At 47.0% G+C, this 57671-nt stretch carries 55 protein-coding genes (2 of these 55 only partly in view); 14 read left to right on the forward strand and 41 right to left on the reverse strand.

Annotated features, from left to right (window positions below):
- The 3 genes from J2Z18_RS02315 to J2Z18_RS02325 form a co-directional block, all read right to left on the reverse strand.
- Window positions 1-626, reverse strand: partial view of an MBL fold metallo-hydrolase gene (locus tag J2Z18_RS02315; RefSeq protein ID WP_210094139.1) — the 5' portion only. The gene continues 193 nt to the left of window position 1, outside the view; the window shows 626 of its 819 coding nt (coding positions 1-626); the start codon lies at window positions 624-626; the stop codon falls past the left edge of the window.
- 40 nt (window positions 627-666) lie between these two features.
- Window positions 667-1818: a GntR family transcriptional regulator gene (locus J2Z18_RS02320; RefSeq protein ID WP_007129118.1), complete on the reverse strand. Its 1152-nt coding sequence runs from the start codon at window positions 1816-1818 to the stop codon at window positions 667-669.
- A gap of 304 nt (window positions 1819-2122) precedes the next feature.
- Complete coding sequence (locus J2Z18_RS02325; RefSeq protein ID WP_007129119.1) at window positions 2123-3058, reverse strand: LysR family transcriptional regulator; 936 nt, start codon at window positions 3056-3058, stop codon at window positions 2123-2125.
- Window positions 3059-3184: 126 nt separating this feature from the next.
- On the opposite strand from J2Z18_RS02325, the gene J2Z18_RS02330 reads away from it, so the two are divergent.
- From J2Z18_RS02330 to J2Z18_RS02340, 3 genes are read left to right on the forward strand one after another with little or no spacing between them, the layout of a single operon-like run.
- Complete coding sequence (locus J2Z18_RS02330) at window positions 3185-3892, forward strand: DJ-1/PfpI family protein (protein WP_007129120.1); 708 nt, start codon at window positions 3185-3187, stop codon at window positions 3890-3892.
- Window positions 3893-3897: 5 nt separating this feature from the next.
- Window positions 3898-4797, forward strand: a complete 900-nt coding sequence (locus J2Z18_RS02335; protein WP_007129121.1) for a pyridoxamine 5'-phosphate oxidase family protein — start codon at window positions 3898-3900, stop codon at window positions 4795-4797.
- 2 nt (window positions 4798-4799) lie between these two features.
- Window positions 4800-5165: a hypothetical protein gene (locus J2Z18_RS02340; protein WP_007129122.1), complete on the forward strand. Its 366-nt coding sequence runs from the start codon at window positions 4800-4802 to the stop codon at window positions 5163-5165.
- Between the two features lie 127 nt (window positions 5166-5292).
- Here the strand turns inward: J2Z18_RS02340 and J2Z18_RS02345 are convergent, their stop codons facing one another.
- From J2Z18_RS02345 to J2Z18_RS02395, 11 genes are all read right to left on the reverse strand, one after another.
- On the reverse strand, window positions 5293-5838 hold the full coding sequence (locus J2Z18_RS02345; protein ID WP_210094140.1) for a 50S ribosomal protein L25: 546 nt from the start codon (window positions 5836-5838) through the stop codon (window positions 5293-5295).
- A gap of 294 nt (window positions 5839-6132) precedes the next feature.
- The gene (locus tag J2Z18_RS02350) at window positions 6133-7608 is read right to left on the reverse strand and encodes a serine hydrolase domain-containing protein (RefSeq protein WP_210094141.1); all 1476 of its coding nucleotides are present in this window, start codon (window positions 7606-7608) and stop codon (window positions 6133-6135) included.
- Window positions 7609-7658: 50 nt separating this feature from the next.
- Window positions 7659-8765: a HAMP domain-containing sensor histidine kinase gene (locus J2Z18_RS02355; protein ID WP_210094142.1), complete on the reverse strand. Its 1107-nt coding sequence runs from the start codon at window positions 8763-8765 to the stop codon at window positions 7659-7661.
- The gene (locus tag J2Z18_RS02360; RefSeq protein ID WP_007129126.1) at window positions 8753-9424 is read right to left on the reverse strand and encodes a response regulator transcription factor; all 672 of its coding nucleotides are present in this window, start codon (window positions 9422-9424) and stop codon (window positions 8753-8755) included. The genes J2Z18_RS02355 and J2Z18_RS02360 overlap by 13 nt, the downstream gene beginning before the upstream one ends.
- Window positions 9425-9576: 152 nt before the next feature.
- On the reverse strand, window positions 9577-10017 hold the full coding sequence (locus tag J2Z18_RS02365; RefSeq protein WP_007129127.1) for an SRPBCC family protein: 441 nt from the start codon (window positions 10015-10017) through the stop codon (window positions 9577-9579).
- Between the two features lie 524 nt (window positions 10018-10541).
- Window positions 10542-11120 (reverse strand): TMEM175 family protein, encoded by a 579-nt coding sequence (locus J2Z18_RS02370; RefSeq protein ID WP_007129128.1) that lies wholly within the window; start codon window positions 11118-11120, stop codon window positions 10542-10544.
- An 89-nt stretch (window positions 11121-11209) separates the two neighbouring features.
- On the reverse strand, window positions 11210-12883 hold the full coding sequence (locus tag J2Z18_RS02375) for a DUF6138 family protein (RefSeq protein WP_210094143.1): 1674 nt from the start codon (window positions 12881-12883) through the stop codon (window positions 11210-11212).
- A gap of 337 nt (window positions 12884-13220) precedes the next feature.
- Window positions 13221-13856, reverse strand: a complete 636-nt coding sequence (locus tag J2Z18_RS02380; RefSeq protein ID WP_007129130.1) for a hypothetical protein — start codon at window positions 13854-13856, stop codon at window positions 13221-13223.
- A 1-nt stretch (window position 13857) separates the two neighbouring features.
- The gene (locus J2Z18_RS02385) at window positions 13858-14937 is read right to left on the reverse strand and encodes an ankyrin repeat domain-containing protein (protein WP_210094144.1); all 1080 of its coding nucleotides are present in this window, start codon (window positions 14935-14937) and stop codon (window positions 13858-13860) included.
- A gap of 221 nt (window positions 14938-15158) precedes the next feature.
- Entirely contained in the window at window positions 15159-16034 is an 876-nt protein-coding gene (locus J2Z18_RS02390) for a DUF4261 domain-containing protein (protein ID WP_040738332.1), read from the reverse strand.
- Window positions 16035-16246: 212 nt separating this feature from the next.
- Entirely contained in the window at window positions 16247-16699 is a 453-nt protein-coding gene (locus J2Z18_RS02395) for a MerR family transcriptional regulator (RefSeq protein WP_210094145.1), read from the reverse strand.
- Between the two features lie 175 nt (window positions 16700-16874).
- Here J2Z18_RS02395 and J2Z18_RS02400 point away from each other — a divergent pair, with 175 nt between their 5' ends.
- Window positions 16875-17726, forward strand: a complete 852-nt coding sequence (locus tag J2Z18_RS02400) for an aldo/keto reductase (protein WP_210094146.1) — start codon at window positions 16875-16877, stop codon at window positions 17724-17726.
- Window positions 17727-17836: 110 nt separating this feature from the next.
- On the opposite strand, the gene ybiA is transcribed toward J2Z18_RS02400, so the two are convergent.
- Genes ybiA through pnuC form a run of 4 tightly spaced genes read right to left on the reverse strand, consistent with a single transcriptional unit; the run spans window position 17837 to window position 21033 of the window.
- A complete protein-coding gene (ybiA, locus tag J2Z18_RS02405) occupies window positions 17837-18388 on the reverse strand; it encodes a riboflavin biosynthesis intermediates N-glycosidase (RefSeq protein WP_210094147.1) in 552 nt (183 codons plus the stop codon).
- 3 nt (window positions 18389-18391) lie between these two features.
- Window positions 18392-19276 carry an NUDIX hydrolase gene (locus tag J2Z18_RS02410; RefSeq protein WP_210094148.1) on the reverse strand — a complete coding sequence of 295 codons (885 nt, stop codon included), beginning with the start codon at window positions 19274-19276 and terminating at the stop codon, window positions 18392-18394.
- A gap of 54 nt (window positions 19277-19330) precedes the next feature.
- Window positions 19331-20365, reverse strand: a complete 1035-nt coding sequence (locus J2Z18_RS02415) for an AAA family ATPase (protein WP_210094149.1) — start codon at window positions 20363-20365, stop codon at window positions 19331-19333.
- A complete protein-coding gene (pnuC, locus tag J2Z18_RS02420) occupies window positions 20362-21033 on the reverse strand; it encodes a nicotinamide riboside transporter PnuC (RefSeq protein WP_245255834.1) in 672 nt (223 codons plus the stop codon). Before pnuC ends, J2Z18_RS02415 begins: the two co-directional genes overlap by 4 nt.
- A 298-nt stretch (window positions 21034-21331) precedes the next feature.
- Between pnuC and J2Z18_RS02425 the strand changes: the two genes are divergently transcribed.
- Window positions 21332-22450, forward strand: a complete 1119-nt coding sequence (locus tag J2Z18_RS02425; protein WP_312889539.1) for a PRK06851 family protein — start codon at window positions 21332-21334, stop codon at window positions 22448-22450.
- Window positions 22451-22471: 21 nt separating this feature from the next.
- On the opposite strand, the gene J2Z18_RS02430 is transcribed toward J2Z18_RS02425, so the two are convergent.
- Entirely contained in the window at window positions 22472-22876 is a 405-nt protein-coding gene (locus J2Z18_RS02430; protein ID WP_210094152.1) for a VOC family protein, read from the reverse strand.
- A 356-nt stretch (window positions 22877-23232) separates the two neighbouring features.
- On the opposite strand from J2Z18_RS02430, the gene J2Z18_RS02435 reads away from it, so the two are divergent.
- From J2Z18_RS02435 to J2Z18_RS02445, 3 genes are all read left to right on the forward strand, one after another.
- On the forward strand, window positions 23233-24408 hold the full coding sequence (locus tag J2Z18_RS02435) for a sensor histidine kinase (RefSeq protein WP_210094153.1): 1176 nt from the start codon (window positions 23233-23235) through the stop codon (window positions 24406-24408).
- A complete protein-coding gene (locus J2Z18_RS02440) occupies window positions 24395-25042 on the forward strand; it encodes a response regulator transcription factor (protein ID WP_210094154.1) in 648 nt (215 codons plus the stop codon). The genes J2Z18_RS02435 and J2Z18_RS02440 overlap by 14 nt, the downstream gene beginning before the upstream one ends.
- Before the next feature lie 147 nt (window positions 25043-25189).
- Window positions 25190-26089 carry a CPBP family intramembrane glutamic endopeptidase gene (locus tag J2Z18_RS02445; protein WP_210094155.1) on the forward strand — a complete coding sequence of 300 codons (900 nt, stop codon included), beginning with the start codon at window positions 25190-25192 and terminating at the stop codon, window positions 26087-26089.
- Between the two features lie 192 nt (window positions 26090-26281).
- Here the strand turns inward: J2Z18_RS02445 and J2Z18_RS02450 are convergent, their stop codons facing one another.
- From J2Z18_RS02450 to J2Z18_RS02480, 7 genes are all read right to left on the reverse strand, one after another.
- Window positions 26282-32356, reverse strand: coding sequence for a CehA/McbA family metallohydrolase (locus J2Z18_RS02450; protein ID WP_007129144.1), 6075 nt, complete (start codon window positions 32354-32356; stop codon window positions 26282-26284).
- Window positions 32357-32472: 116 nt separating this feature from the next.
- Entirely contained in the window at window positions 32473-33579 is a 1107-nt protein-coding gene (locus J2Z18_RS02455; RefSeq protein ID WP_007129145.1) for an SGNH/GDSL hydrolase family protein, read from the reverse strand.
- Between the two features lie 46 nt (window positions 33580-33625).
- Complete coding sequence (locus tag J2Z18_RS02460; RefSeq protein ID WP_007129146.1) at window positions 33626-34390, reverse strand: Cof-type HAD-IIB family hydrolase; 765 nt, start codon at window positions 34388-34390, stop codon at window positions 33626-33628.
- Entirely contained in the window at window positions 34387-35223 is an 837-nt protein-coding gene (locus J2Z18_RS02465; RefSeq protein WP_007129147.1) for a carbohydrate ABC transporter permease, read from the reverse strand. Before J2Z18_RS02465 ends, J2Z18_RS02460 begins: the two co-directional genes overlap by 4 nt.
- Window positions 35224-35252: 29 nt before the next feature.
- The gene (locus J2Z18_RS02470) at window positions 35253-36203 is read right to left on the reverse strand and encodes a carbohydrate ABC transporter permease (RefSeq protein ID WP_007129148.1); all 951 of its coding nucleotides are present in this window, start codon (window positions 36201-36203) and stop codon (window positions 35253-35255) included.
- A gap of 155 nt (window positions 36204-36358) precedes the next feature.
- Window positions 36359-37831 (reverse strand): ABC transporter substrate-binding protein, encoded by a 1473-nt coding sequence (locus tag J2Z18_RS02475; protein WP_007129149.1) that lies wholly within the window; start codon window positions 37829-37831, stop codon window positions 36359-36361.
- Window positions 37832-38025: 194 nt separating this feature from the next.
- Window positions 38026-38610: a YdcF family protein gene (locus J2Z18_RS02480; protein WP_007129150.1), complete on the reverse strand. Its 585-nt coding sequence runs from the start codon at window positions 38608-38610 to the stop codon at window positions 38026-38028.
- Window positions 38611-38921: 311 nt separating this feature from the next.
- Between J2Z18_RS02480 and J2Z18_RS02485 the strand changes: the two genes are divergently transcribed.
- The 3 genes from J2Z18_RS02485 (at window position 38922) to J2Z18_RS02495 (ending at window position 41816) form a co-directional block, all read left to right on the forward strand.
- Window positions 38922-40106 carry an ROK family transcriptional regulator gene (locus J2Z18_RS02485; protein WP_244152676.1) on the forward strand — a complete coding sequence of 395 codons (1185 nt, stop codon included), beginning with the start codon at window positions 38922-38924 and terminating at the stop codon, window positions 40104-40106.
- Between the two features lie 399 nt (window positions 40107-40505).
- Window positions 40506-40904 carry a nuclear transport factor 2 family protein gene (locus tag J2Z18_RS02490; protein WP_007129152.1) on the forward strand — a complete coding sequence of 133 codons (399 nt, stop codon included), beginning with the start codon at window positions 40506-40508 and terminating at the stop codon, window positions 40902-40904.
- A 36-nt stretch (window positions 40905-40940) separates the two neighbouring features.
- The gene (locus J2Z18_RS02495; protein ID WP_007129153.1) at window positions 40941-41816 is read left to right on the forward strand and encodes an NmrA family NAD(P)-binding protein; all 876 of its coding nucleotides are present in this window, start codon (window positions 40941-40943) and stop codon (window positions 41814-41816) included.
- Window positions 41817-42005: 189 nt separating this feature from the next.
- On the opposite strand, the gene splB is transcribed toward J2Z18_RS02495, so the two are convergent.
- Both splB and J2Z18_RS02505 read right to left on the reverse strand, forming a co-directional pair.
- On the reverse strand, window positions 42006-43034 hold the full coding sequence (gene splB, locus J2Z18_RS02500) for a spore photoproduct lyase (RefSeq protein ID WP_007129154.1): 1029 nt from the start codon (window positions 43032-43034) through the stop codon (window positions 42006-42008).
- Window positions 43027-43275 carry a transcriptional regulator SplA domain-containing protein gene (locus tag J2Z18_RS02505; protein ID WP_007129155.1) on the reverse strand — a complete coding sequence of 83 codons (249 nt, stop codon included), beginning with the start codon at window positions 43273-43275 and terminating at the stop codon, window positions 43027-43029. Before J2Z18_RS02505 ends, splB begins: the two co-directional genes overlap by 8 nt.
- A 354-nt stretch (window positions 43276-43629) precedes the next feature.
- Here J2Z18_RS02505 and J2Z18_RS02510 point away from each other — a divergent pair, with 354 nt between their 5' ends.
- On the forward strand, window positions 43630-44004 hold the full coding sequence (locus J2Z18_RS02510) for a MerR family transcriptional regulator (protein ID WP_007129156.1): 375 nt from the start codon (window positions 43630-43632) through the stop codon (window positions 44002-44004).
- Window positions 44001-44762, forward strand: coding sequence for an SDR family oxidoreductase (locus J2Z18_RS02515; RefSeq protein WP_007129157.1), 762 nt, complete (start codon window positions 44001-44003; stop codon window positions 44760-44762). Before J2Z18_RS02510 ends, J2Z18_RS02515 begins: the two co-directional genes overlap by 4 nt.
- A gap of 185 nt (window positions 44763-44947) precedes the next feature.
- Here J2Z18_RS02515 and J2Z18_RS02520 read toward each other — a convergent pair whose 3' ends face one another.
- The 10 genes from J2Z18_RS02520 to J2Z18_RS02565 form a co-directional block, all read right to left on the reverse strand.
- Window positions 44948-45859 carry a sensor histidine kinase gene (locus J2Z18_RS02520; RefSeq protein WP_007129158.1) on the reverse strand — a complete coding sequence of 304 codons (912 nt, stop codon included), beginning with the start codon at window positions 45857-45859 and terminating at the stop codon, window positions 44948-44950.
- A 23-nt stretch (window positions 45860-45882) separates the two neighbouring features.
- Window positions 45883-46647: a DUF2705 family protein gene (locus tag J2Z18_RS02525; RefSeq protein WP_007129159.1), complete on the reverse strand. Its 765-nt coding sequence runs from the start codon at window positions 46645-46647 to the stop codon at window positions 45883-45885.
- A complete protein-coding gene (locus tag J2Z18_RS02530; protein ID WP_007129160.1) occupies window positions 46640-47563 on the reverse strand; it encodes an ABC transporter ATP-binding protein in 924 nt (307 codons plus the stop codon). Before J2Z18_RS02530 ends, J2Z18_RS02525 begins: the two co-directional genes overlap by 8 nt.
- Window positions 47563-49011: a serine hydrolase domain-containing protein gene (locus J2Z18_RS02535; protein ID WP_007129161.1), complete on the reverse strand. Its 1449-nt coding sequence runs from the start codon at window positions 49009-49011 to the stop codon at window positions 47563-47565. Before J2Z18_RS02535 ends, J2Z18_RS02530 begins: the two co-directional genes overlap by 1 nt.
- A gap of 88 nt (window positions 49012-49099) precedes the next feature.
- The gene (locus J2Z18_RS02540) at window positions 49100-49795 is read right to left on the reverse strand and encodes a response regulator transcription factor (RefSeq protein WP_040738336.1); all 696 of its coding nucleotides are present in this window, start codon (window positions 49793-49795) and stop codon (window positions 49100-49102) included.
- 286 nt (window positions 49796-50081) lie between these two features.
- The gene (locus tag J2Z18_RS02545; RefSeq protein ID WP_210094156.1) at window positions 50082-51155 is read right to left on the reverse strand and encodes a hypothetical protein; all 1074 of its coding nucleotides are present in this window, start codon (window positions 51153-51155) and stop codon (window positions 50082-50084) included.
- Between the two features lie 76 nt (window positions 51156-51231).
- Window positions 51232-52305, reverse strand: coding sequence for a hypothetical protein (locus tag J2Z18_RS02550; RefSeq protein ID WP_210094157.1), 1074 nt, complete (start codon window positions 52303-52305; stop codon window positions 51232-51234).
- 199 nt (window positions 52306-52504) lie between these two features.
- Window positions 52505-53566, reverse strand: a complete 1062-nt coding sequence (locus J2Z18_RS02555) for a hypothetical protein (RefSeq protein WP_210094158.1) — start codon at window positions 53564-53566, stop codon at window positions 52505-52507.
- A complete protein-coding gene (locus tag J2Z18_RS02560) occupies window positions 53550-54128 on the reverse strand; it encodes an RNA polymerase sigma factor (RefSeq protein WP_210094159.1) in 579 nt (192 codons plus the stop codon). The genes J2Z18_RS02555 and J2Z18_RS02560 overlap by 17 nt, the downstream gene beginning before the upstream one ends.
- Before the next feature lie 275 nt (window positions 54129-54403).
- Complete coding sequence (locus J2Z18_RS02565; protein ID WP_210094160.1) at window positions 54404-55165, reverse strand: SDR family oxidoreductase; 762 nt, start codon at window positions 55163-55165, stop codon at window positions 54404-54406.
- A 72-nt stretch (window positions 55166-55237) separates the two neighbouring features.
- On the opposite strand from J2Z18_RS02565, the gene J2Z18_RS30980 reads away from it, so the two are divergent.
- Window positions 55238-55555, forward strand: a complete 318-nt coding sequence (locus J2Z18_RS30980; protein ID WP_373872063.1) for an FtsK/SpoIIIE domain-containing protein — start codon at window positions 55238-55240, stop codon at window positions 55553-55555.
- Between the two features lie 690 nt (window positions 55556-56245).
- Here the strand turns inward: J2Z18_RS30980 and J2Z18_RS02575 are convergent.
- The 3 genes from J2Z18_RS02575 to J2Z18_RS30315 all read right to left on the reverse strand — a co-directional run.
- Window positions 56246-56479, reverse strand: coding sequence for a hypothetical protein (locus J2Z18_RS02575; protein WP_007129169.1), 234 nt, complete (start codon window positions 56477-56479; stop codon window positions 56246-56248).
- Between the two features lie 58 nt (window positions 56480-56537).
- On the reverse strand, window positions 56538-57233 hold the full coding sequence (locus J2Z18_RS02580; RefSeq protein WP_138919320.1) for a hypothetical protein: 696 nt from the start codon (window positions 57231-57233) through the stop codon (window positions 56538-56540).
- A 393-nt stretch (window positions 57234-57626) separates the two neighbouring features.
- Window positions 57627-57671 carry the 3' end of a WCX domain-containing protein gene (locus J2Z18_RS30315; protein WP_007129172.1) on the reverse strand. Its footprint extends 267 nt past the window's final position, so only the last 45 of its 312 coding nucleotides appear in the window; the start codon falls outside the window, past its right edge; it ends in the stop codon at window positions 57627-57629.

The raw sequence follows: 57671 nt of genomic DNA on the forward strand, positions 1-57671 counted from the left end.
CGGTCGCGGGAATTTCCCGTATATCCGTGCGTGCAGTCGAGGATGGCGCAATCCAGATTTTTGCCCTTTAACCACGCCCACGTCGCATCCGGAAACCACCCTGAATCATGTCCGTACAGCAGTGCTTTTCCATCCTTCTCAATCACGTACAGCAGGCAGGTTTCCATGCGGTCATGATCCGCCAACAACGGCGTTACCCGCGCATCGCCCATCATGAACGTCTCAAACGGACGCACCAGATGGAACGCATACCTTTGTCCTTCAAAACGGCCGATCGCGGCACGCGTATGATGCATCACGGTACCATTGCCATAAATGTGCATCGGATGCTGAAGGCCGTGCGCAATTCCTTCCCTCCGGCATTCCAGATCAGCGGCATTATAATGGTCCGAATGGGAATGGGTGACGAGCAGATGCTCGATGGCCCCAAGGTCAATGTTGTCCCGCAGCGCCTGCATATAGGAATCCGGGGAATAGTCAAACTTGATGACATCGTCAATGATGGCGGAAGTTCGCGTGCGGATATTTTTGCCGCCTAGCTCCCGCGCTTTGGCACAATACTCGCAGTGGCAAAATGCATTGGGAAAGCCCTCTGCGGCTGCGGTTCCTAGAAAGTGTATTTTCAAAAGTCATTTCTCCTTACCATGCAAACTGTAGCGATCCATGTTACGTCCTGGTCAGAACGGATTTTCGTTCTACAATCGATGTTTGAATTTTAATGGTGATAGGATTTTCATTGTTGCTGCCAACGCGCTTCATCAGCAAATCAACGGCCGATCGGGCAAGCCTCTCGGTATCTTGTCGAACCGTCGTCAGCGGAATCGGAATATAGGCCGCCAACTGGATATCGGAGAACCCGACGATGGACAGCTTGTCAGGGACCGGGATATCCATATGGAGTGCGGTATATATCGTCGAAATGGCCACGTGGTCATCACCGCACATGATGGCGGTCATGTGGGGGTTGTCCTGAATGAACCGCTCCTGTTCCGGATCTCGCTCATGGATGCGGCTGGTATTGCAAGCCACGCTCCTGAAGTGAATGTTCTGGTATTTTACCGGGATTTTATGGTCGAGCAGCGCCTGGATATACCCTTGGTACCGCTCCTCCCTGCTTGTGATATGATCGATCGCGTTCGACGTATAGCCGATTTCCCGGTGCCCCTTCCCGATCAAATACTTGGTCATTTGGTAGGAGCCCATATAGTGGTCGTGATAGACGCAGTCGATCTCCACTTCATGGAAAATGCGGTCGATGATGACAAGCGGCAGCTTTTGCAGCTTTAACCGTAAAACCTGGTCGCTGCAGGTCTTCCTCCCCTGAGGGAATAAAATAATGCCGGTGATTCCTCCTTCGGCCAGCCTTTCCAGGCAAAGCTCCTCATCGTCGCAATCCTTCGTCATTTTCAAAATGAGGTCGCAGCCGTGCTTTCGCACTTCGGCCTCGGCGGCGGCGATGATTCGGGCAGTATAATCGGACAGGTGAGGCATGATGAGCGCGATCTGCCCGCTCCGCTTCTCGACCGCCGGAGCCGCCTCGGGATCCTGGGGAGGGAACCCTCCTTGCGTGATGCGTCCGTCTTGCGGTTCGGCAAGGAACGTTCCTCTTCGGGGCAAGCGGTACACCAGACCCTGCTCGGCCAGCTTTTGCAGCGCTAGCTTGCTCGTCATTCGGCTGACGCCAAACAGCTTGGCAAGCTCGCCCTCCGAAGGAACCGGATCATGCGGCCGCAGCCTGCGGCTTTGAATAATCTCGATGACCTGATCGGCCACCCGGTGATAGAGTTGGTTCTGTTTGGTCAAACGGATATCTTTCATCACATTATCCCTCTAATCGTTGAGTCGACTCGAATCCGCAAGGGATCTAATTTGAACATAAAGAATGTCACTGACATATTCAATGATATATATGTAAATGTCTTGTAAAATCTATGTTAAATCCGGATTTTATGCTCCAAAATCAGGAATTGTATATCAGTGATATCCCCTCTTTACGAGCAACCGATTATTTGGGACATACGGCATTGCGACTCCAAAAGAAAAAACCGACCCCAATTTCAGGTCGGTTCATCCTCTATTTTCATACTTTATCAACATAAATAAATATATTCCCGAGGTAAAATCATACTGGATCCCGATCGGACAATTCCAAGGTTTTATTAGGGGGGCTGGTAATGTACTCCAGCAGCTTCTCTCGAAATACTTTGGCAGGTGTGCCGAGCACCCTGTCCCTATGCCAGATCAGTCCGTGGTTCATCCGGACCGGCTTAGGCAGCGGAATACTGACAACCGTTCCTGTGGCGAGCTCCTTCTCCATGGTGATCTCCGGCACAAACGCAATGCCGAGTCCGCATGCGACCATAGAGCGGATCATCTCTGTGCTTGGAAACTCTGCTTGTGGTGCGGAAGCGGGCAGTCCCAGCTCCGCCAATATGCGCAGACCATCGTTGTGGTAGACACAGCGACTGCCAAAGCCGATTACCTGAACACCGGTTAATCCGCTCCAATCTTCGGAGCGGATCCGGCTGGCGAGTTCATTCGAACAAACGAGCACTAAATTTTCTTCGACGAGTGGCTCGAACAGAATGTCTTCCCGCTCGGGGTCTTTCGGTACGATACCGAAATCAATCTCATGGGAGGCGACCTGGTCGACAATATCTCCTTGGAATCCGGTCTCGAGCAGAAGCGTCACTTCCGGATATTCGGCGAAAAACGGATTCAAGAATCCGCTTAGCCGCGTAACGCAGAACGATTCGAGCGCCCGCACACGGACAGGCCCTCGCGGTCGTTCCAGACTCCCTAAATCCTCCTCCAGCATTTGCCCAAGCTGTACAAATTGCCTGGCATAAACGGCCAGCTTCTCTCCGGCGTCCGTCGGTTTTACGCCCCGGGAAAGCCGGTGAAACAGTTTATTCCCACAGATTTGCTCCAGCATTTGAATCTGTGAGGTGACAGTCGACTGCACGTACCCCAGCTTATCAGCCGCACGGCTGAAGCTTCCCTCTCCCACTACGGTTAGGAATGTGACCAGAAACCGCCCTTCCAGCTTCTCCAGCACGCTTTGTCCTCCTTGTGATATCGAATTATCCGATATTACGCATCGTTTATTTTCGTTTTTCGAATATGTAATACGATGATAGCATAGGAGTTAGTTCCGGAACAATGAAAATGTAGGAGGGTTACGATGGAGATGGAGAAGGAGAAGGAGAAGGAAAAGGAAAAGAACATCATCCCGGGCTTCCGCCTTGGCATATACGTGTTCAAGGATGCGGAAATCGTGGACTATGCCGCCCCGTACGGGGTATTCTCTGTGGCCCGCAGACTGGCTCCCGAGCTTGAGGCATTCCTCGTTGCAGACGCAATGCATCCTATTCAGACGCAAGCTGGTCTTACCGTACTGCCCAACTATAGTTTCCACGACGAGCCTGACATGGATGCGTTCCTGATTCCAGGGGGCTTCGGTACCCGACAGGAAATGCATAACGGCCGACTGCACAGGTACATCCGTTCTTTGCCGGAATCATGCCTGCTGACGAGCGTATGCACCGGTTCCTGGGTGTACGGTCAGATGGGACTGCTCGATGGCATCGCCGCGACGAGCCGGAAGGAAGCTGACCGATTGGAGGCATCAACGCTCGGCAAAGTGCCGATCGACCGACTCGCGGAAATCGCCCCGGCGTGCAAGATCAGCCGCGCCCGGGTCGTGGACAGCGGTCGGATGATCACCGCCGGCGGCATCGCTTCCGGCATGGAACTCGGGTTTCACCTGCTGCGCCGGGCGGGCTATGACGAAACCTTTATTTCGGAGGTAGCGCGAATTATGGAATATCACCAGGCGTATGACGGATACCGGGACGATATCGAACCGGGCCGCGCGGCAATCAGAGGTTAAGCAGCATGTCCAGCGACAATGTGTACCATTCCGGTGAACTGGCCGTACAAAGATTAGCAGGCGCCGAGGCGATCGCAGAGCAGAACGGAAGAATGATCAAGAGCAGATTTCCTAAGGGAGCGGCGGTTTTTTTATCGAAGCAGACGCTGATCATTGCTTCTTCCATTGACAAGAACGGGAATGTCTGGTGTTCGATGTTAACCGGCAACCCGGGATTTATCGAGCTGTTAGACGAAGTCACCATGGTGATCGACGCCGTTCCCGTGGAAGGAGATCCCCTGATTCATCACTTAGGGGGTAATCCGAATCTTGGATTGCTAGCGATCGATCTCTACAAGAAATCGAGATTAAGAATGAACGGCCAGGCTATGGTTGACAGTGAACATCGACTAGTTGTCAATATCGAACAAGTTTACGGCAACTGTCCGAAATACATTCAAAGAAGAACCGCGTTGTTCGAAGCCGATTCCCGAAGAGTTCCAAAATTAGCTGAGCGCAGTTCGGAGCTCAATGCCGTGCAATCGGCGCAGATTCAGAATGCGGACACTTTTTTCATCGGCAGTATCGGCCCGGAAGGGAATGCCGACGCTTCGCATCGGGGAGGGCCGCCGGGTTTTGTAAAGACGCTTGACGAACGCACGCTTCTTTTTCCCGATTATTACGGCAATTCCATGTTCAATACGTTAGGCAACATCTACTGCAACCCGAGTACCGGTTTATTATTGGTCGATTTCGATAACGGGCATTACTTGCAACTGACGGGGCGCTCGGAAATCATATGGGAAGATAACGAAATATCCCGCTTTCCAGGTGCGGAGCGGTTGGTACGGTTCGAGATCGACGAAGTACTTTATATCGAACAAGGTACAAATCGAGTTTGGGTAATCGAAAACAAGGAGGAATAACGATGGTAGCGGATAAGTTTCTGATTGTGATCCAAGCGAACCAACAGGATGTCGGCAAGGCGGTTCATGGACTTTTATACGGGCAAGAGCTTTACGAAGCAGGCTGCGAGGTTGAAATCGTATTTGACGGGTTAGGGACGCAGTGGCCCGATGAGTTCGGCAAGCCGGAGCATCCATTTCACGCTTTGTTCAAGCAAGTGATGAAATCCGGAATCATTAAAGGAGGTTGTCAAGCTTGCTCGGGATTTTTCGAGGTGGCGGAGCAAATCGAGAACGCTGGCATCCCGTTGATCGGTAACGAGGGTTCGGGTGGGCATATTCCTTTCGGTCAATATGTAAAAGACGGTTTCTTGCCGATCGTTCTCTAACAAAGACAAAGCCAGGAAGATGCTTCCTGGCTTTGCGTATTTAGCATTTTGATACTCGCCCAGCAACAATATATTACCTTTGGAATCCACGCTCTGCGTGGTTTTCTCAATTATAAGACATTAAGCTTTAAGGCTTCGATACGGATACGAGAAGCTCGTTATCCCCAGAGATGACCGTCACTTCAGGCGGTAGGGTCAGGTCTTTCACGAAGAGTGTATCTCCGACTTCCATCGCACTGATGTCCAGTTCAACTGTGGTTGGCAGGTCTTTCGGGAGAGCCTCTACTTCAACATAAGGGTCCTGGATTTGCACAACGCCGCCTGACTTGGTTCCGATCGGAGTCCCTACGAATTTCACCCCGAGCTTCGTACGAATGATTTCGCCCGTCTGGACGAGCTGAAAGTCAACATGAATAAGGGCGCCGGTTATCGGGTTCCGCTGAAGATCCTCCAGCAGCACCGTCATGGATCGGTCACCTTCCATCTGAAGCTCAATAAAGCCAGATGCCCCTCTCTTTAACCATTTTTCGAATTGTTTCATGGATATATGAATGATTTCGTTAGCGGCGTTTTTACCGAACACAACCCCTGGCAAACGCCCCTTCTGACGTAAATTACGAAGTCCCGAAGAATTTAATCGCGGACGTTTTTCTGTATGAATGCATGCAGCCATGCTCTACCTCTCCTTTACATGAGTGATCTTAGCGCTGTAAATAGCAGCCGTCGAACCTCCCCTGAGCGGGGATCAATAGAGAAACATAGCATCCAGACCTCCATCCTATCCGATCGATCGCAATACATTAAATGTAAAAAACCCGCAAATACAGACGAAGGCACCCCACTCCGAAGAGTGGAATGCCTATGGGTTTCATCTACCATATCATAGTTTGATGGATATTGGTATAGGGGTTAATTTTGTAGCAAATGTTTGCCGGTAAAGTCACCTTCGCTGGCTCAGAATCGCCTCCTAAGGTGAGGTGGTTATTCCCTTCAACTTCTTTACCTGGTAATACAATCTGAGTCGGCAGACCATAACCGTTATATTCACAAGCGATAATACAACCAGCCATATGATCAGCGATGACATGGCGGTCCATAGTCCATACCAAGGCAATACTCGCCCGGCTCCAATAAATGTAGCTAACGGCGACAGAAATAAGAGAATCAAGACTGGGAGCAGTCCTCCTGCTAATGAAACCATCATTTTCCCGGCTGTCATGGCCTTTTTGCTTCGATGGATACGATAGAGCCTATATATCCCCCAAGCAATCGTCGCAAGCACCAGGAGAATCATAACCGTCTCCATGTTTTTGCTGTTGACAATCGGCGATTCGGCCTTTTCTCCCTTCATAATCTTTGCGATTCCGTCAACAAAAGCCGAATAATCGACAAAGGCGTTTAAACCGGAGTCAAACATCATCGCAATGCCCAGCCGCTGATCCAAATCGATCGTCTCTTCCGCCTTATACGTCCATAAAATTCCGCTATGGGAAATCCTCCGGCCCCCTTGCTCATCCTCATCCGCAAGCCACCCCATTCCATACGGTCCCTTCTGTCCGACCGTGTGGTACTGCTCCATCAGCTCTGGCGTAAGAAGCCTGCCATTATATTGGGCGAGCATCCACTTGGCCATATCATCGGCAGTCGAAATCATACCGGCGGGTCCGTCAACGAACCAAGAGGGTTCAGACTGGCTTACAGGATGGCCAAGCAATATATAATGTCCCCGCGGAATGGCGGAGTTCTCATTGATCTGCCGTGTGTTGCTGACATTAAAGGTATCTCTCATTCCCAGAGGCTTAAAGATATGATCCTCCAAGTAATCGGAGAAGTTCTGTCCGCTCATTGTTTCGACCAATAAAGCCAAATATTGATAGTTCGGATTGTGATAGCTATAGGTTGCCCCAGGATCATTCGCTAGCTGAACCGCGTTCAACGACTCGTTAACCTGCTGCAGCGATTGATATGGGGACGAACGGGTCATGTCGGGATTCACCTTGTCATTAAGTCCGCTTGTCTGGTTGAGCAAATCCCGAACGGTAATATCGCGAACGCGCTCGTCCTTAGGTGCGAGGTCGGGAAAATAAGAAACGTACGGCGCATCAAGCTCGATTAATCCTTTGTCCGCCAGCTGAAGGACAGCCAGTGCCGTAAAAGATTTGCTTAACGAAGCAATAGGAAACGGGGTGCCGCCGTTTATATCACGGCCCTCTGAAATAGCGCCGTACCCTTGCGTATAGAACACCTCATCGTTATGAACGATGGCAAGGGCCGCACCCTGAATATGATTGGCGCTCATTGTTTTTTTAACGTATTCATCGATCTCCTGTTGGACTTCTGTTTTGCTTCGAGCTTCAACGGCGGAAGCGGGTCTGGCCAGGATGCCCATCAATAGCAGGAAACAACTCAAGACTAGCCACATTTTCTTCTCTACGGTTCTCATACCAGCACTCCTTATTTCATGTTAAGGAAATGCTAATCGATCTTTTTCAACTATTTATCAACTCCGTACCAAAAACTTGCCGTTACGCTCCCACCGCCATGGAGGCCGTTGGCTACCTGCAGACTCCCCTCATGCTTTTCGCAAAGAACTTTGCAAATGTAAAGCCCCAGTCCGTGATGTTCATTCGCATCCCATACCTCTCCGCGATAAAAAGGAAGCACGGCCTTGCGGAGCGTCACCTCGGAAAAACCTGCGCCGTCATCCGCGACGGTTATAGAAAAGTGGTCCTTGCCGACGTTATAATGAACGCTTACGTGACTAGAGGCATAACGCGCTGCATTTACGATCAAATTCTCAAAAACCTGCATCGTCAAATGGACATCGACCGTTATTTCGTTCGCTTCCTCGGCAATGGATGAACCGAAAGTCTTACCATTCCGTCCGGTAATTTGGCGTGCGCTGTCATTCAGCAAGGAGATGAGCTCATCCGTTTCAATCCTGCGGCTCTGTACCGGCATATCCTCCAGCTTCTGAATGGAATTCATCGCCTCCGTGAAGCTTTCAAGACGGACGATATGCGCCTGCATCGTTTGAATCGTGTCCAATAGTTTCTCCTCGGATATCTTGCGCTCCGGCAAGTAAGCGGTCAGAAACTCAGAGTATCCTTTTAGAACGGACAGAGGTGTTCTCAGATCATGGGCAAAAATAGCGTTAAGTTGTCTTCGCTCTTCGGCCGATCGCCAAAGCGTTTGGTGGTTCTTCTCCAACTGACCGCGCATGTTCTCAAATACACGGCATAATTCCCCCATCTCATCCCGGCTGTCGTAAGAAATATGAAACCCCAAATCGTTCGCCGAAATTTTCTCCGATGCCTGCATCAAGATTTCAAGCGGTTGTTTCAGTTTCCACCGATAAAACAAGCTGCCCATCAGGACGATGCCGACGGCAACCGTTAACAGGACAACCGCAACGAGGGAAGGCAGCAACCAGTCGTTCACGGAAGAATAGCCGGCAAACCGCAACCGTATGCTTTCCGCCCATCTAAACTCCAATGTGATGACGACTAGAACGGCGATGAGCGTAAGGCAGCATAATAGGATGAACGATTGCAGCAAGGTGAACCGCTTCAGGCTCAGCCAGTTTATCATTTTCGCCATTTGTAACCCACTCCCCATACCGTTTCAATCCTGTCGGCGCAGCCATGCTCTTTCAATTTGACACGAATTCGCCGGATATGCTCCGCTATTACGGCGCTGTCGCCTTCGCCGTCCAGTCCCCACACTTTTTCAAAAATACGCTCTTTGTCGAACACCATTCCGGGATGCATGGACAATAGCTCTATAATATCGAATTCTTTTTTGGCCAAGGGAATTCGTACATCGTGGATGTAAAGCGCGCGAGCCGAATAATCAATGGCCAAATCTTCGCTAAATCGTACGGACGTTTTCGTTTGGCTTCGCATCTCCCTGCGCAAATGTGCCTCTACCCTGGCACCCAGCTCATGAATACTGAACGGCTTGGCTATATAGTCATCCCCTCCGGCCTGAAATCCCGATATTTTATCCGCATCCTCGTCGCGGGCGGTTAGAAACAGAATCGGACAGGACACAAAATGCCGGATTCTCCTGCATAATTCCAGACCGTCAAGCTCCGGCATATTGATATCCAGCAGCACAAGATCCGGTTGATTCTCTAGTTGCCGCAGCGCTTCGCTGCCATCCTTCGCCGTCATCACAAAATACCCGTTTATTTCAAAGTAATCCGTGAGCAGTTTGCGAAGATCGGCTTCATCATCTACGATCAGTATCTTTTTCATCCTGCCCTCCCCGCCCCCCTATCCATTTCTCTGGATCCAGCATAACAAAAATCGCCGTCCGAGTCCCGACAGGGACCGTGAACGGCGACAATTCTAAAGTCATCACTTAAGCTGCAGTCTTCTCGGGTATACGTATATCTCAATCTAAAAAGCTAGTCGGCCATTTCCGCCAGCACCTTGCCCAACCGATCAAGCTGCTGTTCATTAGCTTCTATGCAGATGGGCTTCGCTTTTTCAAACTCCTCTTTCTTCTTGAAATTTTGACGGAAGGTGACCCTGGTTCGGCTATCCAAGTCTTCGAAGGTACCCGTCACCCGAAATTCGTGAACGTTCAGATGATCAATCACGACCCGCTCCGCCGGGACAAGCTCAACAAAGACATTATGGTTAGGATAATCCACGCCATCCGGTCCGTGCATAGTGAACTTCCACGTACCTCCCGGCCGTATATCGCACTCGTGAAACGTATTCTTGAAGCCTCTCGGTCCCCACCACTTTGCTAATAAATCAGGGGTTGTCCATGCCCGAAACACAAGCTCCTGCGGGACATCGTACTCGCGCGAAGCAATAAGCTCATTTTCTCCTATAATCATGTTCCTACCTCCTCTTCTATTTCCTTGCCCAATGTCTCTTCATGAACCATCTCCACTCTTTTGCGCTAGCTGAATACCGGTAACTCTAATGTAAATCATTACGTTGCGTAAGGTTCAAGTGCAATCGTGACAGCAAATTGTTAGTTATTTATAACTAACACCCACTTCAAAAAAAATATGCTCAGCTTGATGCATGAATATTGCCGACATGTTCCTCCTTACTGTGTAATAAGGTTCGTCACTGTGTAATAAGGTTCGTCTTACAAAACCCATGAAGACCAGTAAAGCAATGAACCCGGAAACCGCGCATGATGCAAATAGAGCAGGGTAGCCGAACTGTTGGGATCCTCCTTTCGTTAGTTATAGATAACTAACATTTTTCATTATCAATACCTTGGGGAACTGACTGTCAATCGTATATGCGTGCTATTAGAAATGAATGGAGTATGTAGTCACCACATACCCCATTCATTCCCACCATATTAAACCCTCAACCCAGGCATGCATGAAACGAAGAACCATTCTTAGCGGCTTCTCAGGACATGCTCGATTCGCTTATCCGGCATGAACCAAACCACGGCAACAAGTACGAAAAAGAACCCGGATATCCAGACACTCACGTAAGCGGTCAAGGCCGCAGTCAAGTAGAGTAACGGTGATAGTTTCCCCTTCCAGTCCTTCCCCATCGCTGCAACGAATGAGGAATCACCGGAATGCTGGTTCATGATCATGCGCTGAAGCAGCCAATACGAGAACGCCGCCAGGAGCAGAATAATACCGTACAGCGCCGTTGGAGTAGGTGCAAAATGGCTTTCCCCCATCCACGCCGTCGTGAACGGCACAAGGGATAGCCAAAAGAGGAGCAGCAAGTTGAGCCACATCAATCTCCCGTTCATGGTTCGAACCATATGCAGCAGATGATGATGATTGTTCCAGTAGATGCCGATATATACGAAACTGAAGATATAGCTAACAACTTTCGGGCCAAGTGCGATTAGCGCATGCCAGTCATGGCCTTCCGGCACTTTGAATTCCAGCACCATGATCGTAATGATAATGGCCAGAACCCCATCGCTGAATGCTTCCATCCGATTTGCTTTCAATGCGTCTCACCTATTCCCCTCGCTTCAAGTAATGACCCTTAACCTTCTCCTCACCATTTGCTTATTAAGATCGTCGCTTCACCGAGCCATCAGTCTATGCCCGCCGCTTTTAGCAGACAAAGCAGCAGCTCCTTGCGCGGTCCCTGCGCCTTGCGAGCCAATGCAGTCAGCTTCTCCGGCTTGCCCCAGATCGGATACAGTACCCGCTCGGCCTCGTCGTCCGACAGCGTCTCTATTTGCTGCACGAACAACGTCAGCTTGTCTTCGTTCTCCAGCTCCGGCTGAATCTTCAGCTTCAACGAATCGTGGGAGCGCAGCAGACTGGAGATCAAGGTCGGCGTCGAGCGTTCCGTAATGCCATAGGTTTCGGCGAAAACGGCTGTAAACTTGTCATGCATCAGCTGATGCTCATCATCTACAAGGTCCATATAAGCTTCAACAAGCGGAAAATACCGCTCAGAGGAAAGCCCCAGCCCAAACACGGCATAGCTGCCCGGCATGACGCTTTTTTCATCCTCCGCATCTTCATACCACTCGAATTCTACCATCGCCTCGCGAGCGTACTCCTCTAATAACGGATGCAGCTCGGAATAAGCCAGAGCATTCGCAAAAAAACGGTGCGTATCCGATTTGGCCAGCCCCTTGATGGGCAAATACTCTCTCACGCTGGATTTTAGCTTGATTTTGTAGCTTTTCGGGAAGTCCTTTCGGAGCAGCGAGAGAATAAACGATATCGCCCGCTCATACGCCCCGGCTTCTTCCTTGCGAATAACGATGGTGAAAAGGGAAAAAACATCGTTCGCCTTGCATTCGACCAACTCATGGCGCATATTGACTTCGTCGTGCGAGAAGCTATCGCTGCCCTGTTTCAGCATACGTGAGGCTTTGCCGCTGCCAAGCTGCTCCGCCAGCTCCAGAAAAGTCTGCCCTCTAGACTTGCTATAGTTCGGCTCATACCGAATAATCATTACAGCGCCGTACAACAGAAGGTCAATAGGCTGGTTCGGCTCATCCTTATTCTCAAGAACGGCATCCGGCTTGATCACATACTCATTGGCCCTGTATTCGGAACGGGTAACGTCATAGTAGCGTGGCAGGAATATATCCTCGGCCCAGCTGGTCAAGGCCATAATAATATCTCTTCGATGCTCCGCAAGCGCCTCAACCCGGCCTTTATTCAATTCTTGGATCCGGTCAAATAAAGCGATTGTCTTTGCGGCCTCCGGTTCAGGGAACAAATGCGGATCCAGCAGATGACGCGCCGAAAAGAAGGTTTCCAGCGGCTTTGTCGGATAAGTGCCCTTCTCGAGTTTCTTCTCGATATAGGAATGAATTCGCTCCAGAAGCTGCTGCTTTTTCGCTTCATATTCGGTTTCCAGCACCGTTAATTCGACAAGCCCGTCTGCTGTCGCGAAGGTTCCTTGAAAGGTAAACCGGTAATCGATCAGCGGCGACGTTTCCACCTTGTTCAGCCTCTCCCGTACGATATTCACGAGCAGTGGCTGAACCTCATGCAATATCTGCTCTCGTGTAAAGGGCGAAACTCTCATCGACTTATTGCCTGCCGCGCTCCCCAAAGGTTTCAAGCTGTCAACGCTTGTCCTCCCCGGCCGATAATCCAGCATGACAGAGTTAAAGATGCCTACTTGCAGCGTGGTGCGCAAGACCACTTCCTCTGCGTTCTTTCGATTCTCCTGCTCGTCAAACCATGTATGAATGGCCGTTTCCATCTCTTCCAGCGCTTCCTTCTGCAGCTCGTTCATTGTGTTCCACCTTTCCGCTTGTCCCATCTTTTCTCAACATTATCATACTATGAAAATAAAAAACTTACGGCCGCTCCATCCGATATATTGCACTTTCTTCAGTCCTTCCGGGCTCATTCACTCGCTAACGAGACTCAGGAATGACTGCAGTTACTGATGATTCGACTAATTCATCAAGAAATCGGATAACAAAAAGACCGTCCTCCGCATGCAACGCATGTCAGTGGTCGGTTCTTTTGACAAGATTGCCATTTTGCTTACCATCGGGGTTTTATCCGTACTTCGTTTCCAGCAATCCTCCAGGATCCGATCCATTGCTTTGCGACCCCTCCACAAATCATGAGAATTGCCAAAAACCTGCTATTGGATGTTGTATCCCCTCCGCCCCAATCTTCGCAAAAATATACAGAGATCCAAAACCAAAAGGATAACTGTAGTCGTCTCGAAGAAGCATATCGGGGTAACCATCTTCATCTACCTGAAATAAAAAAGAGTATGACTCCTCCTTCAGCTTCGTGAAATAGTAGTCGTTATTTTGGATAAGTCTCGGATTCCCGCCTAGCTTGATCAAAAAAGACTGATCCATGGATTTCTCGTCATTGCTTATATCCCCGGCGGAAATTGCATGTTTTAAGAGACCTGGATTCGTGAACGTCTCTTTAACGCTTTCCTTTGAAATTGGATGCTCGACCACCTTTATCGAGCACTTCGGATAAACATTATTGTCCAAATATTCCTCATAGTCCTCTGGGATGAAGATCGAAATCATGCTCTCCGGTTTAAAGGGATGGACGAGGCACATGTAAAAATAATATTTTTGATTACCTTCGTGGATAAGGTCTGCTTGATCATCAAAGAAGTCCGGTGCATTCCCGCCGATCCAGCCTGTACCCTGTTCGTTCGATAGACTTGGTTCCGCATAATAAAGAATACAGTCTGTTTTCTCAACTAAATAATTTGTGTGGTTCTCCATTTTACGCCTCTCCCTCAAGAAACTTCATGAGGTGCATTTCAGGCGACGCGAGGAACTCTGTAAAGCTGCATAAATCCGCATAAGTCTGATGTTCCTCGTCGTAGCAGCCGATCAGCCCTTTTTTCTTCGGATTCCAAACGAGCTGCAGATCGGAGTAATTGTCGATATCGGCTGATAGACGCAGCAGCTTTTGCTTGCCAACTTTCATCTCAATCGTATCGGTCAATGTGAAAAAGTCGATATGCCTGATTTCATACTCGTTTTGCGCGAGCTCAAGGCGCAGCTTGTCTCCCGTAAGGAAGCTGACCAGTTCATCCGTTAGCTTATATTTCTTTAACTCATATTTTTTGTTTTCCATATCATGCATCTCATCCGGCTCCAGCGATTTCAAATAATCGGCCAAGACGGTATTCTTATTACTGACTGCAATCGTATAAGGCCGCTCGCCGTTCTTTTCCGCTAACGTAACGTCCGCGCCGTGTTCAATCAAAAACTTGACCATGGCCATATTCCCAATCCGCGTCGCAACGGTTAACGGAGTCGCTTGATAAGGATAGACCATATCTGGTTTATTATAGTTGATGTCTACCCCTTGATCGAGCAGATACTTGAGTGTCTTCATGTCATGGTCCGAGGCGGCTTGACGCATTACGTCACCGCCATGCAGCTTGATATCTAATCCGAGCTCATGAATAAGCGGAATGTTTTTTTTGTTGCCATTGTAGGCCTCTGAATAGGCGCCTGACCCGATTTTATTGAGCTTGTCCATCTCGGCGCCTTGCGCTGCAATATAGCGGACGATGTCCTCCCTGCAATAGCGAACAGCCCGCAAAAAAGCCGGATTATGATGGACGTTCAGGTTGACGCCGTGCTCGACCAGCAGCTTTACAACATCCATTCTCTGCGTTACAAGCGCCAGATCCAACGGACTTAGCTTGGTGCGCTTGCTGAGTACGATGCCATCTTCAATATCCCAGCCTGCGGCAATTGCAGCTTCTAACGCGGGAATATTCCCTTGGTATATATGCATCGCAATTTCAGGCAGCTCCTCGAACCTCCCGATATCTTTTAGAACGATCATCCAATACCACTCCTATCTGTCCGTTAACTTAACCTAGCCAAGGCGGTTGCCATGTCCGGGAAATAAAAGTATTAAAAAAGCCAGCGGAAACGTACCGCCAGCTCATTTTCGTGCCGTATCACACTGCAGGCATGTTTAGTATAAAATTGATACTCAGCCGGCTCGATCGGGGCCCCTCCCGCGACTCCAGGCGCGAGGCCTCGGTCATACGTCAGCCTAATTTATTCTCGTTCTCCTGCCGCATATTCGCCTGGACAGACGTCCATCACTTCTCTGGCAGGCTGGATCAGCGACATTTCGAACCTGCAAGGCCAATGCACCTCCGGTGCCATCTCCCCGTTCAGCAAGCCGGCGATCGTCTCGCCGTCGTTCACCGGCACGTCCGCTTCAAACAAATAGGCTGCAACACTGAATGCATGCCGTGACACGTCGTTTGGATCCAAGGTATGAAAGTGATACTGGACATCCGGAAGTCCAAGCGCAAAGAGGCCGAGCGAATCGACCAAGCTGTCTTCGGTGCCATGAATGGTAAAATAGCGGATATTCATGCCGAACTGCAAGAACCTCGCGGCTCCTTCGTACGGATTATCCGCAATTTCGGACGGATGCAGCAGCTTCCCGCTCGATGGAATCCAGATCGCTTTGCAGGTCGGGAACAGGCTTACGGCAGCCTCCAGCCAATCCGCCAACAAGGCGCTGCGCGATTTATAGTCCAGCCCCGCCGCCATGAAGTCGCTGATCAGCAGCTTATAACGGCACTGTTCCAGAACGTCCTCCCCATCCGGCATTGTCCAAAACTGGGTGCGCTCCATGTCGGTAATCGACTCTGGTTGAAAAGGCGTAACGTCTGCCATCATTACCTGAGCCGGCATTTCCCCATCCCGGTAGGCTACTTTATACGCCTCTACGGCAAACGACGACAACGCGTCGGATCCCGACACGATATCCGTTTTTCCGCATTGGGTTTCTATCGCAATCCGGATGGCCTCGGCATTCGGCCGTTCCGCTTCCTCCTCAAACAGCAGGTACATTTGAAACAACCGCTGAAACTCGCTTTTTTCGTCTAAATTTTGCTGAAGCACGCGTTCGCTCTCCATTTTTCCCCTACCACTCCGTTCGTATGTCGTTCCCCTCTACTATAGAGATTGCCACACGGTTCCGGCAAGTCCGCCCAGGAAAATGATTCCAAAGTCGGATTTATGGGGCGCTCAGCCTTTCCTGAATCGGAACGCCCATCTCCGCCTTATGCCTATCAAAGCAGCTTATATCGGACATAAATTTTTCTCCGTCACTTGTTGTACGGTTCAGTTTAACGGGGATAACGAACAGAGGGCGAGTAAAACACGTCACTATGCATGTGCAGAATTCTGTCCCAGTTCCCGGGATTGGTCGTGTCTGGAGAGCGGTTCTCTAGAATGGCCTGATACAGGGTTGTTTTTTCCTCCAAATGGGCAACATGCCGTTTGGCTTCCTCGAGCTTAGCGAGCGCCGCTTCTTTATGCTCCATCATGAGTGTGTAGCGTTGCGGAATGGTTGAATCCCCTTCGAGACATAAATCGACGTACTTTTTAATGACTTCAATCGGCATCCCGGATTGCTTGAGGCATTTGACGCCAAACAGCCAGTTGATCGATTCTTCGTCGAACATCCGGATATTATTCTCATTGCGCTGTACGCTTGGCACCAGGCCTTTATCCGTGTAAAAGCGCACGGCATGCTCGGTGAGTCCCGTTATCTGGGCAGCTTCTTTGACCGTATGCATTGTGAAATCCTCCTGAAAAATAATTTGAAAGACGGCTTGACTTCGTGTAACACGAAGGCTCTAAGCTAATTGTAATGCAAATCGGCTGTAAGCGAAATCTTCGCTCGGCGGTACCGATTCCCCTGGGACTCGCGGCCGTTTGCCGTAATACATTTGAACAATAGGAGGAATTACAATGCAAACCGTAACGTTGAACAACGGAGTAAACATGCCGATCGTCGGCTTCGGGGTCTATCAAGTTCCCGATGCGGAAGAATGCGAGAACGCAGTATATGAAGCACTAATGACCGGTTACCGCCTCATCGACACCGCCGCCGGTTATCTGAACGAGGAGGCAGTCGGACGAGCAATTAAGCGCAGCGGCATACCGCGTGAGGAACTGTTCATCACGACCAAGCTTTGGGTCCAGGATGCCGGCTACGAGAGTGCCAAGCTGGCATTTGCCAAATCCCTGAAGAAGCTGCAGCTCGACTACCTCGATCTGTACCTGATTCACCAGCCGTTCGGCGATTACTACGGCGCTTGGCGCGCAATGGAGGAATTGTATCGCGAGGGCAAAATCAAGGCGATCGGGGTCAGCAACTTCCTGCCTGACCGTCTGATGGACCTTATCGTACACAATGAGGTCGTCCCCGCCGTCAACCAGATCGAAACGCATCCGTTCTACCAGCAGACAGAGGTCACCGCTTTTTTGAAAGAGCAGGGAGTTCAACATCAGTCGTGGGCGCCGTTCGCCGAAGGACGAGGCAACATGTTCGGCAACGAAGTGCTGACCTCGATCGCTGAAAAACACAACAAGTCCGTCGCCCAGATCGTGCTGCGCTGGCTTGTTCAGCGTGAAGTCGTTGTCATTCCAAAATCGGTGCGCAGAGAGCGGATCGCCGAAAACTTCGACATTTTCGATTTTGAGTTAAGCGCGGACGATATGACACAAATCTCTACCCTCGATACGCGTGAAAGTCTCTTCTTATCATACCGCGATCCGGAAGTCGCCAAGATGATGGGCAACTGGAGAGTCGACCTGTAAACCTCGGTCGAAACACAATCCCATAGAGAGAGCTATCGACGAAAAATGAAAAGAGGATCGATTTTAATACAGCACCTACGATCCTCTAATTCCGTTATCCGACCAAAAAACTAGCTCTGCAGCAGCTCGTCCCGCGCTTCGGTCAGCGCGAATCCCAGCAGGTTTTGGCCCCGCCATTTCACGGGGTTCTCCGCATTTGGATTGGACTGGCTCATACCGATCCCCCAAATGCGGTCCTGCGGGCTGGCTTCGACGAGGATGCGGTTCTTCGTCGACTTGAGATAATCGCCAAGCTCCGGATTCTGCGAAAACTTGGCCAAGCTGGCTCGTTTGACGATGCCGTAGCATTCCTGGTCCCAGGTATCCTTGTCGAAGTTTCGGACCGCGCGCCCATAAGCCTTCATTTCCTTGGGATGCTTAGCTGTAAGGATCGACTCCAGCATTTCATGGTCGCCGAACAGCCTTGCCTTCTCAGCCATCATAAACTGCTCGGCACACGAATACTCCGTCCCCTCTACCGTGAACGGGCACATCCACCACTGGCTGAAGCAGCTTTTGTCGATGCTCCCGTCCTTAGGCGGCGTATGGCCCCAAAAGAATACAAACTTGAACGTTTTCCCTTTGTTATAAGCTTTTTTTAACTCATCGAGATTGTAAATCATCAGTTATTCCTCCAGTTTTCTTCGATACAAGCGGGATGGCCGATGTCCCGCATTTTCGGTGTAATGATCGGTCTCCGCCACGAGATCGGCCACCTTGCGCCGGAAGGCCGCCTTCAATAGCTCTTTATCCAAAATGACCTCATAAACCTGCTGCAGCTCCGTCAAGGTAAAAAGCTCTGGCATCAAGTGCAGCGCAATATCGGTATAGTTCACTTTTCCCCGAAGTCGCTCGATCGCGCATGCTATAATCTTCGCGTGGTCAAAGGCCAATCCATCATTCGATACGATCTTGTAATCCGTGCTGGTCGATGTCGTCTTCACGGTCAACGTCCTCGCCACGACCGCCGAAAGCTCCTCCTCACCGCTTAGCTTGAGTTCATACTCCAGCGTCTTGACGTATCCGTCCTCCATCATCTCTTTCTGCTCCCGCAGCAGCCGATAGGATACCTTGAACCAAGCAGCGTCGGCCGCATCGTCTCCCGCCTGAAGCTCCAATTTATCGCTGTTGATCAAAGCCATATAGCTGCAGCTCATCACCCAGGTTCGGGGATCTCGCCCGATGTCACTGAACGTATACAACTGCTCCAAATAAACGTCGTCCACGCCGGTCTCCTCGCGCAGTTCCCTTGCCGCGGCCTGTTCAGTCGTCTCGCCCGGCTGGACAAAGCCGCCAGGCAGCGCCCATTTACCCAGGAAAGGGTGACCTCCCCGGCGGATGAGCAGGATGCGGAGCTCCTTTTCGGGTAGCTTCCGATAGCTGTCAGCCGCCTCATCCGTAACCGTGAAGATCACCATATCGGCTGCCACCGAAGGCCGCTCGTAATTCTCTGCCCGGTACTTCTCCAAAAATTCGCGTTCCGTTAGTCCGTCCCGATCCAACAAATCCAATGGGGGCGCCTCCTTGTTTTTTCATTCTAAGCTAGTTGTGGTTATGTGTTCATTTTACTCCCTGCCTGCATCTAATTCTAAACGTTTTAGCTCCCCGAAATAGTTCCGATAGGGCTCGAACCTCGCCAGCACCTCGTCTACCTTGCGCATGCGCTCCTCCAGGCTCCCCCGCAGCGTAATGTAGGGGATGCGCCGCTCCTTCAAATCCGCGATGATCTGTTTATGAAAAACATGCCGCTTCTGATCCCCGCTTCGATCCCACGTATCGTCGTAAGGAATATCGTCGTCGCACAAGAAGAACAGATCGTAGCGCTGCGCGTTCTCCAGGGCAATCCGCGTTAATCGCTCCGGCGCCCGGCCGTGGTAATCCATGGCGAACATATACGTCGTAATCGCATTGGTATCGACGAACAGAAATCGGTTCGCCGCAAGCAAAGCTTCCTCTTCACGCTCGATATGGCCCACAGCGATTTCATCGAACGCCTCCAGGCTGATTCTGCGGTCCACCTGATGCTCGGTCCAATAATCGCGCCCGTATTCGCTAGCATAGGTCGTGTGATACCGCCGCGCCAGCGCTTCGGTGATCGTCGACTTCCCCGTCGACATCGCCCCAACGAATACCACCTTCGTGATTAAGTCCCGGTACACGATATCACTTATGAACTCCCTGTATTTATACGGATCGGAACGGATCATCGTTGCAGAGATCGGAACCTGCTCGCGGGCTTCATCAACCCGCCGGTCAACCGAGCCCAAAGCGAGGCTCATATGCCTGCCGTAAAACTCGCTCGAATAAAAATGCGTGACCTGCTCCCCGTTCAGTAAACGGAGGATATACTGTTCCTCCCGAATCTCATGCTCTCGGTCATCCGAATACCCGTCCGGTCCGTCCCAAGCTTCAACGACCCGGACTGCCGGGTATAGTCGCCGAATCCAATTCGCCCGGATGTGAAGCGGGATCGGCGTCACCGTCGTCTCGTAAATGACCACGATCAACTCATCGACCTCTTGCAGCGCCGTTTCGATCATGAACTGATGCCCTTTATGCAGCGGGGCAAACTTCCCCAGCGTTAATCCGAGCTTTTTCATGCCGCCACCTCCCTGGCCCCTTTGTTCCAATTGTAATAGCCGTATACCGCATTAACCAAATACGCGCTCCACATGACGATCATCAGCATGCCTTCGCTGCTGCCCTCAAGCAGTCGAATCGCCCAGAGCAGCACCGTAAACAAATTCAACACAATATAGACAAGCCATTGCTCCTTGAATCTGCGGACCATTAAGAAGGTGGCTACAACGGACAACACCGTCGTAATAGCATCGATGTAAGGCGAGTTCTGTCCCGGGATGAACGAAAGCCCAAATCCCAGCAGCAAACAGCCCAAGATACAGGTTGCGCCAACGAGAAGCAGACCTCTAAACTCCATTTGGCGCATGATCAGCTTGCCGTCTTGGCGGTGATTTTTCCACATGTAGAAGCCAATGACGTTCATCGGAACGAAGAACAGCAGATTCAGCATAACCTCTCCAAACAACCCGTTAAAATAGGCCAGATAAGCGTAACCGATGGTGTTGTACATGCCGAAAACATAGCTCATCAGGCTGCCCTTCGCCGCAAGCACCACGCACAGCACCCCGGTAATAAAAACGGTAAATCCGAATAAAGAATCCTTGGACATCACCGTAAATCCCACCGCAATCAAGGTAAACAGCGCCAACCAAGCGATTTCGAACAGGTTCCAGCCGCGCGCAACCATCTTCACAATACATCCCCTCTGCTTTCTTCACTGGTTTATAGAGCGAAACCACCCAGTCAATACTTAGTATCATTTTGTTAATAACATTTTGTTACTATCAAAAATAACAGAAAAGCCTGCGCATGGCAAGTGAAATCTGCCCATTTATCGCAGACATGATCGTTATGATCTTGTACATTCCGCAAAATCATGAGAGGACGAACACCACTTGTTACAACACGGAATATACAAATACATAGGCACTTATCCCAATCATGCTTATTCTGTAAGCTTGGCGAATCGGAATAGGCACAAAGGAGTGTGTAGGTTGGTACTACAATCATCTCACTATTTTGCCCACGGCAACACTGCGCGCGGGGCTCATTTCTTGTATACATCCGCATTTGACGGATTGAACAAGATTTTTGTCCTTACGGGGCCCCAAGGTACGGGGAAATCGACGGTCATGCAAAGCTTGGCGGATCGCCTGCTGGATCAAGGCTTTCATGTACAATGCTTCCACTCCCCCCTCCGTCCCGACGAACTGGATGGCATCATTTTTACGGAATTGAAGGTTGGTATTGTTGACGGCAGAGTCTGTAGGGGAATTTCGGATAGCGGGGCCGATAACATCGTCTTTATCGATTTCGGGGAAGCATTCGATAACAGCCTGATTTCACCGGAAGACTTGGTCACGATAGAAGATCTTAGTGGCAAGCTTGAGGACGCCTATTCAACTGTGTATGAAACATTCGCAACGGCACTACGGATTCATGACGAGTGGGAAAAATATTATATCGAAAATATGGATTTCGCGAAGGCCGATCAGATTGCACTGGAATTCATTCAAGAATTATACGCCGGTCATGAAAGCGATACGCCAATCGCTCCGCGTCACTTATTTTTCGGAGCTGCGACCCCGAGGGGGGCGTTCGATTTTATTCAAAGCTTGACCGCTCAGCTGGAAAGACGGATATTCATCAAAGGAAGGGCGGGATCCGGCAAATCGACGCTGCTGAAAAAGCTTGCATCTGCTGCCGAACAGAAAGGAATCGACGTTCAAGTGTTTCATTGCGCCTTTGATCCGAACAGTCTGGATATGCTGATATTCCCGGAGCTTCGAACTGCGATCTTCGACAGTACCGCTCCGCATGAATATTTCCCCGATCGGGACGGGGATGAGATCCTAGATATGTATACGCGGACCATTGCCCCTGGAACCGATGAAGCCTATGCTAACGAAATAGCGGCTATCAAAGCACGCTATTCGGCAAAGATGAAAGAGGCCACCTCCCATCTGGCGGAAGCCGAAGCCATCGATTCTCAGATTAAAGCCTACTATGTTGCGGCCACTGATTTTTCGATCGTGGAGAAACTCCGCCTTCAATTACAGTCCGAATTGAATGAACGGATCAGCTCCATTCAGACTTCACAATAAGATACAACCCAAAAGCGTTCGTCAATGTCTACCTTTGAACCGTTTAATCGCTTCCTCGGTCACCGGCTCGAAGAGGTTAAGCAGATTGCCATCGGGATCGCGGAACAGCATAGAACGGTTCCCCCACGGCATCGTGGTCGGTTCCTTTACCCAATGATCGACGAATGGCTTCAAGCGCACATATTCGGCTTCGACATCATCGACGCGGAACTCAATAATGACAGTGCGATTATTGGCCCCCACTACGGAACCCGCGCCGAATAGCTGTGCCGTTTGGGAGTGGCCGATGGCAAGGGACCATGATGGCAAGACGAGTTCGGCAAATACGGGCGCGGGTCGCTCCGCCGAAACCCCCATGACTTTCTCATAGAACTCGACGAGACGATCCACGTCGTCAGTAATGATGCGTACAGAAGCGAAACTCACAAGTTATTCCTAATAATGGGTTTGGCTGTGCCCCACAGCCGTTGTAAAACATGCTTTTTTTACTTATTTCATTTACTTGTCCAATAATAAAAAAACGCTACTGACAACGTTATGTCAGTAGCGTTTTAGAATTTTTGGGGCTTCGTTCGATTCCTTCACCTTATCTGCGATGTCATGGTTAAATCGAAGGCATACTCGCAAGCGGCCATCAGCCTCTGACACACAAGAAACCATTAAAGACATTTATCGCGGTTGGGACGCCCCGTAGGTCATCGTATTGAGCTGCTATGCCGAGTTTTATTATACTGGCTGGAATACGAGGTTCCAAGTTTATAGATTTCCTGTAAAATGATGCTATGAAAAAAATATTATCTTTCATGGATTGGGGCATATTCGCTCTTCGTTCGTACCATTATATCTTGCTGTTGTTCCAGGCTCTGGCGGTAAGTGAGTTTTCGATCCGAACGTTATTAAATGTGACCTGGCTGGGCGCAGCCCTTGTCGTCCCTTTGCTGTTCTGGTTTCCTGGGCGCCGGATGAACAAAGTCTGGTTTTGCATATTGGAGTTATTGCTTGGCGGTTCTTATTATGTGAATTCTGTCATTCATCCGGATCTGACTTCAAAAGCGGACTATTTGCTGCCGAGTCTTACAATCGGGTACTTATTAACTAAGCAATCTCTTTGGATCATTCCCATGCTTGCTTTCATTCCTTTTTCCTTTCAGTCTTCCCTAAGACTGTCCTGGGAGCAAGCCCTAAGTCTCGGAACAGACAATCTGCTGTTCTGCTTCATCGGCATGTGGGCAAGCCTCGTAGCCAATGCGTATGATCAGAAGAATAAACTGGTAGCCGAAGTGGAGCATCAAAATAAGCTCTTAACTCACTACTCGGCCGAGATCGAGAAAATGACTTTGCTTGAAGAACGCAACCGCATGTCCAAGGAGCTTCATGATACGCTGGGTCATTCCTTTATCTCACTCATCCTGAGTCTTGATGCTTCTATTGCCCTTATGGATAGCAAGCCTGCCGAGGCCAAAGATCGGTTAATTCGCTTAAGGGCATTGGCTGAGAGAAATCTGGACGATATGAGAAACATCGTACACGAGATGGGGGAAGAAGAGGAATCCAGTCTGATCCGACAGATTGAATCCCTTGCGGCCCGTTTCCGGGAGCACACGGGTACGGCCCTGACTGTGAGTCTGCCGGGGACAGAGAGGTCGATACGTTTTGAAGTACGGCAAACAATCCTTCGGATCATCCAGGAGTCCTTTACGAATGCATTAAAACATGGAAAGGCAACTCAACTTCATCTGGAGCTTGGGTTTTCTGAGAGCCACCTGCTATTGTCCGTTCGAAATAACGGCAAGCCGATCGACAAGCTAAATTATGGCTTCGGCTTGACCACGATGAACCACCGGGTTGAGCAGTTAGGAGGCAGCTTGCACCTGTCATCCAGGGAAGGAACTCCAGTGATCACCGAAGTCAGATGCGAAATCCCGCTGAAAGGATTGGTACCGCATGGAGAAGATTAAAGTGCTGCTTGCTGATGATCAAGAATTGATTCTCGAAAGTTTACATATCGTGCTGTCCATGGAACCGGATTTGGAAATTGTCGGTTTGGCCAAGAATGGGGAAGAGGCACTGAAGGGCTGTGAGCAGTTTTTGCCGGATATTGTGTTGATGGATGTCAACATGCCGGTCATGGACGGCGTCGCCGCAACAGCCCTGATTAAAGAGCGGATGCCTGCAACTAAAATCATCATGCTAACCTCCTATAAGGAAGTAGAGTATGTGCTAGCAGCGTTAAGCCATGGAGCGGAAGGTTACCTGCTCAAAGCCCTTCATCCCAGAGACCTGGCTGCAGGCATACGGGTGGTTCAGGCGGGAGGGACTTTAATTTCGCAGGAAATGGCGAGTAAAATGATCAAGACCATGAACAATGCTCCCCCTGCAAAAAGTAACGAATTTGGGCTCACCGCCCGTGAAATGGAAGTGCTGCATAAGCTGGCTTCTGGCCTGCGTAATCAAGACATTGCCGAGTCGCTGTATCTTAGTGAAGGAACGGTCAAAAATTATATCTCCACGATTTATTCAAAGCTGAATGTGAAAGGTAGGCGCGAGGCCGCCCGTAAAGCCCGAGATTCGGGAATGCTGGATCATTCATAAGCTGATTCCCAAGAAGCCGGTAACTCATTAGAGTTACCGGCTTTTTTCTCAATAGCCATAGATTAAATGATGACCAAAGCGCACTGTCTCTTTATGACTTTTTCAGCCTATACTCTGAGCATCAAACAATAGAAGAGGCGATAAGAAATGAAGAAAAAAATGTCCGGAAATAAAGAACTTCTGCAGAAGCAGAATGGCAGGAAGTTAAGTGCTTGGAGTTCATTTTGGCGCTTTCCAATCGTCTGGATGCTTGTGGGAGCTATCGGTATTGTTCTTATCGATACGTTGTTCCGACAGCTGACTGAGCGAGTGGATGGGATGATTTCCCTTGTCCTTACACTAGTGATGGGGTTGCTGGCCATCATGGTTTATAAGCTCACGCTGACATACCTGGCCCGGCGTTCCACTCCAGAGATAACTAGACAACGGGCAGGGATTGAAGCAGTCCTTGGCGTACTTACCGGGACAATCTTTATCGCAGGGTCCGTCTTTATTATTATGGCTCTGGGAGGTTACTCCTTTCAGTGGGCAAGTTCTGCGAATGCGGGTTCTATTCTACTATCCTCCATTGGAGCAGCTTTAGGAGCAGCCATTGTCGAGGAGCTTATCTTTCGTGGACTTATGTTTCAAGCCATTGATCGATTGGGGGGGAAACCGCTCGCACTCGTTGTGACCTCACTATTCTTTGGAATTGCCCATCTCGGCAATCCAGGGGCAACATTATGGAGCGGGTTCGCCATAGCCCTGGAAGCAGGTGTTCTGCTCGGAGCGGCCTTCCTGTGGCGGCGGAACTTATGGTTTGCCATGGGGCTGCATTTTGCATGGAATGCCATTGAAGGAGTGCTAGGCATTCCTGTTTCCGGACACTCGGCTCCCGGTCTGTTTACTGTAGAGGTGAACGGTGCCACACTTCTCACAGGGGGCGATTTTGGACTTGAAGGTTCCATTGTTTCGGTTGTGGTCAGTCTTCTGATCTCCATTCCAATGCTAATTGGGGCTGCGCGGTATCGAAGGGTTGAGGCCCGGAACCTTCCTGTATCAAAGTAAACGGCAGACCTGATCCATCCCAAATAAATTTCAGATCTAGATAGGACGCTGTACCCACCAATATAAATCACTTGCAGACATAAAAAGAAAATGAGCCCGGTATAATTACCGGACTCATTTCATGAAACTGCCCAATACATATGATATCTGACCGTTTTGGGTCACTCCACTGGTGGAGCAGCCTCTATTTCATTAAAGCTTCGACACGGATACGAGAAGCTCGTTATCGCTTGAAACGACCACCACTTCAGGCGGTCCAGGTGGGTGCGGCATCCGGTTCGCGATCCACCACTCCCCCGTTGCGACAAAGGCCGAAGCAGTGAACGGGAGCGTTGCTTCCGCATCCAATCCTTGGTTGACTCCCTCCATCTCGATCTGCTTCGGAGTCAAGGTTTGCAGCTCATAGGTTGCAATCAAGCCATTATACTCTGCCGTGATAAGTACGGTTCCTTCCGAAATCGCCGTTACTACACCGCTAGCGCTGATCTCCGCTATACTTGGATCACTGCTTGTATAGATGACGTTTGTCTCTACCTTTTCACGGCTTCCATCACTATATACTGCGGTAGTCACTGTTTGATAACTCTCTCCTACGACCAGTGTAGAAATTCCTTCGAGCTCAAGCTCAATCAGGCTAACTGGCTCTTCTTCGTTGCCTGTTGATACCGATTGTAAAACAGGTCGTTTAGCAATATCGTCCCATCTCCAAATCGCGTTAAAATCCCACCCTAGCCTGTCTGTATAGGTGGATGGAGTCTTTATTTCAGTTTCAGATAGCCCCAATCCTTTAAGGGTTGTTAATGCTCCTTCAGCGACACCTTCCCGATCCACCATCATGCCGTCAAATGCATAATTATTTTCGAGCGTAGCGGTGTGCCCCGCAAGAACACGTCCCATCACCCGGTTTGCCATCGTTGGCGCCGTAACCGAAGGGCCCAGGGCAATGACATTTCTGACGACCGTATCATTGTATCCGTATCCAGTCACTCCGCCCGCATTGCTCGTAATCGCTCGAACTGTTCCTGACGCATACACGTTTTCTGTTAGGCTGCCCGAGTTCGTAATGCCGATTAGGCCGCCGGCCTGACTTACCTGAGCGGTTACATCCGCGGTTGAATAGCTGTTTCTTACGATACCATTGGAATAGCCTACTAGACCGCCCACTGTGCTGGAGCCTGTAATGGAGCCTGTTGAGAGACTATTCTCTATCTCGCCATTGTTCGTGTTGACGAGTATGCCAATTCTGCTCCCACCAGTGACGCTGGCATCGATCATGGCTATATTCTTAATCACTCCGCCATTGAGATGGAATAAGCCGCCGCTCGAAGAATTAAAGTTAACGATTTTCTTTCCGTTTCCATCCAAAACACCAGTGAACGAAATCACTTTAAAAAGCGACTCAGCCGGTTGTCCGGCGTAATCCAAATCATTATCCAAAATATACTTTTCTGCCGGGAAGCTTTCCATAACGCTCAGATCAGCAATGGACTTGATCCGGTAATAACCTGCTTCATTTCTTTCCAGTGGCACGACAGGCTCGCTAACCTTTTCAGGATTACCGCTCAATACCGGACGCTTTAAAGCATCATTCCACATCCATACCGACTCGAAATTCCAGTTCAGTCTATCGGTATACGTATGAGGGTCTTCAACCTGCTGCTGGGATAGCCCTAAACCCTTTCGGTTGTCAGCAGCGGCAACACTCTCGCCTTCTTTATCCACCATCATGCCGTCGAACGCATAATTATTTTCGAGCGTTGCTGTGTGCCCCGCAAGGACTCGTCCCATCACCCGGTTCGCCATCGTTGGCGTCACGACGGAAGGGTTAAGAGCAATCACGTTTCTGACAACCGTATCATTATATCCATAGCCGGTCACTCCGCCTGCGTTGCTTCTAAGCGCCTGGACGGCTCCGGATGCATACACGTTTTCCGTTAAGCTGCCTGCGCTTGTAATTCCGATCAGACCGCCAGCTTGGTTCAGCTGGGCCGTTACATCTGCCGTAGAATAGCTGTTTCTCACGATGCCATTGGAATAGCCCGCAAGACCACCCACGGTGCTGGAGCCTTGGATGGAGCCCGTGACATAACTATTCACTACCATTCCGTTGTTCGTATTAACGAGTATGCCGATATTACTTCCGCCAGTAACGCTTGCATTAACCATGGCTATGTTTTCAATCGTTCCGCCATTGAGATGAAATAAGCCGCCATTTTCTGATTTGAAATTGGTTAAGGATTTATTGTTTCCATCAAACGTGCCAAGGAATGGTGTCGCCTTGAATAAGGGCTCAAATAGCTTCCCTTCAAAATCAAGATCATTCGCCAGTATATAATTCTCATTTGGGAATTCGGATATCGTCTTTAATTCTTGAACCGAACGGATGATGTAGTACCCATCTTCATTCCGATCAAGCTTCGGTTTTGGAATATGATCTTCATTAATTTGTTCCAGACTACTTTGCAATAATGGTCGCTTGGCATCCTCATTCCAGATCCAGATTGAATCAAAATCCCAACCGAGGGTCTCCATGTAAAAAGATGGCTTCGTAAATACTTCTACGCCGACCCCCTGTCCTTTTTCATTGTTCGGATCAGCAATCGTAACATTCTCACTGCTCACAAACATATTTTCATCAGCGTAGTTATTGACTAAAGTTGCCGTCTCCCCAGCTAACACTCTGCCGACAATTCGATTCGATGCAGTACCTGTCACAATGGATGGATTTAATGCCATACTATTTCGAATGACCGTATTGTTATAGCCGTATCCGCTGATACCGCCAGCATTTGATTCTTCTGCTATTACGGCTCCGGTTGCATAGACCTGTTCTGTTGTACTCCCCCGGTTCGTAATCCCGATGACGCCGCCGGCTTGCTTACCTCGTGCATTGACTCGAGCTGTAGAATAACTATTTCTAACAATCCCGTTCGAGTAGCCCACAAGACCGCCAACTGTAGAATTGCCTCGAATGGATCCGGTGCTGTAGGCAAATTCCACGATCCCATCGTTCTGATCCACCAGGATCCCAACATTGCTCCGGCGAACATCAATGTCAGCAAGGATTCCTACATTTCGAATTGTTCCTTCATTAATAGCGAAGAGACCTGCGCCGCCTGAGGAGACCATAACACCTGTAATCGAATGCCCTTGCCCATCAAACGTACCCGTAAATGGGGTGCCATTCGCGCCAATGGCTTCAAAAAACATGCCTTTACCATCAATGTCCTGAGTTAAAATAAAATGTTTGTCCGGGAACTCGAGCATTTTATAGAGTCCACTGGCACTTTTGATTTGATAGGGATTGCCTTCCGAACCATCGCCCAGCATTCCTTCTTTAGCTATGAACGGTTCCGTTAACGGCTCTAGATCGATTGGATTATTAACCACTCTTACGATGATCGTATGTTCATCGCCAAATGAAAGAGAGGTATCAAATAAGATGATTTGTTCACGTCCGAGATGTTCTAGTGTTGCTTCTTGAACAACCGTTTCCAACAGCTGTTCACCTGTATGGTTACGCTTCTCCCCGATCACGGTAATACGTTCCAGAGAGCTCGGATAGTTCAGAACCCCTACGCCCTTTAGGACATTATTCTCTATAATTGCGCTTGTTAACTTCATATAATTCGCAGGTTGTTTAATCGTAAATGAATCAATTTCAACACCGTCGCTGTTATAAGCTTTCAACGTGAGAGACCGATCAGTAGATTCTAAAATAACACCCGTCTGCTTATTCTCATCATAAACAATATGATCCCAGTCAAATGATTTATTATCATAGAACGTTGGACCTGATGAACCGACGGTCACAAAAGTTGTGCCTAGATTCATCGCTTCTTCCGATATATCTTTTACACCGTTTCGTATGGTTGTCCGCTTGTAGACATGATCATGACCGCCAATGTACAGACTGACACCAAGCCGTTCAAATGCTTGAGACAATTTCACTCTCATCATGTCCATACCGGTCTCATCACCGGATTGACCGCCATAATAAGGATAATGCCCCATCACGATTTTCCACTTCTTGTCGGTTGCCCGCAAATCTTGCTCCAGCCATGACAGCTGCTTGTCAAAATCCAGCACGGAATTCAGAACTGCAATGTGCATATCGCCGTAATCAAACGAATAATTCGTTTCCCGGTAACTGCCTTCACCATTCTTTGGCAGGTTGAAAAACCCCGAGAACGGCACGAGCTTCCGCTCCGTCGCACGTTCACGGTCCCCGACAATGTGAGCAGAAATCAGACCCTTTTCGTTGTTGTAAATGTTGCTAAACACATCATCCCATGCATACATATTGCCGCCATTTTCGACCAAGTCTCCGACTTGAATCACCGTCTGTCCGTTTGAATTCTTTTCCCTCAGAACGTCCAGCATATTGTTAAAGAGCTGGAAGCTTTCCGGATTTCGATCCGGAACTTCAAGATCCCCCATCACATACATAACGGCTTCCTCTGAAGCTGGCGCGGTGCTAAAGCTATAATTGCTGCTCCAAGGTCCAGTCGGTGACATTCCATACCGATATTCATACTTAATCCCTAAGTCGAGATCTGTTATATTCGCTTCATGAGCTGCAAGCACGCGATAATTACTCTTGTCATACGTATCACCATAGGCGGCTTGAAAATAAGAGGCTTCTGCTTGTACTACTTTAGCATTGTCCCACGTCGCCACTGACTCTGGTTTATACTGAACATACGATGTTTCTAACGCCTTATCCGTCACCAAGTTTATTCCTACTTCATGTTCGTTTTCACCTACATTAACCATGGGCTGGAATTCATTTAAAACTTTATCGGCATCCAGCTTCTGTTGATCAACGAGTAACCGGATAAGTTCAACTCGCGTATTACCTTGAGCATCAGTGGCTACATACTTAATGAAATATTCTCCGTACATGTCGACCTTGAAATGCTGATTTGCTACGGCTACCTCTCCCTTGTCATTTAGAACGATGGCCTCAACCGATAAAGATTGACCGCCGTGATCCGTCGCAGAAGTGCCCAGCACTTCCACTTGATCCCCAAGCATAATCGTTTCGGGATATTGTCCATGAACCGTGATTTCAGGCGCATGCACAGTACCTCTCGTTTCATCACCAATCCATATTGGAGCACTTATAGCTTCTTCACCGTCTGCTTGGAAAGCTCTAACGAGGAAGTAGTCCCCATCTTCACTTGCTAAGGTTACTTCCTGTTTAAATTGATTGCTGGCAATGTTGCCATACTCCTTGACGATTTGACCGCTGTTTTTGTAAACAACGACTTTATCCAACACATCGTTAGCATCAGGGTCACTTATCTGTATCTTGAGATTAATTTTCTTTGTATTGGGCGGAAGAATCGCCCCCATCATCTGACCTTTGGCTGAAACCGCCATTTCTAAGTTGCGATCAAATGATACATAGGTGCGGCGGTTTCGCATCGCATCATAAAGACCTTCTCTAGTAAGCTTCTTTCCCCACATACCGGTCACATGGGGCTGAACCATTCCCCAATTCCCTTTGTGCTCGTCCCCGCCAAACACAGGCGAAACATGCCAGCCTCGATCTAATGCCTTGGTATAGACTGCAAAATCATTGGAGGATTTGTATTCGATCAGATTAAGGTTTCTGTCAACGTCTCGATTATAATGTTTAAATTCATTGAAACTCCAATTTCCTGACAAACGTGGATGATTAAACTGAGCAATCGCATTCGGATCTTGGGCAAGTCTTGCGTAAAAGGTGGGCAGATCATATTTGATGTCGCTCCAGCCCCAAGTGCCATCCGCACCTACTCCATGTGTTCTTGCAAACCATGGGGCATTAAATAAGTTGATATGACCCGATTCATCATACCAGGTCACTTCCGTACCCGGCAGCGTAATAAATTCGTAATCACGATTGTGAGCATCCGATTGTTCATGCAGCAGCTTGTATTCATCTGAATAAGAGTCTTGAACATTCGTAATGAAATCACTGCCCGTACTGATATCATAAGTCACGTCGTGTTCTGTCACTGCAAAAAAATCAAAATCTGTATTACTTTTCACAAAATTATAAGCATCATTAGGCAGCAATATCCCATCACTGAGTGAAGTATGAGAGTGCATGTGACCTTTGAACAGTGAAGCTCCTAAGTGCTTGGCTCTATCTTTTTTAGAAACATCAACTTCTTTCTCTGCAGACGCGAATACCAAGTTACCGTAACTAAGACTAACAACCCCCGCGATGATACAAGCCAGCACAATGAAAGGCAGTCTTCTTCTTTGGAACTTCACTCAAACCCTCTCCTTTTCGGCTTAAATGGTAATACAGGTGTCTGACTGATAAACAAACAGCCCTTAAACTAAAAAATGAAGTCTGAAGGCTGTTTCATATCATCTATCTTTGTTAATCACAGTCGCAATAATCGCTTAACGACAGGTGCTAGCGATTGTGCCATGCGCATAAATCCGAGGTCCGTTGGATGTGTTCCATCAACCGTACAATCATTGACGAAATCATCACCCAGCAGCTTAAAGCCGTCAACGAAATGGATATTGCGGTCTCCTTCTGTCCGCCTCTGTTCCACATTCTCGATCTGGATCAGCCTGCGGCGATCATTAAGCTCCCTCCTCTCCATATAGAACTGGTTTTCGGCAGTGCTAATCCTTGAGACTACTAATATAGGAACTTCGGGATGCCGATCTCTCAAGATCTGGATGAAGGCGGGCAGCGTTCGCGCGATGTTCCCCGCCTCGCCCGTATTCCCTTCATAATCGAGAATGAATAGAGCCGGATCATCGATTTCCGACATGATCCGCGCAAGCTCCGGCTCGCCCTTTCCACTTCCCGAGAAGCCAAGATTGACGAACTCAACCGGTATCATACGGCTGAGAATATTAGAGTAAGCCATTCCCGGCCGGGAGGCGCATCCCCCTTGCGTAATCGAAGTTCCATATATAATGACGGGCCTACTGCTTGCATAGGCGGGTGCTTCGCTTATGACCGCATCCTTATCCACACCGATCCACACCTCCTCTACTCCTTGGTAGAGCGGCAGGTTTAAGGTGACGGCCACCTCCTTTTTTGTATCCCACTGATAAAGCTGGGATTCATATTCACTTTCCGAAGGCTTGAATTTAGCCGTGGTGATAAAGCTCTGCTCTCCCGGTTCTCCAAGATAGCAGTCGACCCCGCACTGTCCTGTAGGCGGCATATGATACATATTGGCCGGTCCGGCAAGACGCACCCTTATGACCAGCCTTGAAGAATTGGTGCGAAAACGAACTTGTCCGCCTGCCGTACAATAAGCAAGCGTATCAACTGCGGGCGGCAATACAGCCCCGGAAGCCAATGGCAGACGTCTGTATATCCCATCCTGCTTAAGCCAAGGGAAACCCGCGATGTGAAAGGGCGCTTCAAGCGGAGAATGCCATCTCAACTGTTCGCTATTTTTTGTCTCCGGGTATAACGTTCCGCCCAGTTGATCCAGGTTTATCTCTTTCGATTGAACGGTCATCTATATCTACTTCCTCACTATATTTACTAGAATATGTTCCCTGTGTTTATTCCATTTGGAATACATATTTCCGAATTGCCTGAGCAACGCCGTCCTCATTGTTGGTAGCCGTCATCACATCCGCTATGGATTTGATATAATCTTCACCGTTGGCCATCGCCACACCGAGACCTGCTGCCTTCAATAGCTTCGCGTCATTGTCGCTGTCTCCCATCGCAATGACATCCGACATCGACAAGCCCAGCATCTGACAAACCTCTTGCACTCCGCTTTCCTTTGTAGTTCCTTTTACTGAAATCTCCATATTAGTAGGGGCTGAACGGGTAACCTCGAGCGTCCCCCAACGGAGCAGCTCTTCCTTAATTTCTGCAAGCTTCTGTTGCTCATGGCTGCCGATGCCGAATTTCATCCAATCCCGTTCGAACATCTCAGGCGTCCATTCCTTGTCGCCCGTCAAGCTTTCCACGCTGTAGCCCCAGTACCACTCGCCCCGCTCGGAAGCAATGGCGTGAATATTGCGGACCGTGTCCCGAGGGAGGAAGACTCGCTTCTTAAGCCTGCCCGGTCCCTCCCAAATTTCCGCCCCATTGAGCAGCACCATCGGGGAATCGAGCCCCAGCTCATCCCAAAGACCCTGTGCAGTTTGCAAGCCTCTTCCGGTAGAGAACATCACTTTAACACCGTGATCTATTGCATATTGAAGCCACCTTTTGGTCTCTTGCGTAATCTGTTTTTCATCCGTCAGAAGAGTCCCATCCAGATCCAATGCAATCAGCTTATATTTCGCCTTTACCTGCTGCACCATATTCATCCCTTCACCGCTCCCATCGTCGCGCCTTCCATGAGAAGTTTTTGGAATAAGATATAAATAATAATGGACGGTACCATCGCAATGGTTACACCGGCAAACAAAGTTACCCAATCGGCAGTAAACTCCATTTGCTTATTCGCAGAATACATTTGCACCGCAATAGGATATTTCTTTGGATCGCTCAAATAGATGAACGGCGCTAAGAAATTGTTATAGAACCCTAGGAACTTGAATACGCCAACGGTTACAATCCCTGGTGTGGACAAAGGTACAATAACACGCCAAAACTTTTGGAATAGTGTCGCACCGTCCATCGTTGCGCTCTCCTCAAGCTCCATCGGCAGAGAGCTCATAAATCCTCCGAGCAGCATAAGGTAGAACACGCTTTCACCCAAACTGGACAGGAGAATTAATCCCGTCAAGCTATTGGTCAGACTCAATTCCCGCATAATGACATACTGGGGTACAAGCGCATTGATGCCTGGAAGAAACAGAGACAACATAATCAAACCCCAGATCAGTTTTCTACCTTTGAACTGCATTCGAGTTAGCGCATAGGCGTTAATTGTCGTAAAGAAAATTCCAAGCACCAGACTTCCGCCAACATAATAAAGGGTATTTAAGAGTGATTGCCCAAAACCGTATTGATTCCAAGCCTTCGAATAATTCTGCCATCTGAGTTCCGAAGGCAGCGCCCATATATCTTTAAAAAACTCAGGGTTGCTCTTCAGCGATTCATAAATAACCCAGATTAAAGGAAATATTATAGTCAGCGACCAGGCATACAGCACCACACGCCACACAATGTCCATTAACGTTCGTTTTTCCTTCAACGGTATCCCTCCGAACCTTCATATGGAAACTAATACTCGTAGCCTTTGTTCGGCACAAATTTATCGATTAACAGCTTGGCTGTTACTAAGATAACGAACAGAATCATACCGACTGCGGAAGCGTAGCCATAATTCCGATATTCTATGCCAAAGGCTAAGTTAAACATGTAGAGGCCAATAACATCCGTCGACCCGTATGGGCCCCCATTTGTCATAATGAGGATGATTTCGAAGCCCTTCATTGTGCCAACGACGAGGAACAAAGCGCTGACGCGGATAATTGGCGTAACGAGCGGCATTGTAATTTTAAACAAGCGTGTCATATGTCCGGCTCCTTCAAGAATCGCCGCCTCGTACAATGACTTGGGAATCCCCAGCATCGCATTAGCAAAGATAATGACATACAAGCCGACGCCGCCCCAAACCCATGCTGGAATAATGGATACAAGTGCCGTGCTTTCATTGCCCAGCCAATAGAAATTCCCGGTATCAATTCCGATGAACTTAAGGATCCCATTCAGCAAACCGTACGATCCGTCATAAATGAAAGCCCAGAGTAGAGCGACTACGACCGTAGATAAAACATTCGGGAAGAAAAACAATACCTTCAAAAATTTATTTTCTTTATACGTTTTATTGGTAATTAAATAGGCAAGAAGCAAGGAGATGATAATAACAAAGAAAGGCACTGTTATCATAAAAATCAAGTTGTGGGTAAGCGCGCGCCACACATACTTATCTTGGAATGCAGTGGCGAAATTGGACAGCCCGACAAACGTGGCATCCGTAAACCCGTCCCAATTGAGCAGCGCATAATAAACGGATAAAATGTTCGGAAACAACGTAAAAAGCAAATAGCCGCCAAAGGGAGGTACGATGGCTATGATCAGAAATATCCACTTCTGCGTATTCGCTTTATCTAGCCCCAAACGCTTGCGCACTGGGGCTTTTGGTGTCGTCACAATGGTTGAATCTGACACGAGAGGTCAACTCCTATCTTACTAGCGTTTATAAAAGGGCTGTTCAAAAAGCCGTCTTTTGATCACGAAGTGAGTCAAGAACAGTGTGAAAGCTAGGTTCACAGAAGTTAAAACGGAAGAGCGGAGATGAATCTTCCCCGCTCCAACATGTCTTATTATTTCTTTTCAGCCTCTACAGCTTTCTTCAGCAGCTCTTCAGCTTGCTCCAGAATCGGTTTCGGATCCTGCATGCCCATAGCAAATTTCACAATATTCTCATTCATTAATTTTTCGGCTTGAGCAAGATTCGGATCGGAAATGTTGATAGACCGACTTGCTTTAAAAGTCTGAGCCTTATTATCTGCTATGTACTTCAGAACAGATTGAGCAGAGCTCGAAAGGTTAGCCGCTCTGGAAGGATCCTCCATTAAATCCTTGCGCATTGGCAAAGCACCTGCTTTTTCGGCAGCAAATTGTTGATTTTCAAGCGTAACCAGCCATGCGATCAATTCTTTAGCCCACTTTTTGTTCAGTTCCGGCTTAGCTGCCCAGATATAATTGAAGTTTGAAGTTCCGCTTCGAATCCAAAGCGTTTGATCCGTGTTATCTCTGAAAGGAACCGCCATGAAGCCCCAGTCGAAATCCGCAGGCGTTGCTTCCTTCATCTCATTCTCGACATGTGTCCCTGTGGATACCATCGCGGCTTGCCCCTGAATAACCTGCATTTGCGATTGCGTATGGTTCAGTGCCGGAAGTCCTTCTGCAAAATATCCTAGCTTGCCAAGCTCATAGAAGCGCGTCCAGGTTTCAACCGTCTCTGGATTTGTGTATTGCGGCAGACCATAAGTTCTATAATTTTCGATGAATTCATCGACATGGCCATTGATATCAGCCAGCTCAAAATTTTTGGCTGTTCCGAAAGCCCAGTTATGGTAGCTTGGATGAATGCCCGGGAACGTAATGGGAGCAATCCCGTCCGCTTTAATGTCTGCTAGTAGTGTTTTAAATTCGTCCCATGTGTTCGGGTTTTGGTTCCAGCCATGCTCTTCGAATAGCTTTTTGTTAAAAAACAACCCGCCAAAGCTGCTCGCCGTAGTAAATTCATATCGTTTCCCATTGATCAGCGGCGTTGACTCGTACATGCCAGGCATCATAAGGTCCTTGACCTTTTTGTCCGGTACGTCTGGAAGAGGGAAGTCCCAAATGTCATCCATTGGTTCAAGCTTGCCGGCTTCAGCGAGCCCAACAATACCTCCAGACGGCTCTGTATTGAATAGATCAAACATGTCATTATCATTGCCTGCAGAGATTTTTGTAGAAAGAATCGTCTTCATATCAGCTGAAGCTGTGATGTCTATTTTGACATTTGGATACTTGGCTGTGAACGATTCAACCGCATAATCGAACCATTCCCGGCCATATCCTCCTACAAAGAAGCCTACCTTTAGCGTTACTTCCTCATTCTTCGGCAATCCATTCTCGTAAGTCTCAACTTCTGCAGATACACCCGGCTTATCCGAACCAGCAGGAGTTGTACTTGGGTTAGCCTCGTTCTTTCCGCTGTTTCCACCGCAACCAGCCAGCATGGTTAAAGATAATAACGCTGCAACACCCGTGCTCATGAATCGTTTCATTTTTCCGTTAAACATTATTTCGCCCCCCGTTAATTAATAAATAAATTGGATTAACTATTTAAGCATAACTATGATTTGTTAGTTACCTATCAAATCAGGGTTAATAATTTGTAAACAACTTCTGGCTTATAGCCTCTTAAGCCTCACCTCCAACAAATCTGTAAACGCTTTCATATTAATCACTTATCGGCTGCCTGTCAACCTTTTTATCAATTGTTTTGATCATTGATGATCCTCTTAATAATGGGGAGAGTTAACCGAAATGCCCGAATTTCTAACAATGTTAATTTGAGCTGGAACCCCACAACGCTTCTAAGGCTTCGATTAGCGCTGAAACCGCCTTTCATGCCAAGACGATGCATAATATACTTCGTGCGGCGGACATGAAATAAATTTGTTATGATCATAAAAGATTTTAGCTGGTACTGCTCCATCAATTGCTTGCTAAAGATTAAATTCTGAACGGTGTTGTGTGACTTGTCTTCTTTTAATATTCTTTTCGCCGGAACGCCCTTATCAACCAGATACTCCTTCATCAGCTCTGCCTCCGATTGGCGTGAACCAACTGCTCCCCCCGATACAATGATGTATTTGTGCCCAAACTGCTGAAATCGTTCGTATGCCTCATCCAGTCTTTCCTTAAGCAAAGGGTGTATTCGGCCGTCTTTGGTTACATAGCCAAGTACAATAAGTGCATCTGCTTTGCCAGGTTGTAATATAACTGCATGCAGCCAACATATGTAAGCCAGCACCGTCATCGCTGCTATTGCAATTATCCATCCGATCCATACCATTACTTACTCCTTTAGGCGTCATTTAGTTATATTTAATCAAATCAGTTTACAAATATAATATCCTTTTTTATTGCAATGTCAATACAATTCGCTGTGTTTTTGGATTAAAACTTTTCGTATTGATCTGTCTCATACCGTATAATACCGCCATCTATCGTCGTTTTTATGAAAATTTAAATGATATGCTCGTTGAATTAAACGAACTTGCAACTTTTATTCGCCTTGTATTAATGCTACACTTGAAGTAAATTATGTTCCTAATTTGTCAAATGTTTTGAATCTATATTATATAAAACGTTGTTGGAAAGAGGATGCATATTGTGAGTGATTCGGTTAAACAAACCAGCCATATGTTATTAAAATCAATTAATCAGCAGAAGGTTCTTTTTCTCATTTATTCAGAGGGGCCGATCTCTCGCGTAGAGCTTGCGGAAAAGACTGGCCTAAGCAGACAAACGGTAACCAATATCGTGAATCGCCTGTTGAAGGAAAAAATAATCGTGACAGGGGAGCTTATCGACTTGGAGGCAGGCAGCGGAAGGAAAAGAGTCGGCCTTCATATCAACAGCGGCCACTTTTACGCCATCGGTCTTGAGCTCGCCGGCAAATACATTCGTGGAAAAGTGTTCAATCTGCGTCAAGAAGCTGTCGCATCCGCAGAACGCACGAGCAACAAATATGGTTCTATAGATGTGCTGATGCAGCTGTTGCATGAAGTTATCGATGAGCTGCTCACCCAGGTGCCCAACACCTCCAAAGTTAAAGGGATCGGAATCAGTATGCAGGGCCTGGTCGATTCACAGCATGGCATCGTTCTACGGACACCCGGCATAGGCGTTCATCGCCTTCCACTCAAGCAGCTGCTTGAAGACAAATATAACATTCCAGTATATATCGAGAACGATGTCAATCTTCTCTCTGTCAACGAGAATATGAACGGCTGCTTGAAGGATTCCAATAACAATATCACAATCAAGTTTGATTATGGTACAGGCGGCGCGATCGTCCATGATAAACAAATTATTGCAGGATCAAGCTTTGTTGCAGGTGAATTCGGGCATTATAAAGGCTTCTATGGAGAAGATGCCTATCCATGCCATTGCGGCAGATCCGGATGCTTAACGACGCTGGCTTCCAGCAGCGGACTTAGCGTTTCCATCAAATGCACACTAGAGGAGTTCGCAGAAGGCATAAGAACTGGAGATCCCAAGTTCCTTAGTTTATACGAAAAAATCGTTGATGGTATCGCGACCGCCGTTACCAATATCATTACATTCATAAATCCAGACAGTCTGCTTATAACGGGCCGAGTTATTCATACCATCAGTCCTGAAATGTTCAACGAGATTAGAGCCAGGGTGATGCACCAGCTGCCTGTGACAGTTAATAACGTACAATTGATCTACCTTGATAACAAACCGGATGAAACAAAGCTTGCTGCCGGGTTGGTTATTAAACGTGCATTTGAAATACCGCTGGATACTTTATCTCTTTAATTGACCCCGCTTTTTGATGTCATTCTTAAGATGGATAAGTCGATCGTACTCAATAAACAGAACTCTCCAGACTCGGAGAGTTCTTTCTTGCGAGGTTGAACCCGAAGGTTTCATTTCCCTTATTATCCAACCGCGAAATTATCCCGTATACTTGTTGCTTCGCAAGAATTACCTCAATCCGCTCAAACAATGCTCTAACTTTTGGGCTACTTTAACAATTATCCCTCTTCTTAAAGCCACTAATGTTTTTATCAAAGTAAAGAGATAAGAAGCAAATATTTTTTTGATCATTCAGTCCGAATATACTTGACCATTCAGTCCGGAAAGTGATATAGTGGGTCTAGACCTACCACTAATTGGATAAGGCACCCACTCTTCCAAGAAAGCGAGGCAACTGAAATGAGTACATTGTCTTACGAGCAAGCTGAACAGCTCATTCAACTTTTCGCAGACCGTTATATTCGTAAGGACTACGCTGCATTTTTCAATTTGTTTACTGACGATGTCGTCTTCGAATTTCCTTATGCCCAGGAGCCCAATCCTAAACGTCTGGACGGGAAAGCGGCGCTGCAGCAGTATCTGGAGAATTTGGGAAAGGTGCTTGAAATAACCTCATTCACAGAACCAGTCATTCATATAGCCGCTGACGCTCCCGTGTTCTTTGCTCAGTTCGGAGCGAGCGGCAGAAATTTATCCACAGGAAGAGCTTATGAACAAAGCTATATATCCGTAATCAAAGTTCAAGATGGCAGGATTGCCCACTATCAGGACTACTGGAATCCATTGGCACTAACTTGATACAGAACATAAATGAGAACTGAAGGAGATAACCGTATGCATAATGAATCATCCACTCGTATTCTACTCACCGGAGGACAGGGCAAGACGTCCTCCCGCATTGCACAGCTGCTGCACGGTCAGGGTTATCTGATTCGCAGAGCCGGACGCAGTATGCCGAGGCCCGGGGAGGAACAAATCGGTGAACACGTCCCATTCGATTGGTTCGATGACTCTAACCATGTTGATCTCCTGAAAGACGTACAGGCCGTATATCTGGTTGCACCTGCAAGTATGCATCCTGAAGAAGTCATGATTCCTTTTATCCGCAGAGCGCTGGATGCCTCGGTTAGGCGATTCGTTCTGTTATCCAGTGCCTCGATTCCGGAAGATGGCCCCGTTTTCGGAGCCGTTCACCGTTACCTGCGTGAGCATGCCCCCGAATGGGCCGTACTGCGCCCTTCCTATTTCATGCAGAACTTCACGGATGCCGGACATGGGCACGGGCATTCCTTGCGCCACAGCGGACACATCTATACTGCAGCCGGAGACGGCAAGGTAGGTTTCGTCGACGCAGATGATATTGCAGCTGTTGGCTTTCATGCCCTGACCGACAAGGAACCCCATAACCGGGAGCTTATCATCACTGGACCAGAATCCCTCACTTATGACGATGTGGCCGAGGTGATCCGCCGCGTTACCGGCCTGAACGCCAAGCATATCCATATCACACCAGAGGAACTCACTGAGAGGCATAAGGCCGCCGGCTTGCCGGGGAGCTATGCCGAATACTTGGCCGGACTGGATGTCCGCATTCGTCTCGAAGGATTGGAGGATCAGGTAACGGACACGGTATTTCGTGTAACCGGGCGAGAACCGCGTTCTCTGGAGCAGTTCATCTCGGAGCATAAGACCTCGTTTCCATCTAATTAACCAAAAGGTACCTTAAGATAAAAGGCTCTCCTGTCATCACCATTTCGGATGACCCAAGGAGAGTGTTATTTACGAACAAGGCGTTTCCGGAGCGTAAAACGTGACACTTTAACATCTATAGAGAGAAATCAAAAAGGCACCCCATCAGGTGCCTTTCTTCTTTGGCGTATCTTTATTCAATTCGCTTTATTACGTAAAATACTCAATTTTTGAATTAGGGAAATAAGTATGGATATACCTGCCTAGCGTATCTTTAATATCCTCCTGCTCTTGATCAGTGTACACGTATTTTCCAATCCCATACCGCCCCCACTTCCACTTTCTCTTCGTTTCATCAAGTTCCAGCTTCGTCATCGGATAGTTTTTCTGTATGACATTCTTCGCTGGTTTAGTAAAGCGATGCTGAATCAGCTCAAAGGTCAAATCCTTTTTAGAAGAATGGGTAAGTGCGGATTCTAATTTCTCGAACATATCCTTGTAGCCCTCTTTCCATCCATCATGCAAATATATAGGGGCAATAATGAAACCTAATGGATATCCTGCCTCCCCAACTTTTCTGGCAGCTTCGATCCTCTCTGCCTGTCTGGATGTACCTGGTTCAAAATTTTTAATAATATAATCGTCATTCATACTAAATCGAAAGCGAGTCCGCCCATTATGCTTGGCATCAAGTAAATGATCAATATGAGCAAACTTGGTTACGAAGCGTAGTTGTCCCAAGTCAGACTTACCAAAGTATTCGATAGCCTTCTTGAGTGTATGGGTTAAGTGATCAATACCCGCGATATCCGATGTACATGATGCTTCAAACCTTGTAATCTCAGGGGCTCGCTCTTTCATATATTGGTCCGCAGCTTCAAAGATGTCGTCAATATTGACATAAGTCCGGATGTACGGCTTACTTCCCATCGTCGTTTGTAAATAACAATAATGACAATGGCCCATGCACCCTGTTGCAAACGGAATAGCAAACTCTGCCGAAGGCTTTGAAGTGTCGAATTTTAAAGTTTTCCTAACCCCGACAACTAACGTTGACTTTGCTATTCGATATTTTTGAAAATCATTGTCTCCAGGCAGGTTCCGAATTTGGTTATGTGAGGTCGTCTCGCGGATTTCGATGCCCATGGTTTCAAACTTGGATATTAATTCTCTTCCCAACGGATAATCCAATGCCCTTGGCTCTACATATACGAGTTGAGGCACAAATGGCTTAACCATAATACGCCCCCATATCAGATAAACCGAATGCCTCTCTATAGGCGTGCTCAGCTTCACTTGCTGTTGGGTACACCGCAATCTCATCGTTCAATGGGTAATACGTCTCATAAATAAACAGCGCATAATTTCCCGGCGAATCAGGATCATTCACTACGGCAGCTTCCTGGACATTTGCGACACCCTGAACATGCGGGTTACGAATGATTACATACACAATCTGTCCCGGTTGATATTCATTCATCACTTCATTGACCCCTATCCTCGATGTTTCGGTTAGTATCACACAAAACAATCTGGAATATGCCGACATGTAAGGAGATCTGATACTGGGGGCATATAAGGGGAATCAACCCGGCTTTCTCTCTCCCAGCCACACTGTCCTTGCTTCTTTACCAATTCCAGATGTATCTCATTTCCCTAAATCCGACATCCCATATTCTCAACACTCAAATTAACAATTCGACATGCCTGATTTCAGCTCACCGCTGCCTGAAACGGCATATGCACGCATGGAAACTAACTGTTGACTTAAACCATGGTTTAAGTCGTATCCTATTCTTGTCGACATTGAAATGTAAGATTTGGGGGCCTTCAAATGAAGTATTGTTCCATTAGCGAAGTTTCAGCCAAATTCAATATTCCAGAATCAACATTGCGTTATTACGAAAAAAAAGGACTGCTGCCACGAATTGAGCGTGATGAAGCAGGCAGGCGGTTATTTTCAGAAGTCCAAATGGCGCTCCTTCAAACCGTAATTTGCTTAAAAAATACTCGCATGCCAATAAGGGAAATTAAGCAGTACATGGATTGGATCCAAGAAGGAGACGCCACAATTGAACGCCGACTTGAAATGATGACAAAACACAAACAGAAGGTGCTGGATGAGATTTCGTTAATGACAGACTCCTTGCAAGGTATTGATGAAAAAATAAAGCGCTATACAAATCGAATCAGGGAGGAACGATCATGAATCTTTCAGGGAATACAATTCTCATTACAGGTGGAAGTGCTGGAATCGGATTAGCCTTTGCAGAAAGGTTCATAAAGGCTGGAAATAAAGTCATCGTTACTGGACGGCGGGAAAATGCACTTCAACATGCAAAAGAAAAACTTCCAAGCCTGATAACTCGTGTAAGCGATTTGAATAAGGAATCCGAGCGTGCAGCGTTATTTGACTGGGTAACAGGAAACTATCCGGAAGTAAATGTGTTGGTTAATAATGCAGGGATCCAACAACGTTTTAACGTGTTGAAAGCAGATGCGACGAACAATTGGAGCTATTTCAACAAAGAAATCATAACGAACCTTGAAGCACCGCTCCATCTCTCTATGCTGTTTGCTCCGTTTTTTGCAGCAAAAGAATCGGCGACCATTATTAACGTAACATCAGGGTTAGCTTTTACACCGTTTGCGATGGCTCCGATTTATTCAGCAACGAAAGCGGCACTTCATTCGTTTACGATGAGTCTAAGGCATCAGCTGTCCGATACGTCTGTCGAAGTTATCGAAGTCGCTCCTCCGGCAGTAAATACAGATTTAGGCGGTGCGGGATTGCATACGCATGGCGAGCCATTAGAAGCCTTCGCGGATGGAATCTTCAACGAATTAGCAAAAGGCAAAATGGAAATCGGATATGGTTCTTCTGTGGCCCGCTTGCGCATGTCACGAGATGAAATCGACAAATACACAGAAAAGATGTATAAGGCAACGAAAAACACCGTTGAATAACAGCTTGTATAAAAAAAGCACTGCCATGACGCAGGCCCCGATCAGCCAATCTACAGTTGCTACGACTTCAAATTGGCATATAAGGAAAAACTCGCTTCCATAATGGATGCCCTCTTTAAATAACAAAAAAGCAGCATTATTGAACGCCAAAAAAACTTGCCTTACTTACGATACGGTTCACAGTATCATAAGTAAGGCAAATTTCTTTTCCACTCGCATCTCATCTCCACGTACCCGTCATTAAGCTCAGCGGTCAGCCGCCCGTTCATCTTTAACATGAGACTACGGGCGATGGTTAAACCCAAGCCTGTTCTTCGACTTGATCTGGATCGATCCGCTGTGTAGAAGCGGTCAAACAGCCTGTCTAAGTCTTGCTCGCTCAAGTTATTTGCTTCATTCCTGAAGATGAGCACGATGTTCCCGCCTGCTTCTTTCAAGCTAATCGCTACATCGCCTGTCGCATGCCGGAGCACATTGCTGATTAGGTTTTCGATTACACGTTTAACCGCTGACGGATCCGCGTTGGCAATCAGCACTTCATCCGTTATTTGCAGGTCCGGTTCCAGATGTCGCTCGTTAAATTGATCATAAAATCCGGTCAGCACTTCCCACAACAATGCATTCATGTGTACCGGTTCAAGCTTAAGTTCATAATCAGCAGATTGCACGAGAGGCAATTCGAAGAATTCCTGAAGTAATAGGTGTAAGCGATCGGCAGTTGCTCTGATGGTGGATAAATACTCCTGCCTTTTCTCTTCTGTAACCGAACTAGCCCCCAATAATTTGGTATATCCGATTATAGCCGTTAGCGGCGTCCTCAAATCATGAGACATATTAGCGATCGCTTGTCTCAATTCGCGATCACTGCGTATTCGCTCCCTGTTCGATTGGACCGCCAGATCCATCAATTGATTAATATTTCCGGCAAGCCCTTCGATATCTTTGTCCAGTAAAGCAATATCAACCTTCTTCCCGCTTAAGCCTTTATGAAAGCGTTCGACCTGGCTGGATAAGCGTCTCATCTCCTTCTTGACCATCACAAGGCGAAAGAGAAAAATGAACATAAACAGAACTGCAGCGATCGCTATATAGATCATTTTTCCTCTCCCTTACTATCTTATTATTTAATCTCTTTCCTCTTAAACACCAGAATCCCGAAGAACACCAAAATTAGAAGGCTGCTGAATCCAACCAACAAAGACTGGATCACATCGGCGTATGTCATCCGGATTCGGAAGGAGTCGATAAGATGATGGAATATCGAATAGCGATACATCGCTTCCAGAACCCCTGGCAACGGTCTTAGAACTTCTGCTACGGAGATGAACAATGCAATTACGATCGAAATAATAATGGTTTTCCCGCTATCTTCCGCAAGCACCGCGATCAGCATCAATAAGGCAACTAGGGCCAGCATATGAATGAGGAACAAGCCTACTGCTCTTGCCAAATAGCCCAAGGCCGACGGGTCTGTCATTTCTCCGAATCCGAATAATACCTTCCCGCCTATGATTACAATGAACGGACATACACCAGCTAGAACCATGGAACCGAGTGCCAAGACGATAAACTTAGCTAAAAAGATATGACTTCGGCGGTTTCCGCTCATGACAATGTTCTTGGCGACTCCTATTGTAAAGTCATTCGCCACAAAAAATCCGGCAAACGTACACAAGAATAGCATGAAGTAGAATGGGGCTGTAGCAAGTGCAAGCGAAGAGAACATTTCCAGACCAGCGCCCATAAACATATTATCCATCTTCCACCATCCGATGGTAATTAGAACGTGCAGGAGAGCAAAAACAACCGTTACAATGATCATTAGTGTCCAAAACATCCTATTTTTGCCGAGTTTGAACAGCTCCATGCGCAATAAATTAATCATGGAATCCGCCCCCAACCCGTTTAGTAAAATAGCTTTCCAAGTCATCCCCGTCTGGCGCAAAATATTCAATGACCAGACCGCTGCTTGTCAAAGCCATAGATACCCTTCTGACATCATGATAGAGGCTGTAAAGCTTGATCGTACCGTCCTGCAAAACTTCATAATCCTGGGTGCCCAGTTCCATCTCGAGAACAGTTGCGGCCTTGCTTGGATCATCAACTCGGATGCGTAGATGCTGCTTGCACTTCTCATTTAACTGTTCATGGGTCATTTGCTCCAACAGTCTGCCTTCATGGATAATGCCGTACTTCGTTGCCATCTGATGAAGCTCGCTCAAAATATGGCTGGAGATCAGAATCGTTAATTCCAACTCGCGATTCAGCTCCTTGACCAGTTCTCTAAGTTCCACGATGCCTCCAGGGTCAAGGCCATTCGTCGGTTCGTCGAGTATAAGCAGCTCCGGGTCGCCCAGCAAGGCGATTGCCAAGCCCAAGCGCTGCTTCATGCCGAGTGAGAAGTTCTTCGCCTTCTTCTTCCCCGTATCCTGTAGTCCGACGAGGGCAAGCGCTTTCGATATGCATGCCTTACCCGGGATGCCCCGGAGCAGCCGATGGACTTCAAGATTATCGCGGGCCGTCATATCAGGATATAACGCAGGGCTTTCAATAATCGCCCCTACGCGCTTCCGGGCTTCAATCAACCCCGCCTCGCTGCTTTCTCCAAACAAACGGACAGATCCGCTCGTTGGCCGGGCCATGGCAGTCACGATACGCAGCAACGTACTTTTTCCTGCTCCGTTCTGCCCGATAAAGCCGTATATATCTCCCTTTTCCACGACCAAGTTGACATGCTCCAGGGCGGTCTGTTCCTTGTATTTCTTCGTCAAATCGATGGTTGCCAGAACAGTCTGTCCCACTAGGATCTGCCTCCTTTAAGCCGATAATAAATTCTCTTTCCCGTCATGAACACCGCACATAAGAAGATGATCGATAACAGGATCGCCAAAGCCGGCCATAGTCGAAACACATCCAAGGTCGTCGAGCTATTGTCCTGCAGCTCCGGAACAACAAACATTAACCATCCTATTCCCGCAATAGGAATCAATTGAGGGATTAACCGCAGATAGTAACGCACAGCGGAATGGTGCTGGCGCTGATCAGACCACTTTTTACTGCGCAGGATTCCCCTGATCCCAAAGCTTGCATACAACAAAGTAAGAAATCCAAGCGATAAATCAATGATGGTAGGCACAGGTGCCTTTATCGCAGGTGCTTGTCCCTCGGTCAGCTGAATAATCCCTGAGCTCATCTCGTATGCATGCTCGAAGGTCGTTGTGAAGCTGTTAAGGATTACAGCTATGGCATAACCGCTGCTTAGTACGATGCTTTGTTGAGCTTGATAGCTTGATAATGCTCCACTATGCTGTATTCGTTGCGGCGCAACACCCGAAGAACTAAGCGACCAGCCTAGACCGTAATGCTCACTACCAGGCTGCGGGGAATAAGATTCCTCCAATAAGGATGAAGACAATAGTCTAACTCCTGATGGGCTTACCCCATCATCGGTATGCATGGAGAGCCATTTTCCCATATCTGCTGCTGTAGTAACGATTCCCCCTGCTCCACTGAACATGATCTCCATCTCTGATATTGGAATTGCTGTACCGTAGGCCGTCACATGCCCGCGAGGCAACCCTGGAATCGCAACCCTAGAGTTCACAGGCGAGAGCGAGTCGTCCATACCGAGTGGGGAAAACACCTTTGTGTCAAGATACGCAGCGAACTCCATGCCGCTTACGTTCTCCACCAGCCATGCCAAGATCCAATAGTTCGCATTGCTATAGAAATGCCTCTCCCCGGGGTTGGATTGAAGCTTCCAGGAGTGAAGACGACTAACGCCTTGTTCCAAGGTATCCGCCTTAGGCACAATGGTTGGGTTGGGAATCCCGGATGTATGGCTAAGCAGATGGCGTATGGTCACTTGTCCGAATCTGTTATCATCCATCGTCAGCTTAGGCAAATGGCGGATGACCGGGTCATCCAGTTGAATGGCTCCTTCATCCACGAGCTGCAGTATTGCAAATGCGGTAAATGTTTTAGACACGGAACCAATTCTCATTAACGAGTGTTCCGTTATGGGACTGCCCTCGGAATCATGCCCATAGCCTTGCGCATGGATGATCTCGCCATCCTTAACGATAACAATCGAAGCACCAGGCAGTCCATTCCGTCCCAAATAACGTTCAATATAGTCGTCTACCGTTTCCTTGTCGAGTACAGGCGCAGCGGCAAGGGTTGGTTGAGGAAGATAAAAAAACGGGGACAGAAGTGCTATTGTTATTACTATGAGTAGAAATTTTCTCATGTTACACTCTCCTATTTCAGCTGATGAACATCATACTAATCATCAAATCCTAATAGAAGATTAAATAAACTATTAAGAAACTATTAATTCATCCTTTCAGTCGATACCCCATTCCCCAGATCGTCTCAATATACTCGGCCTCCGGGTTTGCCTGGGCCAATTTTTTTCTTAAATTGCTCACATGTACGGTAATCGTATTGTCCTCCCCCAAGTAAGCGTCTCCCCACGCCGCTTCAAATAGATTCTGCTTCGTATATACTTTCTTGGGATAAGACATTAAGAGTTCAAGCACCGCAAATTCCCTCGCGGTCAGGATCACATCGGAACCGTTGACCGATACCGTCTTCGTATCTATGTTCAGCAGAATATCCTTGTACGTCAATTGCCGGATCGGATCGGGCTGCGCGACACGTCGATATCTGCCAAGATGGATGTCGATTCTTGCCGATACCTCTTCAACATCAAATGGTTTTGTAATGTAGTCGTCCGCTCCCATTCGTAAAACGGCGACTTTTGTCTGCTGTTCCCCTTTGGCCGATATAATGATAACCGGCAGTTGTCGATCCGGTCCTAACTGTTCAAGGATTTCTTCGCCGCTTCGACCGGGAAGCATCAGATCGAGCAGGACCATGCTCCACTCCTGCTTATTCGCCAAATACAACAAAGCCTCTGTGCCGGAATAAGCCGGCTGCGGAACATAACCACTATTGGCTATAATTTCGCACAGTAATTTATTTATTTCATTATCATCTTCTACGACCAATATCTTTACTATTCCGTTCATTTCATTCACCCCATCATTCTATATTCTCTCATAGAAATCCAGAGATTGGATCGAAAAATCAGGCAAAGATGAAATAATGCAGGTGCATTTTTTTATGACTAAATTTATGAAGGATAGGAAATTGGCATAAATTCAAGGGTATGACCCAGATCTTTTATCACAGATGGAATACGCAAATCAAATGCTGGATGAAGCCAAAAATAAAAAATGAGCCCGGTACAGTACCGAACTCATTTTGAGAAAGCTGCCTGATAAAATCACCGCGTCAAGATTTCCACATTTAGAATTAGTTGATTAATAATTTTGGTCCCTCATTTGCAGGCCCTACGATCGTGTTTCCGTCGAAACTGAGATGCTGACCATACTTCTCTACTATAAATTCGTTAAACGATCCGTCTGCATCCACTGTGGCAATGACTGTGGGAGCCCCTTTTTTGGTGAACGTCATTTGATCCTTGTCCCATGCATTTGTTCCTCTTGCTCCCTTATATCCTTTCAAATCCAGATTTAACATCGTTTTTGCGTCTTTCACTGCATTCTTCATTAATGTATCCAATGTCAGCTTCTTGATCTTTGCATCTTTTTCTTTTTCTTTCTTTTGGAATTCTTTGTAATTATCTATGCTTTTACCATTACTCTGATATACGCCTGCTTGAAGCAGTTCCAGCGTTTTTTCTTCAATGGCAAAGCTCGCATTCATCGTTTTGGATTTATACTTATATTGATACACATTCGGTTTGCCATCACGGACAAACACACGATCCAACTTAGCCCCCTGCTTGACCTTTCCATTGGTAAGCTTGGATAATACCTGAGCAGCCTTCTTCTCCACGCTTGCAGGGGCATCGTCAGGAGCATAATTCACACCATGAGCCTGCTCCTTCTCTGTCATATAAACTTGTTTATTTTGCTTGGCATTCGATGAGATCGCGCCCACACTGTAGTTTGACTCTGAGATACTCACATACTTTGGTGCTTCCCCTGGGAACAAAGCTTCCCACGTTTTCCCCAGCTCAGTTTGATATTTTCCGCCATTTAAATCTTCATAGTTGACGTTAATATTGATGCTTTCAAGCTTTCCATTCTTTTTATAAGTAATAACATCATATTTGAAATTCTCTCTTTTAAAACTCACCAAATCTTTCATGGCTGTTCCCTGAATTAACTTATAGGTATTTCCTGTTAGCTCTTTCAGTTTATCCTGAGCCTGCTGCATAAGCTTCTGATCCGCCTTAACATTCTGTGAAGCATTGATATTTACTTTGTTGGGCGAATCTGCCTGAACAGGTGTTTGGCACCCCAGCAAACTTCCTGATAATAACGCTACCCCGAGCATAGGGAAAATTATCTTTTTGTTCATTTCAATGAACTCCTTTCTTTTGCTCTCATGGTGATAATGAAATATAGGAGCATCTCAAGCTACTTTTCCATTCATATTAGTCAATTAACAATTTGAGTTCTTCATTTGGAGGACCTACGATGGTCATTCCATAAAAATCGATTGTCTGATTATACTTATCAATGGTAAAGCTGCTAAACGATCCGTCTTTATTAAATCTAGCAGTAACTGAAGGAGCCCCTTCTTTTGTGAACGTCATATAATCCTCATCCCATGCATTCGCTCCTCTTGCTGCCTTATACCCTTTCAAATCCAGGTTTAACATCGTTTTTGCGTCTTTCACTGCGTTCTTCATCAAAGTGTCTAACGTCAACTTCTTGATCTTTTCACTTTTTTCTTTTTCTCTTTTCTGGAATTCTTCATAACTGTCTACCCCTTTACCATCGGAATGATATACATCTGCTTGGAGCAGTTCCAGTGTTTGTTCTTCAATGGCAAAGCTGACTTCCATAGCTTCTGATTTATACTTATATTGATACACATTGGGTTTGCCATCAAGGACATACATACGATCCAACTTAGCACCCTGCTTGACCTTTCCATCAGTAAGCTTGGACAGAACCAGATCAGCCTCCTTCTGCACGCTTGCCGGGGCATCGTCAGGAGCATAATTTACGCCATAAGCCTCGCCATTCTCTTGCATATAAATTTGCTTATTTTGCATAGCATTCGATGAGATGGTGCCCACATAGTAGATTGACTCTGAGATGCTCACATATTTCGGTTCTTCCCCTGGGAACAAAGCTTCCCACGTTTCCTTCAGTTTGGTTTGATATTTCCCACCGTTTAAATCTTCATAATTGATTTTAATACTGATCGTTTCGAGCTTTCCGTTAGCTTTATAGGCGATGATATCGTCCTTGAAGTTCTCTCTTTTTAAATGGATAGATTCTTTTGCAGCAGTTCCTTGAATCAACGTATACGTATTTCCTGTCAATTCTTTAAGCTTACCCTGGGCCTTTTGCATAAGCGTCTGCTCAGATTTATCATCTTGCTTAATGTTCACATTCTCGTTGTTATGCGAATTAGCTTGAATCGGTGTATCATATCCAAGCAGACTTCCTGATAATAAGGCTGCTCCGATGATAGGAAAAATTATTTTTTTGTTCATACTAAATAAACTCCTTTATTTTTTATTTTGCTTACCCACAGCTTGTTAATGGAATGCTTCAGTCACGTTGAAATGAATCTATAGAAAAACAGTAGTCATCACCCCCTCTCTCTGCCTTAGACCGAGCAGCAGCACCTTCAACTTGCCAGGCAATACAGCTTGAGCCATTTTAATTCAGCTAATCCCAGCATCTTCTTGATTAGTCCGTTCCTTTTTCAGATAACTGCTTTAGCTCAATTTTAATAGAATAGATCGTTCCTTTAGAGGTGAACAACGCAGTCACATCTGGAGAACCCTCTTTTGTGAACGTTAATGTATCAAACCGTGATTCAAGTTTGGATACGTTATAATCAGCCAAGTCCAAATTCATCCATGCTTTAGCCTGTTTCACTGCCTCCTCATGAATCTTGTCCAGCTCAATTGCTTTTGTTTTCTCAACTAAATCATGATATTTATTTTTATCATCCAATTGATTAAGTTGATCCGACAGCGGAAAAGCTACAACCCTTGTGATCTGATTCGTATTTTTTTGTACATCAATGAGGATAGAACCCTTGTGTGTACGATACATGAACTTATACACCGGATTTTGATCGGGTCTTAAGATCATTTGATTTACTGACCGTTCACTTTCTTTAAAATCCCCAACTTTATGAAAAGCTTGGTCCGCTGCATCCTTTGTTGCATCTGGAACCTGCTCCTCTTCAATCGTTTGCTGCGCATAATACCATTTACCTTGGTCAAATTCGATGGAATTATTGTCGTTTCGCGCCTCTATGTGAAATGTGTTCGGTTTATATTCGTACATAATCACATCATTAATTCCTTCTCCTTGAGGGAAAATCTCATCCCAAACCTTTTGCAGCTGGCTTTTAAACTCCTGGTCCTCAATGTCCTCAAAGGGAATTATCCCCGTATGAAATTTCTTATTCCCATCCAAATCTCGTGAATAAATGGTATCCACCTTCTCATTTGGACTACTTTTCATTTCTTTGGCAAACGGATTAATATATTCAAGCAAAGATAGCCGCTCTATGGCTTGAGCCATGACAGGAGTTAGAGACACACAAAAAGCAACCAATGCCGCTGCGATAACGCCCACTCTTCTTGTGAGGAATGGCTTTTGTCTTGACACGCTTTTGGATTCGAGCTTTTCTACAATCTGTTGACTCATGCTGTGCTCTGGCGTCTCCGTATCCCGAATCATTTGCTCCACCTGATGAATACTTACGATTTTAGATGGATTAGGTGATCGACGCATTCACTGTTCCTCCTTCATTAACTTCCTTCGTCTGCAGTTTTTTGCGAAGGCGTTCATACTTTTTGCGCACGGTTGCCGGTTTCATATTCATGATTTCACTAATCTCATTGAAGTTATATCGATGAATCGCCCGGAGAACTAATATATGTCTCTCTTCGATCGTCAGTGAATTTAGAAAATCCTTCAGTGTCGTTTGACTGTCTATTTGCTGAGTCGGGGTCTCAGGCTGATCATATTTATAACGATCTATAAAACGAAGCCACCTTTTTTTGCTGCGGATTTGATTCAGACTGTAATTGTAGGCAATTTTGTACAGCCATGCCGAGAAACTCATATTTGGACGATACTTATGTATCTGTTCATACACTTTAATAAATATTTCTTGTAGAGCGTCCTCGGCTTCTTCCTTGCTTTTGAGCATATGGTAACAATAGATATACATTGGTTTTTCAAAGTTTTTAATAATTGAAGCGAAAGCTTCCTTATCACCAAGCTTAGTCCTTTCAACCAGCATCTCAATTTCTTCTGAGTTTGATTTATACTCTCTGTAATGACTATCCAAAAACTTACCCCCTCCTGCCTACATCCTTAAAACACCAATGCAGCTCATTTTGTGACAGCAGCATCAAAAATAATAACATCATCGACCTTGAAATGATGAAAAAGAAAATAATATTTACGGGTATACAACACTGGAGATCTTTGGTTTCCCCTCACTTATGATACGGTTCACCGTATCGGGTCTATCGGCGAAACAATGGCGGCCATGCGGCCGCCATTGCTCATCTTTTGCAACTTATCGTAGACCAATTTCTCATGGTCTTATTAAAGCTTACTTCAACAGATAGAGCAGCAGACAGATGCCTGCGTTTCCAGAACCGATGGCAAGCTCGGCAACCTCCTCGGGTTTGGCCGGCCGAGAGGAATACCGCCAAGCTCATCCATTAACTGCTGGCGGGCAGCCAGATAGTCCGTTCCTGCCTGTTCAGCCATTCTCTCGATTAACCGTTCCGCCGACTCCGTTTCGGTAAATCCCGGCGCCACTGCGTTGATTCTTATCCCCATAGGGCCGAATTGGGTCGCTATGTTCTTGCTGTAGTTAACGAGCGCAGCTTTGGCTGCCGAATAAGGCATGGTCATGTTGCCTGGCAACTTACGCTGAATAGAAGATATATGGACAATCACTCCGCTTTGCTGTCTAACCTTATAAGGCAGAAATCCACGGTCGAGACGGACAGATGAGAACAGGTTGACGTTAAACGTCGTCTGCCAATCCTCATCTGTTATAGCTAAAGCCCCTGCCGTGCTCGTTGAGGAACCTCCTGCATTGTTAATCAAAATATCCAGACCGCCGAACATTCGAATTGTTTCCTGAATCATGTGATCCACACCTTCTTGGAGGCTGACATCGGCTTGAATGAACCCTACTCCCTCCGGTAATGCTTCGGGCAGAGATCTTGCCGCAGCTATCACTTCAGCTCCTCCTGCTTGCAGATGTTGGACGATCGCCTTACCGATTCCCCGGGTTCCGCCGGTCACCAGGGCTCGTTTGCCTGCAAATTCTTTGCTCATATCCAATAAGTACGTGCTGTTTTCCATCGTTCTGCTGAATCCTCCTTAGTATGTTTTGAATACAAGGCTAGTTTAATCAACAGAATTCCTCATCTTCTGATAGCTGGGATCAGCGGCGGCGGGAAATCCGTCATGATCAGGTCAATATTGACGTCGCTTGCCGGCGCCGGCGGCCAGGAACTATATCTCTGTGATCTGAAGGGCGGTGTCGAGCTCGGATTATTCAAAAGCTTGCAATGCGTCAAAGCGTTCGCCACCACACTGAGCGACGTCCTGGAGACGGCAACCGTCATCAAGCAGGAGATGATCCGGAGGTATTCCGTCATGTCCATGAAAATTGGCTTAAAACTTTCTACATCGAATGGTACTTGTTTAACCGTTTCAAATTCTGTGAATCGAATAATCCCATCGGAGTAAACAAAGTAGAATGATTCGTGATGCCCATTTTCATCGGTAAGAGCTATACTGTGCTTCTCTATTTTGTTATATCTTTTCTCAGTAAACCTCTCGTCAATGTGAGTTAGAAAGTTTCTTAAATCACGGAATTTATCAGCTGAATCCATAAGTTCCTTTAGGGGATTGAGTAATTCGGCCAGTCGATTTTCTTTTATAAGAGGGGTTATCAAATGGTATACGTCCCCAACCAACGATACACATGATCGAAAGACCACGTAGTCTTTGGGATTAAACGGTATGTCGATTATGAACGTTTTGCTTCGCTCACCTGTTTTACCACCTCCAGATATTCGGCCTGTCCCTTCTTGGATTTCCATATTAGGTAGTTCTTTAACCGTTAAATATAGAGCGTCTAATGTCTTGAATAAGTGAGGAATTATCTGGGGGGAAGTGCTCACTAATATTCTGTACATTTTCTGCACACCACCAAAATAACGGTCTATCAATTAAAGATCCGGCATCGGTTGTCAAAAAAATTCACCCTTTCAAAGATTAGGTTCTTTTCGTAAGTAATGTGTTCCTACGAGCTGCAACAAAAACCGTTTTAAGCACTGGCTGTCAGAAACAGTTTCCCCAACTAGAGTATCGCACGAAAAGCTGGTGCTTTATATAAAAAGAACTAGCCCTTAGATCAGGGGCTAGTTCTTTTTGTTAAAAGTCAGTATTTGGTTTTTCAAGATGTTCACCGGTTCTAGAATCAATAATGAATGGCGTATTTTCATAAACCTCTTTATAAATCCGTTTGGATTCTTCTCGAGTAGGAGCGACAAGTTTATCTGGATTGTTCTTAGAACCAATAGGGGCTGATGTAGCTGCGAATGCTGCGGTGCTCATAGCAACAACTGAAAATACTGCTACTAGAGCAACGATTGTTTTCTTTTTCATGTTAGCCTTACCTCCTGATGTCATCAATTTGCCTTAGTGACATAATTTTCCTACGGATTCAATACTGCTCCACTGCCAGTAATGTCTCCGTTTCCTCTTGTTGGATCGCTCCAAGTTTTGTCATTTTAAAGCTTAACGTTGCACCTGGAGTAATACCGGTCCAGTCAGCGTGATTCCATCCAGTGTCTGGCCAGAATCTGTAAGTGCCTTTACTTACCCCGTTTTCATAAAGCGTGATGTCATACCATCGATCCTCATAAGGAGTTATTCTAGGCATATCTCTAGTTACCCACTCAAAGTTTACAGTAATACGGACTGTGGAGCTGTTCCCGTTTTTCATAGTTCTTGCTGAACTTAAAGTCGAGTCAAAGGTACCACTAAAATAATAAGGCAGTGGGGCATCTGCTTGGATACTGATACCACTATCTTCTGAGGTGGAACCTTTTCCTGGACTAGCATTTTTGATAAAAGGTGTCTCTGCATAAACTTCTTCATAAATTTTTTCAGCTTCCTCTACGGAAGCAGGTGTCGTAACTTCCACATCCCGTGAATCTTCAGCATCAGCAGCAAAGGCACTCGTCGAAAAGCCAACAATACCTACAAGAGTTAGAACACAGAGCAGAAATTTTTTCATATAACTCATCCCATATTTAGTATTATTTGCGCTCCTAACAATATAAACGCCTAAAAAATAGAAAAAGTTATGAAAAAATTTATAAAAAAATTCTCTGAGAACCAGTTTTGCATCAGTCAACTAAAATTCAGCTAGAAATTCCGGGGAATTTATTTTCAGCTTGTGCAATTTCCAAAGTGCTACGATCCCATGGTACGTATGGGATTGAGTCAAATTGGTTTGTATCGGCAACCCCCATATTATCGTACGGGGGTCTACTTGCCCTGTATGACTTGATTCATCCGGCAGGAACCGGGCTACGATGGCTCCGAATGCTTCATGAATTATTCTGGTTGGCAGCCTGTTATGATGATAACGACAATTTATATCGGGAGGCCCTCATGAGAACTGAACAACATCGTATCAAGAACCTGTAGACATAAAGGATCAGGTCAACAAGTACATCCAGGGGAAGAACGGGCTGATCGGCCTTGTCATTCCTCCATGTGACGAACCTGACAGCAGAGTGTCCAGTTATCTAAAATATTTTTCAGCCATTTTGGTCGTGCGACTTTTCAT

Source organism: Paenibacillus lactis (assembly GCF_017873605.1).
GTDB classification, from domain to species: Bacteria; Bacillota; Bacilli; order Paenibacillales; family Paenibacillaceae; genus Paenibacillus_AQ; species Paenibacillus_AQ lactis.

Bases quoted from the DNA above. Each gene is read 5' to 3' on its own strand.
- J2Z18_RS02320 (WP_007129118.1), bottom strand. From the start codon at position 1,818: ATGAAAGATATCCGTTTGACCAAACAGAACCAACTCTATCACCGGGTG.
- J2Z18_RS02330 (WP_007129120.1), top strand. From the start codon at position 3,185: ATGGAGATGGAGAAGGAGAAGGAGAAGGAAAAGGAAAAGAACATCATC.
- J2Z18_RS02335 (WP_007129121.1), top strand. From the start codon at position 3,898: ATGTCCAGCGACAATGTGTACCATTCCGGTGAACTGGCCGTACAAAGA.
- J2Z18_RS02340 (WP_007129122.1), top strand. From the start codon at position 4,800: ATGGTAGCGGATAAGTTTCTGATTGTGATCCAAGCGAACCAACAGGAT.
- J2Z18_RS02345 (WP_210094140.1), bottom strand. From the start codon at position 5,838: ATGGCTGCATGCATTCATACAGAAAAACGTCCGCGATTAAATTCTTCG.
- J2Z18_RS02350 (WP_210094141.1), bottom strand. From the start codon at position 7,608: ATGAGAACCGTAGAGAAGAAAATGTGGCTAGTCTTGAGTTGTTTCCTG.
- J2Z18_RS02355 (WP_210094142.1), bottom strand. From the start codon at position 8,765: ATGGCGAAAATGATAAACTGGCTGAGCCTGAAGCGGTTCACCTTGCTG.
- J2Z18_RS02360 (WP_007129126.1), bottom strand. From the start codon at position 9,424: ATGAAAAAGATACTGATCGTAGATGATGAAGCCGATCTTCGCAAACTG.
- J2Z18_RS02365 (WP_007129127.1), bottom strand. From the start codon at position 10,017: ATGATTATAGGAGAAAATGAGCTTATTGCTTCGCGCGAGTACGATGTC.
- J2Z18_RS02375 (WP_210094143.1), bottom strand. From the start codon at position 12,883: ATGAACGAGCTGCAGAAGGAAGCGCTGGAAGAGATGGAAACGGCCATT.
- J2Z18_RS02380 (WP_007129130.1), bottom strand. From the start codon at position 13,856: ATGGAGAACCACACAAATTATTTAGTTGAGAAAACAGACTGTATTCTT.
- J2Z18_RS02385 (WP_210094144.1), bottom strand. From the start codon at position 14,937: ATGATCGTTCTAAAAGATATCGGGAGGTTCGAGGAGCTGCCTGAAATT.
- J2Z18_RS02390 (WP_040738332.1), bottom strand. From the start codon at position 16,034: ATGGAGAGCGAACGCGTGCTTCAGCAAAATTTAGACGAAAAAAGCGAG.
- J2Z18_RS02395 (WP_210094145.1), bottom strand. From the start codon at position 16,699: ATGCATACGGTCAAAGAAGCTGCCCAGATAACGGGACTCACCGAGCAT.
- J2Z18_RS02400 (WP_210094146.1), top strand. From the start codon at position 16,875: ATGCAAACCGTAACGTTGAACAACGGAGTAAACATGCCGATCGTCGGC.
- ybiA (WP_210094147.1), bottom strand. From the start codon at position 18,388: ATGATTTACAATCTCGATGAGTTAAAAAAAGCTTATAACAAAGGGAAA.
- J2Z18_RS02415 (WP_210094149.1), bottom strand. From the start codon at position 20,365: ATGAAAAAGCTCGGATTAACGCTGGGGAAGTTTGCCCCGCTGCATAAA.
- pnuC (WP_245255834.1), bottom strand. From the start codon at position 21,033: ATGGTTGCGCGCGGCTGGAACCTGTTCGAAATCGCTTGGTTGGCGCTG.
- J2Z18_RS02435 (WP_210094153.1), top strand. From the start codon at position 23,233: ATGAAAAAAATATTATCTTTCATGGATTGGGGCATATTCGCTCTTCGT.
- J2Z18_RS02440 (WP_210094154.1), top strand. From the start codon at position 24,395: ATGGAGAAGATTAAAGTGCTGCTTGCTGATGATCAAGAATTGATTCTC.
- J2Z18_RS02445 (WP_210094155.1), top strand. From the start codon at position 25,190: ATGAAGAAAAAAATGTCCGGAAATAAAGAACTTCTGCAGAAGCAGAAT.
- J2Z18_RS02455 (WP_007129145.1), bottom strand. From the start codon at position 33,579: ATGACCGTTCAATCGAAAGAGATAAACCTGGATCAACTGGGCGGAACG.
- J2Z18_RS02460 (WP_007129146.1), bottom strand. From the start codon at position 34,390: ATGAATATGGTGCAGCAGGTAAAGGCGAAATATAAGCTGATTGCATTG.
- J2Z18_RS02475 (WP_007129149.1), bottom strand. From the start codon at position 37,831: ATGTTTAACGGAAAAATGAAACGATTCATGAGCACGGGTGTTGCAGCG.
- J2Z18_RS02480 (WP_007129150.1), bottom strand. From the start codon at position 38,610: ATGGTATGGATCGGATGGATAATTGCAATAGCAGCGATGACGGTGCTG.
- J2Z18_RS02485 (WP_244152676.1), top strand. From the start codon at position 38,922: ATGCATATTGTGAGTGATTCGGTTAAACAAACCAGCCATATGTTATTA.
- J2Z18_RS02490 (WP_007129152.1), top strand. From the start codon at position 40,506: ATGAGTACATTGTCTTACGAGCAAGCTGAACAGCTCATTCAACTTTTC.
- J2Z18_RS02495 (WP_007129153.1), top strand. From the start codon at position 40,941: ATGCATAATGAATCATCCACTCGTATTCTACTCACCGGAGGACAGGGC.
- splB (WP_007129154.1), bottom strand. From the start codon at position 43,034: ATGGTTAAGCCATTTGTGCCTCAACTCGTATATGTAGAGCCAAGGGCA.
- J2Z18_RS02505 (WP_007129155.1), bottom strand. From the start codon at position 43,275: ATGAATGAATATCAACCGGGACAGATTGTGTATGTAATCATTCGTAAC.
- J2Z18_RS02510 (WP_007129156.1), top strand. From the start codon at position 43,630: ATGAAGTATTGTTCCATTAGCGAAGTTTCAGCCAAATTCAATATTCCA.
- J2Z18_RS02515 (WP_007129157.1), top strand. From the start codon at position 44,001: ATGAATCTTTCAGGGAATACAATTCTCATTACAGGTGGAAGTGCTGGA.
- J2Z18_RS02520 (WP_007129158.1), bottom strand. From the start codon at position 45,859: ATGATCTATATAGCGATCGCTGCAGTTCTGTTTATGTTCATTTTTCTC.
- J2Z18_RS02525 (WP_007129159.1), bottom strand. From the start codon at position 46,647: ATGATTAATTTATTGCGCATGGAGCTGTTCAAACTCGGCAAAAATAGG.
- J2Z18_RS02535 (WP_007129161.1), bottom strand. From the start codon at position 49,011: ATGAGAAAATTTCTACTCATAGTAATAACAATAGCACTTCTGTCCCCG.
- J2Z18_RS02540 (WP_040738336.1), bottom strand. From the start codon at position 49,795: ATGAACGGAATAGTAAAGATATTGGTCGTAGAAGATGATAATGAAATA.
- J2Z18_RS02545 (WP_210094156.1), bottom strand. From the start codon at position 51,155: ATGAACAAAAAGATAATTTTCCCTATGCTCGGGGTAGCGTTATTATCA.
- J2Z18_RS02550 (WP_210094157.1), bottom strand. From the start codon at position 52,305: ATGAACAAAAAAATAATTTTTCCTATCATCGGAGCAGCCTTATTATCA.
- J2Z18_RS02555 (WP_210094158.1), bottom strand. From the start codon at position 53,566: ATGCGTCGATCACCTAATCCATCTAAAATCGTAAGTATTCATCAGGTG.
- J2Z18_RS02565 (WP_210094160.1), bottom strand. From the start codon at position 55,165: ATGGAAAACAGCACGTACTTATTGGATATGAGCAAAGAATTTGCAGGC.
- J2Z18_RS02575 (WP_007129169.1), bottom strand. From the start codon at position 56,479: ATGAAAAAGAAAACAATCGTTGCTCTAGTAGCAGTATTTTCAGTTGTT.